General features: G+C 70.3%; 48 protein-coding genes and 8 pseudogenes (1 of these 56 cut by a window edge). 30 read left to right on the plus strand and 26 right to left on the minus strand.

What is annotated here, in order from left to right:
* Nucleotides 1-351: 351 nt before the first annotated feature.
* Entirely contained in the window at nt 352-1,326 is a 975-nt protein-coding gene (locus tag GTY56_RS12045; RefSeq protein WP_161365059.1) for a CU044_5270 family protein, read from the minus strand.
* Nucleotides 1,323-1,919 carry an RNA polymerase sigma factor gene (locus GTY56_RS12050; RefSeq protein WP_161365061.1) on the minus strand — a complete coding sequence of 199 codons (597 nt, stop codon included), beginning with the start codon at nt 1,917-1,919 and terminating at the stop codon, nt 1,323-1,325. The genes GTY56_RS12045 and GTY56_RS12050 overlap by 4 nt, the downstream gene beginning before the upstream one ends.
* A 226-nt stretch (nt 1,920-2,145) precedes the next feature.
* Between GTY56_RS12050 and GTY56_RS12055 the strand changes: the two are divergent.
* Nucleotides 2,146-2,259: pseudogene (locus GTY56_RS12055) on the plus strand (transposase); the annotation flags it as partial.
* Nucleotides 2,260-2,458: 199 nt separating this feature from the next.
* Nucleotides 2,459-2,860: a hypothetical protein gene (locus GTY56_RS12060; RefSeq protein ID WP_202510050.1), complete on the plus strand. Its 402-nt coding sequence runs from the start codon at nt 2,459-2,461 to the stop codon at nt 2,858-2,860.
* 108 nt (nt 2,861-2,968) lie between these two features.
* On the opposite strand, the pseudogene GTY56_RS12065 reads toward GTY56_RS12060, so the two are convergent.
* From GTY56_RS12065 to GTY56_RS12075, 3 genes and pseudogenes are all read right to left on the minus strand, one after another.
* Nucleotides 2,969-3,384, minus strand: a pseudogene (locus tag GTY56_RS12065) (IS5 family transposase); the annotation flags it as partial.
* Between the two features lie 503 nt (nt 3,385-3,887).
* Nucleotides 3,888-4,751 (minus strand): alpha/beta fold hydrolase, encoded by an 864-nt coding sequence (locus GTY56_RS12070; protein WP_161365065.1) that lies wholly within the window; start codon nt 4,749-4,751, stop codon nt 3,888-3,890.
* Nucleotides 4,752-5,140: 389 nt separating this feature from the next.
* Nucleotides 5,141-6,007, minus strand: a complete 867-nt coding sequence (locus tag GTY56_RS12075; protein ID WP_161365067.1) for a GNAT family N-acetyltransferase — start codon at nt 6,005-6,007, stop codon at nt 5,141-5,143.
* Between the two features lie 1,348 nt (nt 6,008-7,355).
* On the opposite strand from GTY56_RS12075, the gene GTY56_RS12080 reads away from it, so the two are divergent.
* Entirely contained in the window at nt 7,356-8,720 is a 1,365-nt protein-coding gene (locus GTY56_RS12080) for a cytochrome P450 (RefSeq protein WP_161365069.1), read from the plus strand.
* A 74-nt stretch (nt 8,721-8,794) separates the two neighbouring features.
* On the opposite strand, the gene GTY56_RS12085 is transcribed toward GTY56_RS12080, so the two are convergent.
* Nucleotides 8,795-9,934: a PucR-like N-terminal domain-containing protein gene (locus GTY56_RS12085; RefSeq protein WP_161365071.1), complete on the minus strand. Its 1,140-nt coding sequence runs from the start codon at nt 9,932-9,934 to the stop codon at nt 8,795-8,797.
* Nucleotides 9,935-10,021: 87 nt separating this feature from the next.
* Between GTY56_RS12085 and GTY56_RS12090 the strand changes: the two genes are divergently transcribed.
* From GTY56_RS12090 to GTY56_RS12110, 6 genes are all read left to right on the plus strand, one after another.
* The gene (locus GTY56_RS12090; protein ID WP_161365073.1) at nt 10,022-11,077 is read left to right on the plus strand and encodes a ferredoxin reductase; all 1,056 of its coding nucleotides are present in this window, start codon (nt 10,022-10,024) and stop codon (nt 11,075-11,077) included.
* Between the two features lie 7 nt (nt 11,078-11,084).
* Nucleotides 11,085-12,203 carry a fatty acid desaturase family protein gene (locus GTY56_RS12095; protein ID WP_161365075.1) on the plus strand — a complete coding sequence of 373 codons (1,119 nt, stop codon included), beginning with the start codon at nt 11,085-11,087 and terminating at the stop codon, nt 12,201-12,203.
* A gap of 260 nt (nt 12,204-12,463) precedes the next feature.
* A complete protein-coding gene (locus tag GTY56_RS12100; RefSeq protein WP_161365076.1) occupies nt 12,464-12,988 on the plus strand; it encodes a hypothetical protein in 525 nt (174 codons plus the stop codon).
* A gap of 87 nt (nt 12,989-13,075) precedes the next feature.
* Nucleotides 13,076-13,246, plus strand: coding sequence for a hypothetical protein (locus GTY56_RS39880; protein WP_202510053.1), 171 nt, complete (start codon nt 13,076-13,078; stop codon nt 13,244-13,246).
* 116 nt (nt 13,247-13,362) lie between these two features.
* On the plus strand, nt 13,363-15,117 hold the full coding sequence (locus tag GTY56_RS12105) for an ankyrin repeat domain-containing protein (RefSeq protein WP_161365078.1): 1,755 nt from the start codon (nt 13,363-13,365) through the stop codon (nt 15,115-15,117).
* 338 nt (nt 15,118-15,455) lie between these two features.
* Complete coding sequence (locus tag GTY56_RS12110; RefSeq protein ID WP_161365080.1) at nt 15,456-15,854, plus strand: SH3 domain-containing protein; 399 nt, start codon at nt 15,456-15,458, stop codon at nt 15,852-15,854.
* 133 nt (nt 15,855-15,987) lie between these two features.
* Here GTY56_RS12110 and GTY56_RS12115 read toward each other — a convergent pair.
* A pseudogene (locus GTY56_RS12115) lies at nt 15,988-17,186 on the minus strand (serpin family protein).
* A 151-nt stretch (nt 17,187-17,337) separates the two neighbouring features.
* On the opposite strand from GTY56_RS12115, the gene GTY56_RS12120 reads away from it, so the two are divergent.
* The gene (locus GTY56_RS12120) at nt 17,338-17,553 is read left to right on the plus strand and encodes a bacteriocin immunity protein (RefSeq protein ID WP_524540095.1); all 216 of its coding nucleotides are present in this window, start codon (nt 17,338-17,340) and stop codon (nt 17,551-17,553) included.
* Nucleotides 17,554-17,680: 127 nt separating this feature from the next.
* Here the strand turns inward: GTY56_RS12120 and GTY56_RS12125 are convergent, their stop codons facing one another.
* Nucleotides 17,681-18,562 carry an SCO6745 family protein gene (locus tag GTY56_RS12125; RefSeq protein ID WP_237524672.1) on the minus strand — a complete coding sequence of 294 codons (882 nt, stop codon included), beginning with the start codon at nt 18,560-18,562 and terminating at the stop codon, nt 17,681-17,683.
* A 325-nt stretch (nt 18,563-18,887) separates the two neighbouring features.
* Here GTY56_RS12125 and GTY56_RS12130 point away from each other — a divergent pair, with 325 nt between their 5' ends.
* The 6 genes from GTY56_RS12130 to GTY56_RS12155 all read left to right on the plus strand — a co-directional run bounded on the left by GTY56_RS12130 (nt 18,888) and on the right by GTY56_RS12155 (nt 24,313).
* On the plus strand, nt 18,888-19,568 hold the full coding sequence (locus tag GTY56_RS12130) for a methyltransferase domain-containing protein (RefSeq protein ID WP_161365084.1): 681 nt from the start codon (nt 18,888-18,890) through the stop codon (nt 19,566-19,568).
* A gap of 246 nt (nt 19,569-19,814) precedes the next feature.
* Nucleotides 19,815-20,105 carry a hypothetical protein gene (locus GTY56_RS12135; RefSeq protein ID WP_161365086.1) on the plus strand — a complete coding sequence of 97 codons (291 nt, stop codon included), beginning with the start codon at nt 19,815-19,817 and terminating at the stop codon, nt 20,103-20,105.
* A gap of 979 nt (nt 20,106-21,084) precedes the next feature.
* Nucleotides 21,085-21,825, plus strand: coding sequence for an FHA domain-containing protein (locus GTY56_RS12140; protein ID WP_161365087.1), 741 nt, complete (start codon nt 21,085-21,087; stop codon nt 21,823-21,825).
* The gene (locus GTY56_RS12145) at nt 21,822-23,312 is read left to right on the plus strand and encodes a protein kinase domain-containing protein (RefSeq protein ID WP_161365089.1); all 1,491 of its coding nucleotides are present in this window, start codon (nt 21,822-21,824) and stop codon (nt 23,310-23,312) included. The genes GTY56_RS12140 and GTY56_RS12145 overlap by 4 nt, the downstream gene beginning before the upstream one ends.
* 192 nt (nt 23,313-23,504) lie before the next feature.
* Nucleotides 23,505-23,909 (plus strand): peptidase inhibitor family I36 protein, encoded by a 405-nt coding sequence (locus GTY56_RS12150; RefSeq protein ID WP_161365091.1) that lies wholly within the window; start codon nt 23,505-23,507, stop codon nt 23,907-23,909.
* A complete protein-coding gene (locus GTY56_RS12155) occupies nt 23,891-24,313 on the plus strand; it encodes a peptidase inhibitor family I36 protein (protein WP_161365093.1) in 423 nt (140 codons plus the stop codon). The genes GTY56_RS12150 and GTY56_RS12155 overlap by 19 nt, the downstream gene beginning before the upstream one ends.
* A 192-nt stretch (nt 24,314-24,505) precedes the next feature.
* Here GTY56_RS12155 and GTY56_RS12160 read toward each other — a convergent pair whose 3' ends face one another.
* The 6 genes and pseudogenes from GTY56_RS12160 to GTY56_RS41570 form a co-directional block, all read right to left on the minus strand.
* Nucleotides 24,506-25,333: an SCO4651 family lipoprotein gene (locus GTY56_RS12160; RefSeq protein WP_161365095.1), complete on the minus strand. Its 828-nt coding sequence runs from the start codon at nt 25,331-25,333 to the stop codon at nt 24,506-24,508.
* 296 nt (nt 25,334-25,629) lie between these two features.
* Nucleotides 25,630-26,238 carry a pyridoxamine 5'-phosphate oxidase family protein gene (locus GTY56_RS12165; RefSeq protein WP_237524674.1) on the minus strand — a complete coding sequence of 203 codons (609 nt, stop codon included), beginning with the start codon at nt 26,236-26,238 and terminating at the stop codon, nt 25,630-25,632.
* A gap of 350 nt (nt 26,239-26,588) precedes the next feature.
* On the minus strand, nt 26,589-27,212 hold the full coding sequence (locus tag GTY56_RS12170; protein ID WP_161365097.1) for an NUDIX hydrolase: 624 nt from the start codon (nt 27,210-27,212) through the stop codon (nt 26,589-26,591).
* An 85-nt stretch (nt 27,213-27,297) separates the two neighbouring features.
* A complete protein-coding gene (locus tag GTY56_RS40480; RefSeq protein WP_237524676.1) occupies nt 27,298-27,618 on the minus strand; it encodes a hypothetical protein in 321 nt (106 codons plus the stop codon).
* 85 nt (nt 27,619-27,703) lie between these two features.
* A pseudogene (locus GTY56_RS41565) lies at nt 27,704-28,228 on the minus strand (MFS transporter); the annotation flags it as partial.
* 79 nt (nt 28,229-28,307) lie between these two features.
* A pseudogene (locus tag GTY56_RS41570) lies at nt 28,308-28,541 on the minus strand (MFS transporter); the annotation flags it as partial.
* A gap of 379 nt (nt 28,542-28,920) precedes the next feature.
* Between GTY56_RS41570 and GTY56_RS12185 the strand changes: the two are divergent.
* Nucleotides 28,921-29,418 carry a peptidylprolyl isomerase gene (locus GTY56_RS12185; protein ID WP_062931164.1) on the plus strand — a complete coding sequence of 166 codons (498 nt, stop codon included), beginning with the start codon at nt 28,921-28,923 and terminating at the stop codon, nt 29,416-29,418.
* A 203-nt stretch (nt 29,419-29,621) separates the two neighbouring features.
* Here the strand turns inward: GTY56_RS12185 and GTY56_RS12190 are convergent, their stop codons facing one another.
* Nucleotides 29,622-29,867: a DUF5302 domain-containing protein gene (locus tag GTY56_RS12190; protein ID WP_161365101.1), complete on the minus strand. Its 246-nt coding sequence runs from the start codon at nt 29,865-29,867 to the stop codon at nt 29,622-29,624.
* Between the two features lie 192 nt (nt 29,868-30,059).
* On the opposite strand from GTY56_RS12190, the gene GTY56_RS12195 reads away from it, so the two are divergent.
* Nucleotides 30,060-31,382, plus strand: coding sequence for an aldehyde dehydrogenase family protein (locus tag GTY56_RS12195; protein WP_161365104.1), 1,323 nt, complete (start codon nt 30,060-30,062; stop codon nt 31,380-31,382).
* 28 nt (nt 31,383-31,410) lie between these two features.
* Here the strand turns inward: GTY56_RS12195 and GTY56_RS12200 are convergent, their stop codons facing one another.
* Nucleotides 31,411-32,784: an amino acid permease gene (locus tag GTY56_RS12200; RefSeq protein ID WP_524540096.1), complete on the minus strand. Its 1,374-nt coding sequence runs from the start codon at nt 32,782-32,784 to the stop codon at nt 31,411-31,413.
* Nucleotides 32,785-32,932: 148 nt separating this feature from the next.
* Nucleotides 32,933-33,766: a DUF4436 family protein gene (locus tag GTY56_RS12205; protein WP_237524702.1), complete on the minus strand. Its 834-nt coding sequence runs from the start codon at nt 33,764-33,766 to the stop codon at nt 32,933-32,935.
* Nucleotides 33,767-34,170: 404 nt separating this feature from the next.
* Between GTY56_RS12205 and GTY56_RS12210 the strand changes: the two genes are divergently transcribed.
* The 7 genes and pseudogenes from GTY56_RS12210 (at nt 34,171) to GTY56_RS12240 (ending at nt 42,497) form a co-directional block, all read left to right on the plus strand.
* Nucleotides 34,171-34,791, plus strand: a complete 621-nt coding sequence (locus tag GTY56_RS12210) for an SRPBCC family protein (protein ID WP_161365172.1) — start codon at nt 34,171-34,173, stop codon at nt 34,789-34,791.
* Between the two features lie 36 nt (nt 34,792-34,827).
* Nucleotides 34,828-37,140, plus strand: a complete 2,313-nt coding sequence (locus tag GTY56_RS12215) for an FdhF/YdeP family oxidoreductase (RefSeq protein WP_161365111.1) — start codon at nt 34,828-34,830, stop codon at nt 37,138-37,140.
* 133 nt (nt 37,141-37,273) lie between these two features.
* A pseudogene (locus GTY56_RS12220) lies at nt 37,274-38,191 on the plus strand (DUF4246 family protein); the annotation flags it as partial.
* Nucleotides 38,192-38,340: 149 nt separating this feature from the next.
* A complete protein-coding gene (locus GTY56_RS12225; protein ID WP_161365113.1) occupies nt 38,341-39,252 on the plus strand; it encodes a hypothetical protein in 912 nt (303 codons plus the stop codon).
* A gap of 451 nt (nt 39,253-39,703) precedes the next feature.
* Nucleotides 39,704-40,195 carry a hypothetical protein gene (locus GTY56_RS12230; protein ID WP_161365115.1) on the plus strand — a complete coding sequence of 164 codons (492 nt, stop codon included), beginning with the start codon at nt 39,704-39,706 and terminating at the stop codon, nt 40,193-40,195.
* On the plus strand, nt 40,192-40,563 hold the full coding sequence (locus tag GTY56_RS12235) for a peptidase inhibitor family I36 protein (RefSeq protein WP_161365116.1): 372 nt from the start codon (nt 40,192-40,194) through the stop codon (nt 40,561-40,563). Before GTY56_RS12230 ends, GTY56_RS12235 begins: the two co-directional genes overlap by 4 nt.
* Nucleotides 40,564-41,036: 473 nt before the next feature.
* Entirely contained in the window at nt 41,037-42,497 is a 1,461-nt protein-coding gene (locus GTY56_RS12240) for a SulP family inorganic anion transporter (protein WP_202510056.1), read from the plus strand.
* A 13-nt stretch (nt 42,498-42,510) separates the two neighbouring features.
* On the opposite strand, the gene GTY56_RS12245 is transcribed toward GTY56_RS12240, so the two are convergent.
* Complete coding sequence (locus GTY56_RS12245; protein ID WP_161365118.1) at nt 42,511-44,115, minus strand: RICIN domain-containing protein; 1,605 nt, start codon at nt 44,113-44,115, stop codon at nt 42,511-42,513.
* 194 nt (nt 44,116-44,309) lie between these two features.
* Here GTY56_RS12245 and GTY56_RS12250 point away from each other — a divergent pair, with 194 nt between their 5' ends.
* Both GTY56_RS12250 and GTY56_RS12255 read left to right on the plus strand, forming a co-directional pair.
* Nucleotides 44,310-44,699: a DCC1-like thiol-disulfide oxidoreductase family protein gene (locus GTY56_RS12250; protein ID WP_161365121.1), complete on the plus strand. Its 390-nt coding sequence runs from the start codon at nt 44,310-44,312 to the stop codon at nt 44,697-44,699.
* 144 nt (nt 44,700-44,843) lie between these two features.
* A complete protein-coding gene (locus tag GTY56_RS12255; RefSeq protein WP_161365176.1) occupies nt 44,844-45,515 on the plus strand; it encodes a LamG domain-containing protein in 672 nt (223 codons plus the stop codon).
* Nucleotides 45,516-45,564: 49 nt separating this feature from the next.
* On the opposite strand, the gene GTY56_RS12260 is transcribed toward GTY56_RS12255, so the two are convergent.
* The 3 genes from GTY56_RS12260 to GTY56_RS12270 form a co-directional block, all read right to left on the minus strand.
* Nucleotides 45,565-46,983, minus strand: coding sequence for a serine/threonine-protein kinase (locus GTY56_RS12260; RefSeq protein WP_346345468.1), 1,419 nt, complete (start codon nt 46,981-46,983; stop codon nt 45,565-45,567).
* A 126-nt stretch (nt 46,984-47,109) separates the two neighbouring features.
* Nucleotides 47,110-47,550: a VOC family protein gene (locus GTY56_RS12265; protein ID WP_161365123.1), complete on the minus strand. Its 441-nt coding sequence runs from the start codon at nt 47,548-47,550 to the stop codon at nt 47,110-47,112.
* 151 nt (nt 47,551-47,701) lie between these two features.
* Entirely contained in the window at nt 47,702-48,259 is a 558-nt protein-coding gene (locus GTY56_RS12270) for a TetR/AcrR family transcriptional regulator (protein ID WP_161365125.1), read from the minus strand.
* A gap of 72 nt (nt 48,260-48,331) precedes the next feature.
* Between GTY56_RS12270 and GTY56_RS12275 the strand changes: the two genes are divergently transcribed.
* The 3 genes and pseudogenes from GTY56_RS12275 to GTY56_RS40490 all read left to right on the plus strand — a co-directional run.
* On the plus strand, nt 48,332-49,489 hold the full coding sequence (locus GTY56_RS12275; RefSeq protein ID WP_161365127.1) for an FAD-dependent monooxygenase: 1,158 nt from the start codon (nt 48,332-48,334) through the stop codon (nt 49,487-49,489).
* A gap of 98 nt (nt 49,490-49,587) precedes the next feature.
* Nucleotides 49,588-49,821, plus strand: a pseudogene (locus tag GTY56_RS12280) (transposase); the annotation flags it as partial.
* A 2-nt stretch (nt 49,822-49,823) separates the two neighbouring features.
* Nucleotides 49,824-49,958: pseudogene (locus GTY56_RS40490) on the plus strand (hydrolase); the annotation flags it as partial.
* Nucleotides 49,959-49,974: 16 nt separating this feature from the next.
* On the opposite strand, the gene GTY56_RS12285 reads toward GTY56_RS40490, so the two are convergent.
* From GTY56_RS12285 to GTY56_RS39890, 5 genes are all read right to left on the minus strand, one after another.
* The gene (locus GTY56_RS12285) at nt 49,975-52,251 is read right to left on the minus strand and encodes a catalase (protein WP_161365129.1); all 2,277 of its coding nucleotides are present in this window, start codon (nt 52,249-52,251) and stop codon (nt 49,975-49,977) included.
* Nucleotides 52,252-52,545: 294 nt separating this feature from the next.
* A complete protein-coding gene (locus GTY56_RS12290) occupies nt 52,546-55,449 on the minus strand; it encodes a tetratricopeptide repeat protein (protein ID WP_161365131.1) in 2,904 nt (967 codons plus the stop codon).
* A 146-nt stretch (nt 55,450-55,595) separates the two neighbouring features.
* Nucleotides 55,596-56,099, minus strand: coding sequence for a hypothetical protein (locus GTY56_RS12295; protein WP_161365133.1), 504 nt, complete (start codon nt 56,097-56,099; stop codon nt 55,596-55,598).
* A gap of 173 nt (nt 56,100-56,272) precedes the next feature.
* Nucleotides 56,273-57,217, minus strand: a complete 945-nt coding sequence (locus tag GTY56_RS12300) for a helix-turn-helix domain-containing protein (RefSeq protein ID WP_161365179.1) — start codon at nt 57,215-57,217, stop codon at nt 56,273-56,275.
* A gap of 101 nt (nt 57,218-57,318) precedes the next feature.
* Nucleotides 57,319-57,382, minus strand: partial view of a hypothetical protein gene (locus tag GTY56_RS39890; RefSeq protein ID WP_202510057.1) — the end only. It continues 125 nt past the right edge of the window; 64 of the gene's 189 nt are visible here — the last part of the coding sequence; the start codon falls outside the window, past its right edge — the gene reads right to left on this strand; the stop codon is at nt 57,319-57,321.

Here is a 57,382-nt window from a genome sequence, read left to right on the forward strand (position 1 = left end):
GTCGACCGTGGCGGAGACGCGTTCGTCGGGGAACCGTGCGCAGTGGCGGGTGGTGTACGGGTGTTGCGGAGGGGGCGGCGGCGGTACGGCATCGGTCTTGGTCCGGGCATGTGTCCGGCCGTTGTCTGCGATTTTTCGGGCGGGGTGAGGGTGTCGCACGTTGGGCGATGCGGGGGGGTGTGCAGCCTCCCGCCCCCGGAGACCGGCCCCGGGGCTCCGGGGCCGGTCTCCGGGGCTTTGGGAATCCCGGACTTTGGGGCTCCCAGGTTTCGGGGCTTCAGGGCTTCGTGGCAGGACACGGTAGGGCGATGAGGAGCGCCCGGTCTGATACCGGGCGCCCCTCGTGGGCGTTCAGGGGCGGGCGCCGGGCTTGTTGACGACCCCCCAGGCGGCGCGGGCGCTGACGATCTCCCCGCCGTCCCGGGTCTGCCCGAGGTAGGCGTAGGTCTTGGGGTCGAAGAAGATCTCCTGCTTGCCCTGCCAGCCCGAGGGTGTCTTCTCGGCGTAGGTCACGCTGACGCCGATCGCCGTGCGGCCCAGCGGGTCCTTCACGCCGGTCGTCACGCGGGCACCGGGGATCTTCGCCAGAGCCCGGAAGAGGCCTGCCTGGACGTTCGGCGGGATCAGCACCGACCGGTACAGGACGTCGATCTCCCGCCAGTCGCGCTGAGCGCGGGTCTCCCCCTTGATGGAGTCGATGGCGTGCTCCTGGCGGATGCGCTGCATCATGCGGTCAGCATCGCTGGGCAGAGTGGCGAGGAAGCGGTAGAACTGCCGCTGGGAGCGGTCGTCGTAGCCCTGCTTCTTCCACTTGTCCTCCTGGCTGGGGCCGTACCAGACCTGAAGCTTGTCCGGGTCGAAGTCCGAGACGTCACCGGCGGGGGGGATGCCGGGCAGGTTGGCGTGCCCGGTGCCGTCCCAGCGGGTCCACTCCTCGCTGGTTTGCGGCTTGCCCTGGACGAAGACGGTGCTCTTGTCGTACACCCACTGCTTGGGGCCGGGTTCGCTGCCGTCGTGCTTCTCGACGGTAGCGGCGGCCAGTTCGAGGGCATCGGCGGAAGCGCCGGCCGACAGCACGTGTGGGCCCTTCCCCGCGGAAACGCGGGTGTTGTCCTGGGGCAGGATCGCCACGACCCCGGCGGTCACGGCGAGGGTCCCAGCGGCGGCGCCGGCCAGGATCATCCGGCGCGCGGGACGGGCGAGGCGCCCGCTGCGGGTCTCCTGCCGGAGCGCCGCGGTGAGCCGGGCCCGCGGCACGGCGAGCTGGTCGGCGTCAGGAAGCGGTGCGCCGGCGCGCAGCCCGCGGAATACGGAGAGCTCGTTCATGCGGGGTCACCTTCGTGGATGCGAGCTTCGATGAGGGAACCGCCGGCAGAGCCGGCAGCGGTGCGCAGCTTGCGGCGGGCGCGGTTGAGGCGGGAGCGGACCGTGCCGAGGGGAATTCCGAGCGCTTCGGCGATCTCCTGGTAACCCAGATCGGCCCAGGCGAACAGCAGCAGGACATGCCGGTCCCCCGCCGGCAGACGGGCCAGCGCCCCCGCCAGAGGGCGAGCGGCGGCCTCGGCCGCGAGCCGGTCATCGGCAGAGTCGGTCCAACTGTCGGCCACCGGGTCATGCCCGGTACGGGCGAGCAGCTTCAGCGCCTGGACCTCGCGCCGACGGTGCCTGCCGATCTGCTTGGCGGCAATACCGTACAGCCAGGGCCGTACCCCCGCACGAGCCGGATCGAACCGGGCCCGTATCCGAAACGCCGTCAGGAACGTTTCGGCGGTGACGTCATCGGCCGCGTCCCGGCCCAGGCGCCGGGCGACGTACTGGTGGATCGCCGGGGCATGACGGTCGAAGAGCGCCGCGAAACGCTCGGGTTCCTCAAGTGAGGCTGCGATGAGCTCGGCATCGCCGCCGGCCGGGTCGGTCATGGACAGTCCGTCCGTTGGTCGAGTCGGTAGATGTCACGGTGGTAGGTGTTCACACCCTGTACTTGCCGCACCACGGCGAACGGGTTCACACCGCCACCTGACCACACCGCACGCCTTACACCACGCCCTGCACGAACATCCGCACCCTGCACGGCCGCCCATGAAGCCCCAAAGAGACAGGCAACAACAGTGGACCACCGGCACGCGACGTTCATGAGCCTCCTACTGGGTCGTCGAGCGGACGATCTCCTGGCTCCACGGCTTCCGCCGCTTACGGATCCGGCGGGAACGACGCGCCGACACCCATGAGGCCTTCCTCGGCCTCACCACCTGCCTGATCACCCAGAGTGGCCACACCACACAAACTGAGCCGGAATCCGATTTCCGACAGCAGATGTGCACGACTCCGGGAGGCGTCCTGCCCGCGTCGTGGTCGATGCCCGTGAAGCCGGAAGGCGCCGCGTCATCTTTCCCACCGGCCGCAGAAGGAAGGTGTTGACTGGGCTGCGCACCGGCTTCATTCCGCCCCGTAGGGTGGAATGGTGTTCGATCATTTGGAGATCAGGGTGCTGCCGCCGGGGCGCAGGTGGGCTGCTCAGGTGCGGTTCTGGGTCAACGGCGAGGACGTGGTCGAAGGGGTGGTCGACGAGGGCGGACGTGGGCCGTTCGCGGCTGATGTGCTGCGTGCTGACCAGCCCAGCCTCCTGCGGGCGACCAGCGAGGCGCGCCGTCTGGAGCTGGGGGAACCTGAGTGCACCGGCGGTTGCTGCGGTTTCCTGTCCGTGGTCGTGCAGCGGTTCGGGGAGATCGTGCAGTGGTCGGACTGGGAGGCTCCGTTCGCCCCCGCGTCCCCGCCGCCGGAGTTCCACTTCGACGCCGGCCAGTACGAAGCCGAAGTGGCGCGGGTCGAGGCAGAGCAGCGGTGGCAGGTCAACATCTAACCCAGCCTGGTGCCTCCCGCCTGCCGGGTTCATGCCGTCACTGCTGAGGGTGCGGTCGCGCCGTCCGTCGACGTACCAGTGCAGCCGTTCGGTGGGGGTGCGGTGGTCCCCTTCAACGGCAAGGTGGACCTTGGTGGTCAGCCCGCCCGGGACCGGCCGAGGGATTGACGCTCCTGTGAGCAGCCCGGGCCTTCCAGTCCATCCCTGTCTGCGGCCCCCCTTTCTTTGCGGGCGCCGGGCGCGTGCTGGGAGGCCCGGTTGATCATGGAGTCGACGGAGACGGTCCACTCCACCCGGCCCACGTCGTCGTCGCGGACCTGAACACGTTCCAGCGACTTCGTCAAGGTCCCGTCTGCTTCCCAGCGGGCGAACCGCTCGTAGACGGTCTGCCAGGGTCCGTACCGCTCGGGCAGACCACGCCATGGAGCCCCGGTTCGCAGCCGCCACAGCACTCCGTTGACCACCTGCCGGTGATCACACCACGGTTGACCACGCCCATCCACCCGCAGCAACGCGAGCTCTATACGCTCCCCCGCCGCATCAGCAGCCCACCTCGGGACCTGCCACAAGATCAGTGATCAGAGTGCCCGTGCTCGGACTCCCCCGCGGGGTCCGTCACCAAACGGCTCAGCCGGTAGGTAGTCGGCAGCGCAAGGCGCCCGCACAACGTGTCGATCCGGATCGTCTCCCCATCGACTCCTGCCTCCCGCAGACGGCGCAACCGCGTACGCATCTCCGCCTGGTCCTGAGTCTCAACGACCACTTCCCACTGTCCCCCATCCGGCGCACTGTGAGCAGCAAGCCGCTGCCGCGCGCCCTCTTGCCGCCGCCTCCTCTTTCCCTGTCCTGGCACCTGCCCAGAATCTCCGGCTGCCGTCAGGACGGCAAGGCGATTCGGCCGCGGCTTCGATCGCAAGGCTCCCCCTCCCCCTGAGCCCGTGGCTGAAGGGGATTGTTCCATGGGGCCGCCTGCGTCTCCGCAGGACGGCATTCTGCAACGGCCAGTTAGTCACCTCCTGACCGAGCGTCAGTCGTCAAGGACCTCGCGCAACCGCTGCGCGAACTCGTCCGGCTTCCCCGCATATCCGAACTCCCCGTCCATGAAACCGCCGTGATGGCTCGGGAACACGGTCACCTGCTGTCCGAGCAGTTCAGCGGTCGCGACGGCGGTGCGTGCGGTCAGCATGCCTTCGGACTCCTCGCCCACAGCGATCACGACGCGGGTCGGCGCAGCTGCGATCGCGTCGGCATCCAGCCGATAACTGCTGCTCGCCCATGACCGGTCGGACAGCAGCGGATCGTCACGTGAGCCGTCATCCTCCGTGGGCATCCCGAACACAGCGGGATCGGCCTGTGGCTGTGCGAAGTACGCGTCGGTGAACTCTCCCTTCCACGAGGTCATTGCCACGAACGCAGCCATCCCGGCACCCCATCCCCGCTTTTCGTAGGCCTCCCGGACCCCGGCCCGCGCCCGCACGGCTGCCGGGCCGTCCGGCATGAGGGTGATGAGGGGCGGCTCGTGCGCGACCAGAGTCGTCACGTCGGCGGGATACCTAGCCACGACCGCGAGCGCGGTGACCGCTCCCCCACTGCTGGCGAACATCTCAACCGGCCCGGCTCCCAGCGCCTCGATGACTGCGTGCACGTCATCGGCCTGGGTCTGCGGCGTGTGGTCGACCCGCCCGTCCTTACGAGTGCTGCGACCAAGGCCGCGCGGGTCATAAGTGACCACGGTCCGCTCAGGAAAACGCGCGGCGAGCGCGACGAAGCCGCTGGCATCCATGGGCTGCCCGATCATGAACAACGGCGGGCGTCCATCCGCGGCCGGCAGCGGCCCGCGAACGTCATAGACCAGGTCCGCACCGACTGTCTCGAGCGTGTGAGTCTCCATACCTGTGCAGACCGGCCCCGCACCCGAAACTCATCGCCACGGGCAGACACCACTTCCCGATAGGGCCGTACCCGCAACCACGGCGGTCTCCACCTCCGGGGCCTGGACACCGACCACATGGCGCCCCCGGGCCGAGACCTGGGACAGCAGCGCCACCGCCTGGAACACACAGCGCCGCGAGGCCTACACCCACGACCATGCCCAAGACGCATCCCTAATCGCGGTCACCGCCCGCTCCAACCGCAGCAAGACCGACCAGCCCCCCCCCACCCCATGGATACCCCCGGCCACAGAAGCCCACCGACACGCGGGTGAACAGACGGCGGCGGAACGCGGCTGCCTACCGGACGATCTACACCCCAAACTGTCGCTACCGAGCGGCCCCGGCATCAGGCCGTCCGGATCCGGTCCTGCACCTCCGGCCGCACCTCGAACCCGGCCGCCTTGTACGTGGCGACGCCGCCGACGTTGGAACTCGGCGTGCACACCCGTACGCTCGACGAGCCCATCTCACGCAGCGCGGCCGCCCCGGCCACGGTGACCGCCCGGCCATAGCCGCGACCACGGTGGTCCTCGTGGACGCCCATCGGCTCGACCAGCCCTGGCCTCCCCGGGCCGGCCGACCACACCGTCACCACCGCCGCCACGCTGCCCTGGTCGTCATAGGCGCCCAAGCAACGGGCGTCGGCGTAGAACGGCCCCGCCGACATCGCGTGCCAGTACTCGCGCGTAGGCCGCGAGGTGTTGAACGCCGACCGCAGGACGTCGGCGAAGTCCTGCGCGTGCTCCGGGCCGATCGACTCGATCCGCACGCCGGGGTCCTCCATCGGCTCGGTGAGGTCGCGGAAGAGCGGCATCCACGGCTCGTCGACGCCCCAGCCCTCCTCGCTCAGCAGGTCATGGAGCAGCAGGCCCAGCGGCGCCTCGATGGACACCGCTCCTTCCGGCAGCACGCCGCGCTCAGGCAGCGAGAAGTCCTCGACGAGCCGCCGCGCCAAGTACTCATCCTGGAAAGCGTCCGGAGCGACCGTCATCCGCACCAGCGTCGGCGAGTCGAGCATCCCGACCGCGAGAAATTGCCCGTCTCGACTCCAGGTCCGGATCACCGCAGCCGTCTCGGCTGTTCCGAACCGGTAGTTCCAGCCGATGTCCCCCGGATGCAACTGCATCGGCGCTTCGTCGTGCTGCCACTCCCGCAACGCGGCCATGGCCTTGCGTGCCCCGTCGACAGTCGGCGTACCCAGCACAATCGTCATAGCCGGGATCAGACACCCCGTCCCGAAGGTCCGCAACCGAGTAACCGGGCCGGGACTCACGCAGCGGCCCGGCCAACAGCTTCTGCCCCGCGATGGCCCAGAGCTTCAGTGCTCCCGTTCCGCGCGGCGCACGGACAATGACATCCTCGCCGATCAATACGGCGAACAGCTCCGCCCGACGCAGTACCTTCGTGACCTGTCCGCCCATGGCAAGGCGTTCCCCGCTCGGTCGGCTGCCACAGTGCTGGAGGGCCGGCGCTCTTTGGCCCTCCAGCACGGTCTCCATGGGGAGACGAGCCGACCAACGGTCCGGTCCCGGTGGGGCTAGGCTCCCGCCCGCCTCCTACTGGTCATCGCCCTCGTCGATGTCGGCCGTAACCGGGTCCCGCCGAAGCCGCAGACCGCAGCCGACCGGGGCGAAGCAGCTGGCGGACCCACCCTCATGCAACGTCGAGCGCGGTTTCTTGCACTGCTGGTTGATGTCCTCCACCCGTGGCGGGGCAGGCCGCCGCAGCGCCCAACGGTGCCGGTCGCGTCGGCTTCGGCGGCTCGCCGATGGCTCAGGCTCCGCGACACCGCCTTCCAGCCGCCACCGACAACCGGTCTGGGCCGTCGGTGTGCCCGGCGGTACCGAGCCCGCGGGCTGTCGCGTCTCTCCTCGGTCAACCGATGTTCATGCTCTGTGGCGGATTGACCGCTGGGTCGAGCCACCCTGCGGTGACGGCCGGACCCGGACGTCCGAAATGCCCGGCTCCTCGGCCACCCCAACGGCGCCGTCGATCTCGTCGAGGTCACGCTCTGCGTCGCTGACCAGGAAGTGGCCACAATGCAGCAGCGGTACGAGACATGCCTCGGCCAGTCGGCACGGCCGGATGGAGCGGCCCAGGTCCCCGATCTCGACGGTGCCGCCCTGACACTCGTACCCGACTCCGGCCTCGCCGCGCTTCTGCCAGGTGAGCGGCCCGCCGCGCTACCGGCGCTCGTCGACTGCACCGTCGCCGTACGCGACCTTTCCCTCACCCGCGACCTGCTGCACCGTAACGGGCTCCCCCCTGCGCGAGACACCGTCCGGCGCCATCTTCGTACCGGCTGGCGCCGCTCTCGGTACCGCTGTCGTCTTCCGCCAGGCCGCACCACCCGTGGCGGCTTCGTAGTCCGCCGTCCCTCCACCAAGAGTGGGGTCGTCCATGGCCTGGGCGTGTGATGATCGCAGATCGTGTGGTGCCGGATGAGTTGTGGAACTGTTCCGGCGGGTCACGTGGCGCAGGACACGCTCATGACAGGATTGCGCCGGGGAAGAGCCAGGGAAGCCATAGGGGCGCCCACGAATGCCGCGAAGGGATGACCCGTGACGTCCGCTGCGCCTCCCCCCATACCCCGGGCTGCCGGATCGCTTCCGCTCATCGGCCACGCTCTGCAAATGCGCGACAACCTCAGCTTCATCGACTCCCTGCGCGACACACGCGAACCCCTCATAGAAATCATCCTGCAACCCGGAACGCGCACCGTCGTCGTCCAGGACCCAGCCCTGATCCACCAGATGCTCAAGGCCCTGGCACCCACCCTCGACAAGGGCCGCCTCTACGACAAACTGGGCCAGCTGCTGGGCGACAGCGTCGTCACCGCCACCGGCCGGCCCCACGTCCGCAAACGCCGCCAGCTGCAACCAGCCTTCGCCCACACCGAGATCAGCCGGTACGTCGACATCATGCGCACCGAGGTCACAGCCACGATCGCCCGCTGGGAACCCGGCCGGACCCTCGACGTACGCGAAGCGATGGTCAAACTCAGCCTCGACATGCTGGCCAAGACCGTGTTCGCCGGCAGCCTCGACGACGCCGTCTTCCGCCGACTGCGCAGAGACCTGTCGGTGGTGATGAACGGCGTCGGCGTGCGCCTGATGCTGCCCGACTGGGCCGAGCGCCTGCCGTTGCCCTTCAACCGCCGCTTCGACCGGGCCCGGGCCGGCGTACGCGCCACCGTCAACACCGCCGTCGAACAGTTGCAGGCCTGCGGACACGACTCCGCGGACATGCTCTCCATGCTGCTGCGCGCCATCGACGAGGAGACCGGCGAGCCCTTGACCGGGCATCAGATCTCCTCCGAGATCCTCACCCTGGCCGTAGCGGGCACCGAGACCACCGCGTCGGTCTTGTCCTGGGCCCTGTACGAGCTCGCCCGCCATCCCGGCATCGAAGCCCGGGTCCTGGCCGAACTGGACGAAGCCCTCGGCGAACGGCCCGTCACCCTCGACGACGTGACCCGGCTGCCGTACCTGAACCGGGTGATCACCGAGACCCTGCGGCTGCACCACCCCGGCTGGCTGGTCACACGCCGTACCACCGAGGAGATACGTCTGGGCCAGTGGACCCTGCCCGCCGGCACCGAACTGGCTTACTGCCAGCACGCCCTGCACCGCGACCCCGAGCGTTTCCCCGATCCCCTCACCTTCGACCCCGACCGGTGGAACGACGCCGCCCAGGAACCACCACCCGGCGCGTTCCTGCCCTTCGGTGACGGCAAACACAAGTGCATGGGAGACCGCTTCGCCCGTACCGAGATGATCACCGCGCTCGCAACGATGCTGCGCTCCCTGCGACTCACACTGCCCCCCGGCCACACCGTCGGCCAAGTCGCCCGGCTCACCATACGGCCACGCGGCCTACGCATGACGGTCCTCCCCCGCAACCCCCCACCCGGCACCCACCGCTGACACCCCCAGACAGACAGGCAAGCCAGCCACGGCAAGGCTGAGAAACCCAAAGCACCCCCGACCGCGAGAAGCCGTCAGCTGACCCGAAGACCGACCGCCAGCGTCAGTTCGAGGACCCGGTGCGGGGATGCGAGATCCGGAAACAGCTCCCGCAGCTGCGACATCCGGTAGCGGACGGTCTGGGGATGGACGAACAACGCCGCCGCCACCTCGTCCCGCCTGCCCTGGTGCAGCAGCCACGCCCGCAACGTCTCCTCCAGCCGCCGCGCGGTCGCGACAGGCAGGGTCCGCAACGGTGCGAGGGCCCGGGCGCGCAGGTCTGCGAACGCGTCCGCGTCGGCGCTCAGCACCAGCTCGGGCAGGTGGTCCTCGGTGTCGCGGATATCAGCGGAGAGGGAGCGCGCGCGTACGGCTCGTGCGTACGAGGCGGAGGCACACGTCCATGGCCGCGCCGGGCCGACCACGGCGGTGCGGTCGGTCAGCTGCCTCAAGAGATGTGCTCGGTCGGCATCGGGGACGAGCAGCGCGCCGCAGCCGTCCGGCAGATCATCGAGGACGAGGGTGCTCGGGTCGAGCGCGCGGTAGGCAGGACGAGCCTGGGCGGCGGGCAGCAGCACCGCGGTCAGCGTAACCGGAGGCTGCCACCCGGCCCGTTGAGCAGAGGCGAGCAACGCGTCCGGACTCGCGCCGGCGAGGAGGTCCCGGGCCAGCTGTTCCAGGTGGCGCTCGTGGGCCCGGCCCTGGGCGGCCAGTTCGTCGGCGTGGCCGGCAGCGCTCGCGGCGGAGAGTTCGTCGATGTAGGCGAAGGTCAGCTCGGCGAACTTGGCGACCTCGGCGGCGGGCAGACCTGCGGTCACGGCACCCGCTGCCAGGCATCGCCAGGCCACGCGGGCGCCGACGCGGTAAGCGCTGAGCAGGGCGTCCATCGAACGGCCGTCGCGCACCTCGCCGCGGCCCAGCTCGTAGGCTGCGTCACCGCCGTCACCGCCCGTGGCGTTCCCGCTCGCGAGGTCCAGGTAGTGTCCCAGGGCGGTGCGGACGGCTCGGCGGATGGTGCCCCCCATGCTGCCCGAAAGGGCGTTGGCGTAGGAAGGGACCTCATCGATGATCGCCTGGACGACCTCGTCGGCGGTCGTCTTCAGCGCGGCCCGCAGCGCAGTGACCGTCGTCTCATCCAGGGCCAGTTCGCTGGCCCTCCGGATTGCATGGCTCACGATTCTATTCCCTGCGAACAATTCAGTCGACCAGATTCACGTCCTGCGGTCAGGACTTTACGCCTTGAGGCGCAGCAAGCTGGAGTCATGAGGAGCACAGCCCTCCGCAGTAGGGCGTGGAAACTGCTGGAGATGGTCACGACGCCGCTGCTGCCGTCGGACTACCTCGACCTGGTCAGCCCGCTGCGTGCGGGCGCTGACCTGCGCGGGCGCATCGAGGCCGTGCACGCCGAGACGGCTGACGCCGCGACGATCGTGATCAGGCCGGGACGGGGCTGGCGCGGCCACACGGCCGGCCAGTACGTGCGGATCGGGGTCGACGTCGACGGGGTGCGCCTGTGGCGTGCCTACTCGCTCACCTCGCCGACAAACCGCCAGGACGGCCGCATCACGATCACGGTGAAGGCGATCCCGGACGGCAAGGTCAGCAACCACCTGGTCCGCAGGGCGGAACCGGGCACGTTGATCCAGCTCGACCAGGCGACCGGTGACTTCGTGCTGCCGGAGGCGAGGCCCGCCAAGGTGCTCTACCTGACGGCCGGCAGTGGCATCACGCCGGTGATGGGCATGCTGCGAGACACCGAGTTCGACGACGTCGTGATGGTCCACTCCGCGCCGCAGCCGCACGACGTGATCTTCCGCGACGAGCTGCACGGCCTGGTCGCGGACAAGAAGCTGAGTCTCACCGAGCTGCACACCGACACGGACGGCATGCTCGACATCGCCCGTCTCGACGAACTCGTGCCCGATTGGGCCGAGCGCGAGACCTGGGCCTGCGGGCCCGCGGGCCTGCTCGACGCGGCCGAGAAGCACTGGAGCGAGCACGGCGTCCCGGAGCGCCTGCACACCGAACGTTTCCGCCCCGGCATCGTCGCCGCCGGCGACGGTGGCGAGGTGACGTTCAGCACCACCGGCAAGACCGTCGACGCAGACGGCGCCACGCCGTTGCTGGACGTCGGCGAGGAGGCGGGCGTGCTCATGCCGTCCGGGTGCCGCATGGGCATCTGCTTCGGCTGCGTCACGCCGCTCAAGGCGGGCGCCGTCCGCGACCTGCGTACGGGCGAGATCACCGAGGCCGAGCCGGGCGTCCTCATCCAGACCTGCGTGTCCGCCGCGGCGGGCGCTTGCGACATCGAACGGTAGGAGCACCTTGACCGCCATCGACCCCACTGCCCACCTGACCGCGGAGCAGATCGAGGAGCTCGGCCGCGAGCTGGACGCGATCCGCGACGAGGTGATCGCCGGCCGCGGTGAGAAGGACGCCGCCTACATCCGCAAGGTCATCTCGGCGCAGCGCAAGCTCGAGCTGGTCAGCAGGGGTGTGCTGCTGTTCTCGATCTTTCCGCCCGCGTGGATCATCGGCACCGCCGGTCTGTCCGTGGCGAAGATCATGGACAACATGGAGATCGGTCACAACATTCTGCACGGCCAGTGGGACTGGATGCGGGACCCGAAGATCCACTCCACCACCTGGGAATGGGATCACGTCTCGCCGGCCGACCAGTGGAAGCACTCGCACAATGAGCTGCACCACACGTACACCAACGTGATCGGCAAGGACAACGACCTCGGCTACGGCATCATGCGCGTCGACGAGGACCAGAAGTGGCACCCGTTCCACCTCGGCCAGCCGCTGTGGAACTTCATCAACGCCTGCTTCTTCGAGTACGGCATCGCGGCGTACGACCTGGAGCTCGGCAAGAACCTGAACAGGCGCCGGCGCAAGGACCCGGAGTTCCGCGCGCGGGCCAAGGCCGTGGGCCGCAAGATCCGCAAGCAGGTGCTCAAGGACTACGTGATCCACCCGCTGCTGTCGGGCCCGTCGTTCCTCCCCACGCTCGCCGCCACGTTCACCGCGAACCTCGTCCGCAACATCTGGTCCCACTCGGTGATCATGTGCGGGCACTTCCCCGAGGGCGTGCAGGTCTTCGAGCGCCGGTCGATCAAGGGCGAGACACGCGGCCAGTGGTATCTGCGCCAGATGATGGGCTCGGCGAACATCAGCGGCAGCAAGGCCATGCACTTCATGACCGGCAACCTGTCGCACCAGATCGAGCACCACCTGTTCCCGGACCTGCCGAGCAACCGGTACGCCGAGGTCGCGGTGAAGGTGCGCGCCCTGTTCGAAAAGTACGAGCTGGAGTACGTCACCGGGCCGCTGCCCAAGCAGGTGTTCTCCGCGTGGCGCAAGGTCTTCAGGCTCTCGCTGCCGAACAAGAAGCCCAAGGTCAGGACGCCGGCTCCCGAGCCGGAGCTCGTCGCAGCCTGATTCCCGGTATCGGGTCGGATCCTTCGGCCGTACCGGCGGCACCGCCGGGTTCGGTGAGATCGTGCGGACGGTGGGCGACCGCGATGTCAGGCCGTTCGACCGCGGGATCCGGGGCAGCACGGTGTGCGGCTGCACGGCTACCTGGACGTGCGCCGGGAGCTCAACCTCCGTTTGCGTCCGCACGGCCTCGATGGACGGGGGAAGGCGGGGTATCCGGGGGAAGACGACGCCGTCCCGCCCCCTACAAGGAGGTCTTCGCTGTGCTCTCGCTCAAGCGCTTACTCGATCGCAGTCTGACCGCGCAGGCGACCCTGGTGTTCGTGCTGGGACTGGGCATCACGGCACTGTTCCGCAAGGACGAGCACCCGGCGATCTGGGTGTTCCACAGCGCTCTCTACACCGGGGCCGCCGTCGCGTTCCTGGCCGTCCAGCGCCGCCGGGCCGCGCGAGCCGTGGGCACCGACGCGGGCGGACTGGCCGATCTGAACCGGAAGATCCGACACCATGAGGTGCCGCAGGATCCCCAGGAGCAGGCAGCCCTGCGACGGCTGGTCGCCGAGCAGCTTGGCCAGGTCGAGCGGGCGGGCAAGTGGCTGCCGTACTGGCTCGGTGTGATGGGCCTCGTCGCGGTCGGCATGCTCGTCCTGGGGGCCGTCAGTGGGTCCCTCGTCTTCCCCCTTCTCTTCGCGGTCGGCGTGGTCATGCTGTGCTCCTGGGTCCTGTGGATGCGCCGTCGCTCCATGGACCGCCTCCGCCAGATGCACAGGGCCCTGCGACAGCAGTGAAGAGCCCTGTAGGCCGTTCACGGTAGGCAAGTCCCCGAGTTCAAGGGCTTCTGGTCGGCTGTCGCGGCTGGGTCGTACTGTGCCCCGGTGCGCTACTTGGTGGAGCCGTTCATCATCGGCACGGCTGAGGACCCGCACGGCGCGCTGGTTCTTGCCGAGGAGTGCACGGGGGCTGTCCGCGGGCGATGGGTCAACCAGGGTGTCGTGCAGGGCGAGTACCGCGACTTCGTCCGGGCCGGGTGCCTCATCTCCTGCTGACCGGCCCCGCCCCGGCGGCCAGGAGCGTCTCGCGCCACCTCGCCCGCCGCGACGAGGTCCCCCGAGCGATGCTGCGTGCAGCCGTCAATGTCAGACCCCTCTGCCACGATCGCTGCATGGGATTCTTCGACGATCTGGTGTTACCGGAGGAACCGGCCGCCGAGCGGACGGTACTGGTCCGGCTGGGCCCACCGGAAGAGGACGCCGGGCGGTACGCGCCGCCGGTTGACTGGTTCGCTCCTGTGCTGTTGTCGCAGCTTGAGGTGCTCGGCGCCGGTCCGGACGCGAAGGTGCTGCTTACGGGATGGTCCGTATGGCCGCAGGCAGCCACCCTGCATCTGGCGGTCTTCCGCAGGACCCGCCGGCACAGCGTGGCGGCGGGACGGCAGTCCGGTTTGCGGGTGGGCCTGCTGTTCTCCGACGGACGCCGGGTGACCTCGCTGGACGGTACGACAGACCGGAGGGTGGAGTTCACCGATTCGCAGGGACAGGTGACCGTGGCTTCCACACCGCAAGCGGTCGGGCTGATCCCGCTGGATCCCGGCTTGCACCATTCCCGACGGTCCCTGTTCAAGACCGACGTCGACCTGTATCTGGCAGAGCTGCCCACCGCCGGAGAGGCTCAGCTGGTGGTGGAGTGGCCGGACGAGGGGATTGCCGAGACCCGCACTTCGGTCGACGTGGCGACCCTCCATGCCACCTCGGCGCGGGCGCTCGAGGTCTGGCCGGCGCTCGAGGCGCCGGATCCGTCGGAGCAGCCGGGCGCCTTCGGGTACATGGAGGTGAGCGGACCGCCTGCTTTCCTGGCGCCGCCCCTGACGCGGCGTCAGCGCGAGATGCTGCGCCGCCAGGAGGAAGCCCGCAGGCGCCTTGTGCCGCGGGCCGACTGGCAGCACCTGGGGTACCAGGACTGGGAGGACGCGGCCCTGATCCGTGCTCGGCTGGACGCAGGGGCACCGCCCGACGCCCGCGTCGGATGGCGCGGCACCACTCCGCTGCATCTGACGGCGGAACAGGGGGCAGCGGAAGCGGTCGCCGCGCTCTTGTCGCATGACGCGGAAGTCGACGCCCGGGACGACGACGGACACACACCGCTGTGGTATGCCGCCTGCGGGGTGGACGAGGGCAGCGTCAGAGCGCTGATCGACGCCGGGGCCGATGCGTGGACGCCGCAGCGCGGACCGTGGTCCCCGGGCAGGCTGTTGCTGACCACGTCGCTCGCGCCACTCGTCGCGGATCTGCCGGGGGCGGTGGAGCTGCCCGCCGAGGAAGCCGAGGCGTTCACGGCGGCGGACGCGCTCATCGCTGCCTTCGGCGACCAGGAACTGTGGACCGAAGGACTCGGCATCTGCTTCGTGCCGGGCCTGAGCGAGGACGAGGTGATCCGACGGCTCGGCGCCGACCCCGCGCAGTGCCCGAAAGCAGACTCCGAGCATGCGCCCTTCGATCCGATGGACTACGACGAGTCCCTCCGCCATGTGGGCGTGACGAGCGTGCCCGGGGCCCCTGGCGGCTGCGCGATCACGCAGGACGGCTATATGCCGAGCGACGACGCTGTACTGCGGGCGATATCGGCGGGCACCGCCGCCTACGGAATCTACTTCAACCCCAAGGGCGGGACATTCGGCACCCTGGCCCGCGACGGCGAAGTCGTCGAGCACGAGGAGATAGGCCTCTATCCGGACAGGCCCGACCCAGCCGCGCACTGGCACTTCCGCTTCTGGCAGCGCCGCTCCACCTTCCCGCACGACGCCGACACACTCGCCTACGCCTGTGCCGCGGCCGGGCTGAGGATCCACGACGGCCGGGATGTTGCGGATCGCCACGCCCCGCGCCGTTGGGTGCCGCTGCCTTCTCAACTCCAGCGCTGAGGCCCCAAGCCAGCGGTCAGAAGGGCGTGGGTGAAACCGGCATCGCCAGTGGTCTCCGGCATTGACAACAACCCGGAACGCACCAGGGGCGGGCCGATCGACGGCGAGGAACAAGAAGATGCCCACGCCCGAGTCCTGACCTGTCACCTGGACTGGGGCGGCTGCTCACCGTGAACGACACCGGCACGAGGGTGTCGATCACAGTGCGGACAAGGAACCGGTGAGGCCGTGCGCCGCCCCCTGACAACTGTCAGGGACCTGGTCGTTCCACTCCTGCCTAGCATGACGAACCAGCTGGGCACACCTGGTGCCGGTTACCCGAGAGGACGTAGATCCGCATGACACTTCGACCCCGGCGCACGGGCGCGCTCATCACCGCACTGGCCACCGCCGCCGCGGTGCTGGGCCTGGCGACGCCCGCGAACGCCGCCATCCACCGGTGCAGCATCTCCGGGGACATGACGAACTGCACGACGGTGACCGGGATCGACCCGGGCTCCTGGCTACAGATGCGCACCGGTCCCGGATACGGGTATGCAAACGTTCCCCACGGGACGCTCGTGAACGGTGAGGAGGTCGGCCTCACCTGCTGGACGACCGGCGACGGAGCAGCGGACAACCCCAACTACCGCTACTGGATGGTCATCGACTTGGGGGTGCGGTCGGGCTACGTCAACGACTGGTACCTCAACACCGGCAACCCGAGCGTATGGCAGCAGCAGATCCGACACTGCTGATCGGCGGGTCCCGCAGGAGAGATGCGGAGGCCCGCTCCGACGGCCAGGTGGGGGTGCTGGAGGGACGGGAGCGTCGGTGACGGACCGGGAGCTGCCACCTGCTTCGCTCCGTCACCGCGAATGAAGCCGGAGTTCACCACGGCTCCCGGCCGTACTCGGGGAACAGCAGCGGATCCGTGACCCAGCCCGCCGTCAGCACGAGCCGCGTGTGGCGATGCAGGGCGAGGAAGCCGAATGGCCGGTCGAAGGCGGCCCCGATACGGGTGGTGACGTACCGGAGGTCGGGTAGGCCCCCGGCTACTGCGCTGAACGCGGTCACCGCGGCGGCCTCGAAACCCCGCGCGCCGAACTTCGCCATGATGTTCTGCTTGGCCGACCCCAAGGCGAGCGGGAAGTCGCTGACGCCGGGGAAGTGTCCGCGCGAGGTGTCCTGTGCCGTCGTGAGCCCGAACAATCGGTGAAGCGCGAGCAGATCGTGGGTTGCCTTCAGGTGGTACGCCACGGTCGTCACGTCGAGTGAAGGTGACTCGGGCCGTGTTCGACGCACCTTCTCCACCAGCAGGCCGGGGCCCACATTCCCATGGGGCAGCCGCGGGCCCGGCGCGACCGCGTACCGGCCGGCGAGGAGGTCGACCCCGGCTCCCAGCACCTGCACCGGCCTCATGCCTTCCTCACCGAGCAGCAGGTGCACGTCCAGGGCGTTGTTCCCCAGTACCTTCAGCTCGGTGACGTATCCCCCGGGTGTGTCCGCCACCCCGACCCGGTCCAGCACTGCACTGGAGCGCCGCAGGCCCAGCCGCGGCTCGGTGGCCCATGGTTCGTACGCCGTGTCCAGTTCCACCTCGTGGAAGGGGCTCAGCCACTGCGCGCGCATGGTCAGCGCGCTCGCCAGCACCATCTGCGTGTCCTCGGCCAGCGCGACCGGCATGCGGTCGACCAGCCCGCGGGTCCGCTTCACCGCCCAGGCGTCCAGCGCCTGGTGGTCGGTCACGGGGTCCCCCGTGAGTACCCCGTGGGCGTCGGCAGGCAGGCCTGCTTCCCACTCCTCCCTCAGCTCCAGCGTCCGATTCGTCCACAGTCCCAGAGCTGTGTCCAGTCCCCGCATGGCGTTCATCGCCGCGAGCAACTCGCTTGCGGCGTCCCTCGCTTGTTCGGCAGGGAGGCCGAGGGCTCCGCGAGTTCGGCCCGCGCCGCGCCCTCGGCCCCGCCGGCCAAGGGGGCCAGCAGCGGCCACACCCCCGCGGCCGAGAACGCCGTACCGTCCTCCGAGACTCCGGCCCACCGCGCGGTCAAGCCGTTCACCGCGCGGACCGTTGTCGTCGCGACGCCCATTCCACCCCCATCGTCGGCGCGCCCTCGCGCCCAGCCGTACGTCAGTTTCCACGTCCCGGCCATCCGGCCCAGAAGGACAGCACTGGTGCCCCTGCCTCGCCACGCGCTCCGTAGAGTGCCTTGGTGGAGGGACGTGATGAGACCTGTGGACATGAGCGGCGCGGAGGCGGCCGCACTCGCGCAGCGGATCATGGATGCGGACTACGCCTCAGACAACGAGGCAGCCGATTGGCTGGACCGGCTGGACAGAGCTCTGAAATGCCCGTCCGGTCATGTCAGCGGCTTGATTTTCTGGCCGCCGGAGCGTGAGCTTTCGGCTGATGAGGTGGTCGAACAGGCTCTGGCCTACCGGCCGATCCCTTTGTGAGGCAGCGGCTCAGTGTTCGGATTCACGCGCCGCGCGGCCGAACCACCCCGCCCGGAACGCGGAACTTCTGCGCCACCGTCTGGAACTGGGAGAAGCCCGCTCGCTGTCCGGCGGTGACGACCGGAGGTCAACCGGTGGTGTTCCACGTGCCGTCCGTGAGTCCGACCGGGTTACCAGTGGGGATGATTCCGGAGTCCAGGACGCGGCGTGCGAGCGGTTCGAGCAGGTGGGCGAGGCGGGTGGTGGCGTCGGCGCCCAGCGCCTGCCACGGCGCGAGGGCCGCCGCGTCCGTGTCTGCTTCCATCCGCTCGTGTGCGGCCGCCCCGGTTCCGGTGAGGCGCCCCTCCTTGTCGATCCAGCCGCGCTCGCGCAAGTTCGCCTGCGCCACACGCCATTCCACGGCATCCCACTTTCGGATGCGTCGCTGGAACTCGGCATCGGTTTCCCCTGTCGCGCTCTTGAGCACCAGCGCCTCGGCCGGCCTCAGACGACGGCCCACCAGGACGGCGACATGGCCGTCGCCACGGTGTTCGCGCAAGGTGGTCACAGCCTGCCAGAGCCTGACGTGCGGCCGGGCCGGGCGGGGCAGGGCCTGGTTGGCCGCGCCGAGTACCCGTCCCGCCGTGTCCGCGGCGCGGGCGGCCTCCCAGGCGAGGTCGGCGGCCTCGGCCAGCTCGGCGGAGGCGACGACGTCCGGACCGAGAAGGCTCGTCATCGCGGCGCCCACGGCCCGCTCACGCGCCTCGATCACCTGCTGCGGAGAGGCGAGAGCCCAGGCGTCCGGCAGTGCGCTCGCCGCCCGGTCGGGGTGGAAGACGTAGAAGCAGCTGGTGACGACGGAGGCGGGAACCGTGCCGAGAGGCGCCGCACGCAGCGCGAAATAGCTCATCCAGTAGCCGTGCAATCCGAGACCCTCCGCGGCCTCGCGCACCTCGGGGGTGAAGTAGACCAGTTGATGGACCGGTTCGAACCTCTCCCACATCGCCCGTGCGACGCTTTCGCTCATCATCTTCAGGCCCTCCCGGGTCGTCCTGCTCGGCTGCGGCGAACACCGAGAGGCAGCATCCGTCATGACAGCGGTCATAACAACCCTCGGGTCCGTGGACCACCGCAGCGCATTCAGGGCGGTCGGCCACGATCCCGTGGCCGGGAGTGCGGGCCGAAGGGCCTTTCATCGCCATGCAGAACGGGGTGGGCCCCCTGCCCGCCCACATGCGTGAGGTCCACCCGGGACCGCGTCATCTGCATGTGCAGCTGGGCCCGGATCGTGACGCCGTTTGCCGGATCGGCAACGGGAGTGGCAGCACCGCGACTCGGTGGGCGACCGTGGACCCGTGACCGATGACATCGCAGCAGGATCGCCCGCGCCTGACAGCCCATCGCCCGCCGACGGCTACGCCGGCGACCAGGCGGTGCGGGCGGAGTGGGACAACCGTTACGCCGACCGGCACCAGCTGTGGAGCGGTCGGCCCAACGGCGCCCTCGTGGCCGAGGTCGCCGGGCTCACACCCGGGCGCGTGCTCGACGTCGGATGCGGGGAAGGCGCGGACGCCATCTGGCTCGCGCGCGGTGGCTGGGACGTGACCGCGCTCGATGTCTCGGGCGTGGCGCTGGAGCGGGCAGCCAGGCACGCGCGGAATGCCGGCGTCGAAGTTCAGTGGGTACATGCGGCGCTCACCGAGGCCGTGCTCCCAGCGGCCTCCTTCGACCTGGTGTCCGCGCAGTACCCGGCCTTGCTGCGCACCCCAGGCGCCGCAGCGGAGCGCGCGCTTCTCGCAGCCGTGGCCCCCGGCGGCGTGCTGCTGCTCGTGCATCACGCGGGGATGGACACCCAACACGCGCACGAGAGCGGCTTCGACCCGGCCGACTACGTCTGGCCCTCGATGGTCGCGGATCTTCTCGACGACGACTGGCGGGTGGAGGCGAACGAGCAACGGCCGCGCGTGGCACCCGAGGGGGGTGCCGGCGCGCACCACACCGACGACCTGGTGCTGCGGGTACGCCGACTGCGCTGAGAGGCCCCGCGGTCGGTGGTGCTCCGCTTGCGGCGAGGAGGCCGGCTGGGTGACGGGCCGGGTGCGCACACGATACGGCGACGGCCCATGGCCGCTGCTGCGGTGACGCCGTGGCTGTCCGCACCTTTCTCGCTCCGCCTCATGCGGCCCCGGATGCGCCGTCAGGCCGGAGCTTCGGTTCAACGACTCGCGGCTCGTGGTGCCGGAGCATCGCGGGCGATCCCGTAGCGCTCGTAGGATGCCTGGATGCCCAAGCCGATACGGTTCAGCCGCCGCACGTGGGTCGCCGGGTGGGTGCTGTTGTGCGGGGCGGGGATCGCCGCCACCGCCGGGCTGGACGCCGCCTCGGCGCCGGACCCGCGCCCCGAGGAGCCCGTCAGCGCCGAATGCGCCGAGTACATCGCGGACATCGAGACGCAGTTGGCCAAGGCCAAGCAGCAAGGCACGGACGACGGCATCCTGGCCTTCTCGCGGAGCAAGGTCGGCGCGGACGACTGCAGCGATGAGATCCGCGACCACTTCGGGGGCGATCGGTGAGCCTCGCCGCCGAGGGCGAGCAGCGCCCGCGTGAGGGGCAGAGCGATACAGCCACCACCCTGCACGGCGTGCTGCGGGCCTCGCCCCTGTCCGAAGCTGCCGGCTCCGCCCATGCACATATGACCGACCGCTGACGGCTGCGCCGCCGACGGCCCCTCGGCTGCCGACGCAGGTGTCGAGTCGCTGTTCAGGCGGTTGCAGTTGGTCCCTCCGGTCAGCAGGAGCTGCTGCACGAAGACGAACTGCTCCCGCACGAAGACGAGCTGCTCCCACAGGATGACGAGCTGCCGCAAGACGAGGAACCGCCGCTGGAGCAGTCACTCGAAGGATGCTCGCTCGTGCCTGCCTCCCACCAGGAGGCGTGGTCGGCGGGGCCGTCGGCGGTATGCGCCGTCCTTGGGTTGTACGTGCCGGTGCCGGCCGGCCATGATCCGTGGCCCGGTCCGGCACTCAGGCCGGACGCGGCTGCCCGCGTGCTCAGATCGTCCCAGGCGCGACGCCACGCCCGGCGCACCATCCAGGTGATCACCGCTACGAACGCAAACACGAACACGCTCACCCATACGAATGCGATCAACATGACGCCCCCTCCGCCGGACTGCGCCCGGATTGCCCGCAGTATGCCCGGCGTTGTCCTGGCCTGAAGCACCTCTTGAGCAAGTCCAGAGCTTCACCGTGCGGGCCGGGCAACCCACGTGCGCTTCCGTCGGAGCCCCGGAGTCGAAGCACGACGGCCGACGGACACTCGGCCGCTCGAAGGTGACGTACCAGGTGACCAGATGTCCGCCTGCCACCGGTCCATGACGGCCGGACGGGCGGACGGCGTCGCGCCGGGGGTTCGGGCAGACTCACCTCAACCCCTCGGGAACACGCCACGCCGCCGGCAAAGCTTCGCGGCCGGTCATCGGCGTCCCCTACGCTGCCCCTTGTCGACTGGGGGGGAGGCGGCCCTCATGGAATCGGGCGAGGGGACGAGTCCATGTACAGCGTCATCGTCGTACCGCCGGCGTGCGCCGGGCCGGGCGACCACATCAGGATCGCCACAGGTGAACGGCTCGCCTTCGGCAGGGCGAGCACCGGCAGTGGTCTGAGCATCGGCCACGCCGGCGTCCCCCGGGTCGCCGGAGAGATCACTGCGCACCTGAACTTCTGGCTGTTGAGCAACCTCAGCGAGAACCAGACCTACGTGGTCGAGAACCCGGAGGGCGCCGGAGAGCACATCAAGGTCGCCGCGGGCAGGGTGGACGCCCCCGTGCCGTTCGAGTTCTCGCGCGTGGTCCTGCCCGCGGCCGGCGATCTGCTCGCCTTCGACGTCTGGGCGCCGCGCCACACCTACCGCAGCGTCGCGCGTGCGGGGCTCTGCGGAGCGGCCACGGCCCCGGCCTTCGCCCTCGACCGAAGCAAGCGGTACTTCGCGGTCCTGACCGCGTTGTGCGAACCCCGTCTGCGCGGCGCGCCGCACGCGCCGTTGCCGGCGGTCGAGCAGCTCGTGGACCGGCTGCGGCCGGTCTGGCCGACGGTCACCCGGTCCGCGGTCTACTGGAACATCGACTACCTCGCCGTCAAGCTGCGCCTGCGCCCCGGCCCGGACGCGGCCGAGTCCGGACTGCGCGTCCACGGCAAGAAGGAGTCACTGGTCTCCCTCGCGCTGCGCTTCGACCTGGTCCGGGAGGACGACCTGGTCGTGCTGGCCGTGGCGCCGAGCGAGGTGGCCGGATGACCGGACGTCGGCCGCACGCGGTTCCCGTGCCGCACGGCTACCGCGTGGGCGACTGGGAGGTCCGCGAGCCTCTCGCGTCGGGGGCCTTCGCGACGGTGTACGCGGGCAGACCGGTCGGCGGGGCGGATCCGGCCCTGCCCCACCGGGTCGCCCTGAAGTTCCTTGCGACCGGCACCCGCACCCCGCGCCAACTGCGGCACCTGCGCGAACTGGCCGAACGGGAAGTGGAGGTGCTGGGGCGCCTGCGGGCCCCCCGCCTCATCCGCATGTACGACACGCTCACCGTCGACGATCCGGACCACCCGGAACTGGACGGGGCCACCGTGATCGTCCTGGAGCGGGCCGAGGGCTCCCTGGACGCCGTACTGGAGCACGACCCGAAACCCGAGTCGGGGCCTGCCATGCTGGCCCAGATCTGTGCGGGGCTGCGCCAGTTGCACCACGCGGGCTGGGTGCACGGCGACCTGAAACCGGCCAATGTGCTGCTGATGGGGGACGGATCGGTACGCCTGGCCGATTTCAACTTGGCGGCGGAACTGGAGGGGACGCACGCCTACACGCCCGCTTTCGCCACGCCCGACTACACCCCGCCGGAGCTGCTGTGGCCGGAGGTGGACGAACGGGGCACCCGGATCCGTCCGTCCGCCGACATATGGGCCTTCGGCGTCCTGGCGCATCTCCTGCTGACCGGCACCTTCCCGCTCCCGGGCGGCAGTACCGAGGCTCGCGCGGATGCGGCCACGCGCTACGCGCGCGGGGCCGAGGAACTGCGTCTGTCCCCCGAACTGCCGGAGCTCTGGCGCGAGATCATCGTGGGCTGCCTCGCCCCCACCCACGCGGAGCGCATCACGGCCGAGGCGCTGCTCCGACACGTGGAGCGAGCGGCACAGGCCCCCCGCTCGGGCCGCCTGCCCCGTCTGCGCACCCGCTTCTGGCACCGGCGCCCGGTGGTGACGGCGCTGCTGGCGACGGCGCTGGTACTGCCGACGGGGTTGGTGGGCGGAGCGTACGTGTACGTGCACCACGACGACGGGACCCCGGTGTACGAGGCCCTGCCCGCCGCGTCGCGGGCCCCGGTGGGCGGGGACGGCAAGGTCTCCGTGGGATACCACCGCTGCCCGCGGGACAGCGTCTGCTTCTTCAGCGAGCACAACGGCAAGGGTGACATGTGCAGTTGGCAAGGAAACGACGCGAACTGGCAGGCGGGCGAGGAAACGTGTGCCTGGGCGGCTGACGGACCCGTCCGCTCGATCTTCAACAACCTCGCGGAGGACAGGAAGAACCGCGACGTCGCCTACTACCGCGGCACGGACTTCAAGCCCGCCGGCTACGACCGCGCGCGCGAGGCCCAACGCACGGGCTGCGACAGAATCAACTCCATGGACAACCTGGCCGGGACCTACTCGCCGCGCTCCCACCGGCTGGTCGACCACTGTTCGTCCGGGGAGACGTCACTGCGGGGAAGGTTCCTGTCGATGTTCGAATGAACCCGCTCCCGTCGCCGGCACCGTGACACGGGAAGTGTCGCCGGTCCCCCGCTCAGAGGAACCCTGAAACGTTCGAGGTACCGCCCCCCGCTCATGCCGTTCAGGGTGATGCCGACGCCGTCGCAGTGGACGGCGCGCTTCGTCGGGGGACGGCATCGGACCCCTCCAGCGACATCGACCAGGAGGACGATCATGAAGCGAGTTCGAGCACTGCGCACCAAGGCCGGTCTCGTCACCGGGGTGACACTTCTCGCGGGCCTGAGCCTGGGCGTCACCTCCGCACCGGCGCAGGCCCAAGCCCGCGCCTACAGCTGCCCGTCGGGGGACATCTGCTTCTACTCGGGCGACGACGGCACCGGCGACCGGTGCAACTGGGACGCGAACGACGCCGACTGGCGCAACGGCGCCATCAGGTGCTCGTGGTCCGCGGACAAGAACGTGAGGTCCGTCTACAACAACGGCACCAGCGGAATGGCCGTCGTCTACTACAGCGGCGCCAACTACGAGACCCGCAAGGGCTGCACGACCAAGGGGAAGAAGGGCAACCTCGCGGGGACCTACAAGCTGCGTTCCCACAAGTGGGTGTCGAGCTGCTGACCGTGGTGCGCGGGAACGCTGGAGGACGCAGCGCGCGGGTCCGTACGGCACTGAGCGGTGTCGCCGTCGCCGCCCTGGCCGTCGTCGCGACGCCCGGGAACACGCAGGCGGCCGAAGCCCGGGATCAGGGCTGCCCTACGGGGTCCGTCTGCTTCTACACCGGGTCCTTCGGCAGCGGTGACCGCTGCCGGTCGTCCGAGGACGACCGCGACTGGTACGACGGCCCGGTGCGCTGTTCGTGGATCGGTACCGAGCCCGTGCGGTCCATCCGGAACCAGGGCTCCACTGCGGTGGCCGTCCACCGGCAGCGGGACTTCACCGGCCCACCGGTGTGCGTCGCGCCCGGCGCAACGGTGAACGTCGTGGACCGGTTCCGCTCGCACCGCTGGGTGGACAGCTGCTGAACCCACGTCTGTGGCGGGCCGCGTCCCGAGAAGGGACGCGGCCCGCCTTGTGCACGCCGGGAGCGCGCATGGCCCCTCGTCCTGGGTCGTGGGGCAGGGCGGTGGAGGGCACGGGCGCCAGGAGTACCGGTCGGCGCCTTCCGTCGACGGAAGGCGCAGAAGGTGAATCGGGGGGACGCGCACCCTGCCGGCTCAGCCGTTCAGGATGCCGCCGACCTCGGTGACGGGAACCGTGTCCGAGGCCGGCGGGACCCGTACACGCACCGGCTTGCCGATGTCCGACAGGGCCATGGTCAGCGTGACCCGCGCACCCGACATGTTCACATTCATACGGATCTGCACCAGCCGCCCCCGGCCGTCGACCCACGCGTCCGCGAAGACCGGCACATCGCTTCCCAGGGCGTCGCGGGCCTGGTCCATTCTCGTGCGCACAGCCGTGGCCATGCGCAGGGTGGCGGTCCGGTGGTCGAGGATGCCGCGGTAGCGCACGGCGCGCACCCCCTGGACGTTCTCAGTCCCCTCCCGGGAGATCTTGCGCATCGCGGCGATCTGCCGCAGCACGTGCTCGGGGTCGTTGAGCGGGGCCCGCAGCAGGTAGTGGGCCTGCGCCTCGTCCCGGGGCACGACCCCCCAGGTGCCCTCCCCGATTCCCTGGACACCGCTGATGTAGATCTTGCCGTCCGCGAAGATCTGGTCACTGTGGTCGATGGCGCCGCCGGGGAGGTCGACCGCCAGGTGTCCGTTGTCCGCGGCGAAGTCGAAGTCACCGGTGATGGTGAGGCCGTACACCCGGCCATCGCCCTCCAGTTCGATCTTCTGGCGGAAGCCGGCCGTGTCCTCACGGAGAGCCGCGACGGCCGCTCGGACCGCGGAGCCGGAGGCGGAGGCGGAGGCGGACGACGAACCGGACGACGGTGACGACGACGCGGCCGCGGGCTTGTCGCGGTTACCGGCATCAGCCGTGGAACAGCCGGCACACAGCAGCGTGGCGGCAGCGGCGAGTACGAGAGGACGGCGCATGTGATTCTCCGAGGTTCCTGGGCGCCTCGGCGGCGCAGAACCTCACCTGGCCGGCTGCGGCGGCTCGGGCTCGGCTCACGCCATCGCGGCCAGAGCCCCATGAAGATATCGCCATCAGCCGCCGCCGCGACCAGGAGGCCGGACTCGGCTCCCCCCGTCGCCCTTTTCGCGGCTCGCCCATGCCGACTTCGCCCATGCCGTGGAACCGGGAGATCGCCAACGCGCTTCCTTGGCCACAGGCACACAGGCACCGCCCGGTGAGAGGCACCGCCTCCGTGTTCCCGCCGTGTTCCTTCTCAGCGCTGAGCCAGCCCGCGTCGTCGGGCCGCCGCTCCGAAGTAGTCGCCGCCCTTGCGTCTGACGTCGTCGGTGCCCCACGCCTGCCCGTCGTCACCGGCCGCGCCGTGCGCCCCGTCGGCGCTCTGCCGCAGCGGTGCCTTCACCAGCCTCGGTATGTGCTTCGAGCAGTGGATGTAGGCCTCCTCGACCTCGACCTCCACCCACATCTGAGGGCGGCGGCCCGGGACCGGGTCGACGGGGAGGCCGGGGTACTCGCGGCGCATGGCCTCGTCGGTGATCAACTGGGCGCGGCCGTTGACGTGCAGACCGATACGGTCCTGGGAGAAGTCGATCATCAGGATGCCGACGTGGGGGTTCTCCCGGATGTTGCCGAGCGAGGCCATGACCCCGTTCCCCCGGTACTCCGGGTAGGCCAGGGTCGCGGCATCGAGCACCTGGAGGAAACCGGGCGGTCCGGCCCGGAACGTGCTGTCGCACTCCCCGTTCCGGTCCGCCGTGGCCAGGAAGAACATCTCTTGACGGGCTACGAACTCCGTCATCCGCGAGTTGAGCCGGTCGAGCACCTGTTCGCCGTAGAACCGATCCGCGCGGTCGACTGTGCCCATCTCACGCTGGATCTGGTGCTCGCCGTGGCTTCCGGGTCGCTCTGCTCGCTCGTCGTGGTGCAACGGTCCTCCCTGACAGGCATTCAGTCGAGTGCAGCGGTCCACGGGGCCCAGGGAATGCGAGCGCCTCTGTCCAGGCCATGGCCCGGTGTTCACAAGACTCACGTGACCTGATTGCATCGCCGCTCAGGCCGAAAATCGCACCGGCCATGCCCATGAGGGTAGAGCAGGCCGGCCAGGGGGCGCGGACCGGGCCACGGCGCCGGGGACGAATCCGGGCCGGACCGGCCCCATCGCAACGGTCTCCGCGTTCGTGAAGGACCGCCGGCTCCCGAACTGTCCGACCGCACTCATCGCTCCCGGCGTTGCCCTGCTGCCCGGGCGTGCTGCAGCTTGCGGGTGAAGCGGTGCATGTGGGGATCGAGCAGCTCGTCCGGTTCGTCGAGCACCTGCTCGGCGGTCAGCCACCGGATCGCGTCGAACTCGCCCTGGTCGTAGGACGTGATGGACTCTGCATCGGCGTCGAGGAGGTACCAGAGGGAGACGTCGGTGTGTAGGCCCTGCCCCCGCGTCTCGGTGACGGTGAGGAAGAAGGGGAGCTCGCCGGTGATCTGCGAGGCCGTGGCCCGGATACCCAGCTCCTCACGGCATTCGCGTACCACCGTGCTCCACGGGTCTTCCTCCGGCTCGACATGCCCGCCGGCCGGCAGCCACAGGCCGGCCTTGCGGTGCGCGACGAGCAGCAGCCGACCGCTGGTGTCGTCGAGGACGACGAAGTAGCTCACCAAGTGCATCGCGGGTACATCCGGCTTGCGCGCCCGGTAGAGCGGGGCTCCGCCGGCGATCCACTGCGTCGCGGTCTTCAGATGGGCGCGCTCCAGGTCGTCCCAGGGTTCGACGGCGCCGACCAGCTCCACAAGGCGGGCCCGCGGCTGATCATCATGCTCGGTGAGAGGGCGGGCAGTTGAGGGCATCCGCGCATCCTGTCCGGAGGAGTATGTGCCACGTGTAGTGATCCTATTCCGGCATGCCGGTCCATTCGCACGCGTCGGATCGGGCTCAGCAGGGAACCGGATCCTCGGAGACGGGCAGCGGTTCTGGCGTCTTCGCCACCAGCGCGCGGACGGAGGGGGTGGCGACCATGGCGAGGGTGGCGAGGAGGATGAGCGCGGCAGACGCGTAGAGGGTGGCGTGCAGGCCGAAGAAGAGGACGGCGGGTCCGGCGGTGAACTGGGCGAGCGGCAGAGCGAGGAAGGAGCCGAGGTCGTCGTAGGCGTAGACGCGCGCCGGGCGGTCCTCGGGGATCTGCTCGTTCAGGGTCGAGTACCAGGCGACGCCGGCCTGCTCGACGCCCACGCCGGTCACGAAGTTGGCCGCCACAAGCGCCCAGGTGTACGGGGCGAGCGAGCAGCAGCGGGGGCATCGCCGCCAGGCCCATCAGTGCGCAGCCGACCAGGATCGCGCGCCGGGGTCGCCAGCTCAGCGACAGCACGCCGCCGGCGACCGCCCCGAGCGAGCCCGCGGCGACGACGACGCCCCAGCCGCTGCGGCCGATCCCGGTGGTGTCGGCGACGGCCGGGCCAAGGACGGCGAACGAGGCGGTGACGCCGGCGTTGAGAACGCAGAAGGCCGCCACGATCACCCACACCCAGCTCCGGGAGGTGAACTCCTGCCAGCCGACGCGCAGTTCATGCACCAGGCCGGGGCTGGGCGCGGGCGCCGCGGCCTGTACGCGGATCAGCGCGAAGGACGCGGCAGCGAGCGCGAAGCCGGCAGCGTCGACGGCCAGCCCCCAGCCGGGGCCGACTGCGGCGACCAGCACGCCGCCCAGCGACGCACCCACGATCATCGCGCTGCTGCTCGCGATCCGGGAGAGCGCGAGCGCTGCGCGGCGGGACTCGGCCGGCACGGTCTGGGGCAGCAGGGCCTGGGCGGCGGGCGGGTAGCAGGAACTCGCCGCCCCGTTGACCGCGGCGAGCACCACGAGCACGGGGAGGGCATCTGTGAGTGAGGACCAGGGCGGCGATCACCGCCTGGCTCGCGGCGCTGACCGTGCTGCTGCCGACCAGGAGCGGGCCGCGCGGCAGCCGGTCCGCGAACACGCCGCCGAACAGCAGGAAGATGATGCTCGTGAGGGAGTGGGCGCCGACCACCAACCCGAGCGAGCCGACCGAGCCAGTGGCGTCGAGCACGGCGAACGCCAGGGCGATCGTCGCCACCCCACTGCCGAGCAGGTTGGCCGTCGTACCGATGAAGAGGTGGCGGAACGGGCGGTGGCGCAGAGGCGCCAGGGCGGCAGGCATGCGCCTGATCGTCGGCACTGGGCGGCCCGCCCGTCAAAGGGTTGTAGGACCGCGCATGGCCAGGTGTTTCCGTTCAGCCCCTCCTGACCGACGCCTTCGCTGCTCGCGCGCTGCCGGGTGACGTCGGAGTCACCGGAACCTCCGAGGACCAGATCCTTGGTCCATGTCGGGCCAGGCGCGGTCCGAGAGAAGGTCCCGGGCGTGGAGGGCGAACGCAGGGGCCGGTCGCGGGGCGGTAGCCGAGCGCCGCCGGAACTTCCGGTGGCGATCAAGCTGACGATCGCAGAAACACCAGGTCACCAGATGATCCGTAGGCCCGCGGAGCCGGCCTCGGGGTACCCGGGCCGACCCGGCGGGCTCCAGGTGTCAAGATGGGGGCATGACTATCAAGGTCTTCTTCGACATCACCATTGACGACGTTCCCGCCGGCCGGATCAACATGAACCTGTTCGACGACGTCGCCCCCAAGACCGTGGAGAACTTCCGCGCGCTGGCGACCGGAGAGAAGGGCTTCGGCTACAAGGGCTCGTCCTTCCACCGCGTGATCCCGGAGTTCATGCTCCAGGGCGGCGACTTCACCCGTGGTGACGGCACCGGCGGCAAGAGCATCTACGGCGAGAAGTTCGCCGACGAGAACTTCACGCTGAAGCACACCAAGCCCGGCCAGCTCTCCATGGCCAACGCCGGACCGAACACGAACGGCTCGCAGTTCTTCATCACCACGATCGTGACGTCGTGGCTCGACGGCAAGCACGTCGTGTTCGGTGAGGTCGCCGACGAGAGCAGCATGGAGCTCGTACGGAAGATCGAGAGCTACGGCTCGCGGTCCGGCCGTACCTCGGCCACCATCACCATCGCCGACTGCGGCGCTCTCTGACCGGACGCGTCAGCGGGCCCGTGTCGGGGTGACTGACCCGGGCCGAATGCCACGTCTGCCTCCCGTGCCCATGTGAGGGCCCGGGAGGAGGGTGGGAACGGCCGGCAGCGGTGTGCCGTGCCACCCGGCAGGGCACAGCCCACTTCATCGGCACACATGGCCGGGCCGTGCCCTGCCGCGCCCACTCAGTGGCCGCTCCCGGCTCAGCCGCCGCTCTTGCGCCGGAACGACCGCTGGCCGGCAGCCGGGCCGTGCGCACCGCGGATCTTCGACGCGTGAGTGTGCGCAGCGAGGTCGGCGGCATCCGCTGCCTGCATACCGCGCTTACGGGCCAGAGCTTCCCGGAACTTGCGCTTCAGATCGTATTGACCGTCGGCGTCGGGCGTCAGGGCAGGGCTCTCGGCGTCAGCCGGCTCCGAACCTTCGGGTGATGGAGACTCTGCGGCCATGGTGACCTCCTGGGCTCGGGCGTTGGAAGCCACAGCTTGTCATGCCGACCCCTTGACGCGCCGGTCTCCCACGGCGGTCTGCTGCCCAAGCCGCTGTGACACACGGCACGGATGGGGTCCGGAAACGATGGAATGCAGGAGAGCGGACAGAAGGTTGGCATATACATCTGACTGTGAGCCTGTGAGGTACCCGTGAACCACTCCGCCCCTGAGCAGCCCGCCGACGTCGTCGCCCGCCTGCGTGCCACCTTCCGTACCGGCCGGACCAAGCCGGTCGAGTGGCGCATGACCCAGTTGCGCCGACTGCGTGACATGCTCACCGAGAACGGCACGGACCTGGCGGCCGCCCTCCACACCGACCTGGGCAAGAGCGCCACAGAGGCCTTCCGCACCGAGATCGACTTCACCGTCCGCGAGATCGACCACACCCTCGACCACCTCGCCGACTGGCTGCTCCCGGAACCCGCCCCGGCCCCGGCTCACCTCGGTGGCGACGTAACGGTCTGGACGCAGTACGACCCCCTCGGCGTCGTCCTCGTCATCGCGCCCTGGAACTACCCGGCCCAACTTCTGCTCGCCCCCGTGGTCGGGGCTCTGGCCTCCGGCAATGCGGTGGTCGCCAAGCCGAGCGAGCTGGCCCCCGCCACGTCCGCCGTCCTGGCCCGGCTGCTGCCGTCGTACCTCGACAGCGACGCGGTCGCCGTCGTGGAGGGCGGGGTTCCCGAGACCACCGCCCTGCTGGCCGAGCGTTTCGACCACATCTTCTACACCGGCAACGGCACGGTCGGCCGTATCGTGCTGCGGGCCGCCGCCGAGCACCTCACGCCGGTCACCCTCGAACTCGGCGGCAAGTCCCCGGCGTTCGTCGACCGCGACACCGATTTGGCGGTCGTCGCGGACCGGCTGGCCCGCGGCAAGTTCCTCAACGCCGGACAGACCTGCGTCGCCCCCGACTACGTCCTGACCGATCCGGAGACCGCGGCGGCGCTGGAACCGCTGCTCGTGGACGCCGTGAAGGCGCTGTACGGCAGCGACCCGGCAGCCTCCGGCGAGTACGGGCGGATCATCAACGAACGGCACTTCGACCGGCTCACCGGCCTGCTCGGCTCCGGCCGCACCGTAGTGGGCGGCACGAGCGACCGCGCGGCGAAGTACATCGCGCCCACCGTCCTGGCCGACGTCTCGCCCGACGCGCCCGTCATGCGTGAGGAGATCTTCGGCCCCATCCTCCCGATCGTCACGGTCCCCGGCCTTGACGAGGCGATCGGCTTCATCAACGACCGGGACAAGCCGCTCGCCCTGTACGTCTTCAGCGAGTCCGACGGAACGCGACGCCGGTTCGCCGCGGAGACCTCCTCGGGGGGCCTGGGCCACGGCCTGCCGCTCGCGCATCTCACCGTCTCCGACCTGCCGTTCGGCGGGGTGGGTGAGAGCGGCATGGGCAACTACCACGGCCGCTACTCCATAGAGACCTTCAGCCACCGCAAGGCGGTCCTGGACAAGCCACTGCACTGACGATGTCGGTCGGGGGGCCGCAACGGCCTCAGCTCGCCGCTCCGTTTTCCCCCTCGGCTCTCCTGGTTCGCTGCACGACGGTGAGCGCGCCGAGCACCGCACCGACGGCCACGACCGCGAGTCCGCGCAGCCACACCTGTGCCTCGATCTGCGTGGCGAGCACGACACAAGACGCGATGCCGAGCACGGGCAGTGCGGTGGGAGTGCGGAAGTGGTCGGCCTCCCCCGGGTCTCGGCGAAGTGCCAGCACCGCCGTGTTGACCATGAGGAAGACGAGCAGCAACAGCAGAACCAGAGTGGAGGCCAGGGTCGCGACGCTGCCGGTGAGCGCCAGCAGCATCGCCAGCAGCGTGGTGACCGCGATCGAGACCCACGGTGTGCGACGGCGCGGCAGCACCCTGGTCAGCGCGGCGGGCAGCAGTCCGTCTTTCGCCATGCCGTAGGCCAGGCGTGAGGACATGATGCCGGTGAGCAGCGCGCCGTTGGCCACGGCGACCAGCGCGATCGCGCTGAACAGGCGGGACGGCACGCCGCCCGCCTCCTCCACGACCTCCAGCAGTGGCCCGCTCGACCCGGCGAGCCGGGCGGTCGGCACCGCTGCGGACGCGGCGATGCCCACCAGTACGTACACGGCCCCGGCGGTGGCCAGGGCGCCGAACAGGGCGCGCGGATAGGAGCGCCGGGGGTCGCGGGTCTCCTCGGCGACGTTCACCGACGTCTCGAACCCGACGAAGGAGTAGTACGCCAGGACCGAGCCGCTCAGCACGGCCGCCGCCGCCCCCTTCTCCGGCGTGCCCAGCTGCATGAGCCGCCCGGCGTCGCCGTCACCGCGGAGCAGCAGCCACGCGCCGAGGACGACGATCACGACCAGTCCGCCCACTTCGATGACGGTGGCGACGACGTTGGCGCGGGTCGACTCCTTGATACCCCGCGCATTCACCAGGGCGAGAAGGGCCAGGAACAGCACGGCCACAAGCCCCACGGGCAGTGTCACGAAGGCTGACAAGTAGTCGCCGCCGAAGCCGCGGGCGAGCGCGGCCACGGAGACGACGCCGGCGGCCAGCATGCAGAAGCCCGCGATGAATCCCGCGAACGGTCCGAAAGCGCGGGTCGTGTAGTGGGAGGCCCCGCCCGCCCGGGGATACTTCGTCGCCAGCTCGGCGTAGGAGGCAGCGGTCAGCAGTGCCAGCAGCAGTGCGACGACCAGCGGCACCCAGACCGCTCCCCCGGCGTCGGCCGCGACCTGGCCGATCAGGACGTACACGCCGGCGCCGAGCACGTCGCCCAGGATGAAGAAGTACAGCAGCGGGGTCGTCAAGGCGCGCTTGAGCGCCGCTCCCTCCTGTGCTCCGCCCTGCTCCACCGGCTCCGACGACACTCTGTTCCCGACTCTTCTCGCCATACCGCCTCGTGTCCCCCGCCCCGTGCGATGCACGCTCGGTCACCGGTCACCGGTCACCGGTCACCTGGCGCACACGTCTCCGTCCAGAAGATGCAGCACCGCATCGAAGGCGAGCCCGCACGTGAGCGGCAGCAGGCCGGGCAGAGCACTACGTGGGCGGCGCTGTGTGGCGAAGGGCCTTGCCGGCGCCGGTGAGGACCACGGTGATCAGGCACAGGGCGATGATGGACTCGGCCCACAGGAAGGCGAACCAGTCGAGCACGCAGCCGATCGGGGGTGTTCCGGGGGCGGTGTTGCGGAACGCGGCGAGGGCGAACAGGGTGGCGGCCATCCAGGCGAGTCCTGGCCACACCAGTCCCTCGCTGCTGGTCGTCAGGTACCAGGCCCCGATGAGTACGGATGCCGCCAGCGCCCACATCACCACCATCATGAAGACCGCGAAGACGAGCAGGCTGCCCGATCTCGACAGCCCCAGCGCCGCGACGGCCTCCTGCCGGGCGGGCGCGGGTTCCGCGGAGATCGAGAAGAGCGTGTCGTGGTTGGAGAACAGCATCCGTACCGGCACCTGCTCGCCGCCCATCTCCGCCCGGAAGGCGATGTCGGTCTCGTAGGTGTCGAACGGGTAGTCGCTGATCGATCCGCCGGTGAGTGCGACCTGCACGTCACTCGTCGGGAGCCGCTCATGCGCCGCGAACTTCAGGTCGCTGAGGGTCGACCCCGAGGTCTGGAGGCTGAGATCGGCCGCCGGGGCCGCCCCGCCCGCCTCTCCGAGGCCCCCGCGCGGGGTCACCCAGACGCGCAGGACCAGCTCTCTGTTCGCGGCGTCGACGCTCTGGACGACGGCCTCCACATCCACCCGGTCGGCTGCCGAGGAGCCGGTGATGTGCACCACGTCCACCGCCTGCCGCTCGGTGAACTGCAGCCACGATCCGACGGCTACCGCCGCCACGATCAGAGCCGCGATGGGGACGAGCACGGGCAGGATGGACCGTCCTGAGCGTCGTCGTGGACGGGGCGAGTCGGCAGGTGTCGGACGGCTCTGGCCCATCACTGGGTCCGGATGCCCGGCAGTCGGGTTGCCGCAGGGGCGCAACGCACGTGATTCACGGTAACGGGTGGGGCGAGGGCGTGCATGCGGACGTCATGGCGAGCCCGGAGCGCGGGCAGCCTGCTTCGGGCACGCGGTTGAGCCACCCCGCCTCAGCCGCCTCAGGACGGCCTCGCGACCGGCCCGCCTTCCCCCAGGCCGGCGACCCCACGGGATCCGCGGGCACCGGTGTGACTCGACTTGCCCGATAGGGGAACCGGGAGAGGAGACCTGCCCTGCGAGGGCAGGCCGGGTGCCCGGATGCCGCCGGGCTGCCTCGCCCCGGAAGAGAGACCATGATGGCGCACAAGGACGACGCTCCGCAGGCCGTGCCGAACACGCCGGGAACGCGCACGGACGGTGCCGGCGTCGGGCGGCGACGTCCGCTGCGGCAGCGGCACGTCGAGGAGACGGTCGAGGTCACGGTGCCGGTGCGAACGGCGTACAACCAGTGGACGCAGTTCAAGGCCTTCCCGCGGTTCTCGACCGTGGTGCAGGGAGTCGAGCAGATCAGGCCCACCGTGACCGCCTGGACCATCGGCTACGGACCCCTGCGTCACCGCTTCGAGGTCGAGATCGTGGAGCAGGACCCCGACGCCTACCTGGCCTGGCGCGGCCTGGAACAGCACCCCTCCCATCAGGGAGAGGTCGAGTTCAGGCCGACGGAGTCCGGCGGCACCGCGATCACCGTCCGGATGCTCCTGGAACCGCGGGGAGCCGCGAGGATCCTCACCCGCTCGTCCAGGGCCGCCCGGCTGACGGCCCGGCCGGTGCGCCGGGAGCTCATGAACTTCAAGGGGTTCATCGAAGGTCTGGGGCAGGAGGGCGGGGCCTGGCGGGGCACCATCCGCAACGGCCGCGTGCAGCACGACCATCCGGAACCGCCCAGGAGCCGCGTGGCCCAGTGGCCCGTCGGCTGACCGGTGTGCGGGACCCGGCGAGAGAAAGGCGAACCGATGCAGAACCCGCCCGGTGAGGAGCCGGAGACCATGCTCTCCGTGACACCGCCGAAGAAGTGGGCGGCCGGCGTCCCCGCGGTCGTGCACGCCTTGGAGTACTCCCTGGAGCAGACCTCCCCGCGCAGGACCGGGGTGGATCTGCTGGCCATGAACCAGGTGGGCGGGATCGACTGCCCCGGCTGCGCGTGGGCGGACCCGGCCCCGGGCCGGCGCCATCGCAACGAGTACTGCGAGAACGGCGCCAAGCACATCAACGACGAGGCGACCACGCGCCGGATCACCGCCGACTTCTTCAGTGAACACAGCGTTGCCGATCTGGCCGCCCGCTCCGACATGTGGCTCAACCAGCAGGGCCGGCTCACCGAGCCGATGATCAAGCGGCCCGGCTCCGAGCACTACGAGCCCATCAGCTGGAACGACGCCCTGGGCGTCCTCGCGCAGGAACTGAAAGCGCTGGACTCTCCCGACGAGGCCGTCTTCTACACCTCCGGCCGTGCCAGCAACGAGGCCGCCTTCGTCCTGCAGCTCTTCGCCCGGGCCTTCGGCACCAACAACCTGCCGGACTGCAGCAACATGTGCCACGAGTCCAGCGGCTTCGCACTGAGCGAGACCCTGGGGACCGGCAAGGGCACCGTCAGCCTCACCGACCTCCATCACGCCGACCTGATCTTCCTCGTCGGACAGAACCCGGGCAGCAACCACCCGCGTCAGCTCACCGCCCTGGAGGAGGCCAAGCGCAACGGCTGCCGGATCGTGGCGGTCAATCCGCTGCCGGAAGCGGGGCTGCGGCGCTTCAAGAACCCGCAGAAGCCCAGCGGGGTCCTCGGACGCGGCACCCAGATCGCCGACCGCTTCCTGCACATCAAGCCCGGCGGCGACCTCGCTCTGTTCCAGGCCCTCAACCTCCTCCTGCTGGAGGCCGAGGACGCGGCGCCCGGCTCCGTCCTGGACCACGACTTCATCGACGCCCACACCACCGGCTTCGAGGAGTTCGCCCGGCACGTGCGCACCGTCGACTGGGACGACGTACGCACGGCGACCGGGCTGACCCGTGAGGAGATCGAGAAGGTCCGCGACGAGGTGGTCGGCAGCGAACGGGTCATCGTCTGCTGGGCGATGGGCATCACCCAGCACAAGCACGGCGTTCCCACCGTCCGGGAGATCGTCAACTTTCTGATGCTGCGCGGCAACCTGGGCCGCGCCGGTACCGGTGCCTGCCCGGTACGCGGCCACAGCAACGTCCAGGGCGACCGCACGATGGGCATCTGGGAGCAGATGCCGGACACGTTCCTCGACGCCCTGCAGAAGGAGTTCGGCTTCGATCCGCCGCGCCCCCACGGCCTGGACTCGGTGGACTCCATCAAGGCGATGCGCGAGGGCCGCGTCAAGGTCTTCCTCGCCCTGGCCGGCAACTTCGTCCGCGCCGCACCCGACAGCGAGGCCACCGAGGAGGCGATGCGCTCCTGCCGGCTGACCGCCCACATCTCCACCAAGCTCAACCGCTCGCACACCGTCTGCGGCGACACCGCGCTGATCCTGCCGACTCTGGGACGCACCGAGCGTGACATGCAGGCCGACGGCGAGCAGTTCGTCACCGTCGAGAACTCCATGAGCGAGGTGCATACCTCCCAAGGCCGCCTCGAACCGGCCTCCCCGCTGCTGCTCAGCGAAGTCGCCATCCTGTGCCGGCTCGCCCGCCGTACCGTGGGCGGCAAGGCGGACATTCCCTGGGACACGTTCGAGGGCGACTACGGAACGATCCGCGACCGCATCTCCCGCATCGTGCCGGGCTTCCACGACTTCAACGCACGGGTGACCCGCCCCGGGGGCTTCCAACTGCCCAACCCGGTCAACGAGGGCGTCTTCAACAACAAGGTCGGCAAGGCCCTGTTCACCAGCAACGAGCGCGTGGTCCCCCGGGCGCCCGAGGGCCACCTGCTGCTGCAGACGCTGCGCTCGCACGACCAGTGGAACACCATCCCCTACACCGACAACGACCGCTACCGCGGCATCCACGGAAGCCGCCACGTCGTGCTCGTCAACCCGGCCGACCTGACCGAACTCGGCCTCGCTCAGGGCGATCACGTCGATCTGGTCAGCGTCTGGGCCGACGGCTCGGAGCGCCGGGCCGAGGACTTCGAGGTCGTGCCCTACCCGGCCGCCAAGGGCTCGGCCGCCGCCTACTACCCGGAGACGAACGTCCTGGTGCCGCTCGACAGCGTGGCAGACATCAGCAACCAGCCCACCTCGAAGGGCATCGTCGTGCGCCTCGAACCCGTCCTCGACCGGCCCCGGCCCGCGACCGCCTGACCGGATGCACGATCCCGGCGGGGCCCGCGCCGGCGGCGGGCCCCGCCGGGCGTTCCCGGTCAAGGGTGCCGTTCCGCCGTGCCCGCCCGGCGCCCTGGCGCCTTGTCCTCGGCAGCGGTGTCAGTCCCCTGACGTTCAGGTCCTGGAACAGGTGCCCGACGCGGAACTGGACTGGCATCCCGGCTCCGACGGCCAGGTACTGGATCTGGTTCACCCCTCTCTGTTCTGTCTGGTGAGAGGGGTGAGCGGCGCGCCCTGAGCGGGCATGGCAGAACCCGACGAACCGCTACTCGACGTACGAGTTCTCGGAGACGTACCAGTGGCTGCCCACGGACGTCGACGTCAGCGACAACGGCGATGTCACCTTCGCCTCGTACGTCAACAACGTCCACCCCGAGAAGCACCGTGAACTGGCCGGCGCCCTGCCGGACGTGTTCGTGCGCATGCTCCCGCTGCTGGAGAACGTGCTCACCGATCTGCGCCATCCGCGGCCCCTGCGGATCGAGGCCGATCCCTACGGCTGGTACGACTCGGAGCCGGAGTACTCGGACAAGGCCTCCTACGGTGACGACGGGGCCTATACCGAAGCCCTCCGCGCCTGGGAAGTGGCCCAGGACGACTGGTGGGAGAACCGCCGCCCCGTCCTCCCGGACGCCCCGGCCTTCACCCCGCCCGAGCGGCCCGACGCATCCGCCCGGGTCGGCCTGCGCGGCCGCCGTGTCCAGGTCACCGTCAAGCTCGCCACCCTCCGCCTCACCCCGGACAAGCCCGAGTACCGCGGCGGATCCTGGCATGTCGAGGGAATGCTGAACGAGCGGATCGTCTCCACCGGCATCTACTACTGGGACAGCGAGAACATCACCGGGAGCCGGCTGGGTTTCCGGGCGGCACTCGATGACCCGGATGACGAGCACCGTGGGCCGGCACATCGACGATGACGCTCGACGAGGCCAGGAGCCACCGCGAACAGCTCATGAAGGAACGCACGTTCTTCGTCGACGAACACAACGAGCAGCTCTACGAACGAGAATTCTCCCTCTGCGAGCACTGAACACTCTCCGCCCCATTCGCCAGGCCGGTCACCGGATGTTGGCCGAAACATCAACTGCCCCCGCCGGTAACACAGTTGTCGCAGATCATTCTGGTTGGCAGACTCACGGCGAACGGGGACTCATGCCATCTCACCAGGGGGGAACATCCATGAATCTCAGCCTGCCCAGACGCGTGCTTGCGCGTGCCACCGCCACCCTCGCGCTGGCACTGGCCATGGCCACCGGCACCACCGGCCTGCTCTCCGGTGCCGAGGCGCACGCCCTGCCGGTCACCGACGGCTCCCTCAGCTTCGGCGGCGACGAGGGCGACTACATCAGCGGCGGCCAGTCCCACGCCTACGCGACGGCGTCCCAGGACCGCATGAACGTCTCCGGCGACACCGGCAACAGGGTGGTCACCGTCTCCGTCGACGGAGCGAACGGCGACTGGTGGACCCTGAACCTCGGAGCGCCGTCCGGCAAGACCCTGACGCCCGGGACCTACACGGGAGCCACCCGCTACCCGTTCAACGAAGGGACCGAACCGGGCCTGTCGCTCAGCGGCAACGGCCGGGGCTGCAACCAGCTCACCGGCACCTTCACCATCTCGGCGGTGGAGTTCGGTCCCCAGGGCTACGTGAAGAAGCTCGACGCCACCTTCGTACAGCACTGCGAGGGAGGCACCGCGGCCGCGCGCGGCGAGGTCCACATCGAGAACCCGGCCCCGCCGGCGGAACTCGGCCTCGGCCTCGACATCGCCCTGGCCGGCACCGCGAGTTCCCTCAACGGCAAGGCCACCATCAACGGCACGGTGAGCTGCAACAAGCCGGTGCAGGTGACCGTGGCGGGCGACGTCACGCAGGTGAAGAAGCGTGATCTCATCCGCGGTTCCTTCTCCACGTCGGTGTCCTGCACCCCCGGCGCCCCGGTCGCCTGGACCGGTAAGGCCGTACCGACCGGCTCGGTCCCCTTCCAGAAGGGGGATGTCGAGGTCGAGGGCCGGGCGACGGCGACGGATCCGGACTACAGCCGGCCGGTGACGGTCGGCGAGACGGTGGCGGTCCGCCTCACCCGGGGCTGACGCACGGCCACCACCCACACCGCCCGGTCCGGGCCGCGTTCCTCTCGCGAGGAGCGGGGCCCGGACCGGGCCGCGTTGCGCGACACCTGGTGGGGCGGTTTACGGCCTTCCGACAACTCTCGGTGGAGTCCGTCCGGTTGACGATGGCTGCCGCGCTGTCGGCCATGACAGTGAGAGGGGCCGCGGCGGCGAGAGCACCGACTGCGGCGGTGGAGGCGGTCAGGCGGCGCGACTTCGCCGCGCTGGGAACATTGCGTGCCCTCGACGTCAGCGGGCGCCCGGGCGGAGCTACCCGCGCGGGGTACTGCCCCCCGAGCGCCGCCCCCTGGAGTGAAGGACCGGCCTCCGCCGTGTCCTGCGGCCCGTCTGCTCCCGTTGAGTTGATCATGCGATCGATCTTCCCTGCGCTGTCTTGCACGCCGCCGGACCGCCGGACGGCCTGAGCTCTTCCATGCCTACGCACCCGCGCCGCGCGACGGCCGTCGCGTTCCTCGTCTCACTGTGCGTCGTGACCGCCTGCACGGCCCCGCAAGCCCCCTCGCTCGGCGACGACGACACCGTCAGGGCCGCCCAGCTCCTGCTGACCGACCGCTGTCTGTCCCGCCAGGGCCTGACCCCACCGCGTCCGGGACAGCGCCCGCCCGACGCCGAGGAGCAGAGCCGGGTCAGTGACGCGCTGTTCGGGACCGGCCGGGCCGAGCTCTCCCTCACCCTGCCCGGCGGCCCCGAGGTCCGCCAGCACACCGATGGCTGCCTGGCCCGGGCCCAGCAGCGCCTCTACGGCGACCAGGAGCGCTGGTTCCGCGCCTCGACCACCGTCAACAACCTCAAGAGCAGGGCTCCGGCAGGCGAGCGGACCGCCTACCGGGAACTGCGGGCGCACGCCGTCCGCACCGCCCGAACCATCCTCCGGTCCGCACATGAGAAAGGCACCAACCGATGAAGAAGCCCGCCCTCCTGGCCGCCACGCTGCTCCTCGCCGCCGGCAGCCCCCTCACCACCGCCGCCACGGCATCGGCCGCGGACTGCCCCAGCGGCCACTTCTGCGCATGGGAGAACGTCGATTTCCAGGGGCAGCGCGCCAACTGGTCGGGCGACGACGGCTGGTGGGAGGGCTACATCGCCGACACCGACTCCTCCTGGGCCAACCACGGAATCGTGGGTCCCGGCATCCCCAGCTTTGTCCAGGTGTTCGAGAGCGCCGGGCAGCGCGGGGACATGACCATCTGCCTCGCTCCCGGCCAGGAGGTCAACTGGAACGGCGTCGCCAACGACCGGGGTGACTCCCACAGGTGGGCCATGAGCTGCTGAACACCCACCGCGGCACCACCGGCACCTGATGAACCGGCCGGCCCGGGGCTCCCCCGCCGGGTCGGCCGCAGGGCTGCCGCCGACCTGTGCTCCGGCGTCAGGGTAGAGTCGACGGTGGTGTGAGGCGGGATGCCGCTGCTCCGCCGTTGTCATGTCGGGGCCTATGGCGCTCCGGCGAAGATCCGGCTCCTTCAGGAGAGAAGCGTGCGCGAGCCCATGACGCCCGACGCCGCCGCCTGCCCGCCGTGACGCTTCGATCCCGGATGTGAGCCCGGCCGCACTTCCGGACAGGCCCGGCTCCTCCCCGACTTGCGGCTGCGCATCCGGCGCAGCCGACCCGCGGGGTGCCGACCCGGCGCTCACCTCTCCCCGCACACCCCGGCCTGCCGGAGGGTGTGCCCGACCCGACAGGTCTGTCCCTCTTGTCTGCTTCCGCCGATGCCGTGTCCCCGGCCGCGCGCCTGCGCGGTCCGATGCCCGATTGGATCTCCGACCCGAAGGTCTGGCGCACCGAGGTCCTCGGGGGTCTGGTCGTGGCGCTCGCCTTGATCCCCGAGGCGATCTCGTTCTCGATCATCGCCGGTGTGGACCCGGCCATCGGCCTGTTCGCGTCCTTCACCATGGCCGTGACCATCGCGATCGTGGGCGGCCGACGGGCGATGATCTCCGCTGCCACCGGCGCCGTGGCCCTGGTGATCGCCCCGCTGAACCGGGAGCACGGCTTCGGCCATCTCGTCGCCGCCGTCATCCTGGCCGGCGTCTTCCAGATCATCCTCGGTGCTCTCGGCGTGGCGAAGCTGATGCGGTTCATTCCGCGTTCGGTGATGGTCGGCTTCGTCAACTCCCTGGCCGTCTTGATCTTCATGGCCCAGATCCCCGAGCTGCGGGGTGTCCCCTGGCCGGTCTACCCGCTGATGGCCGGCGGCCTCGCACTCCTGGTGTTCTTCCCGAGGCTGACCACCCTGATCCCCGCGCCGCTCGTCTCGATCGTCGTCCTCACCGTCATCACGGTGGCAGCGGGCATCGCTGTCCCGACGGTGGGCGGCAAGGGCGAGCTGCCGTCGTCCCTGCCGGTGCCGGGCCTGCCCGACGTGCCCTTCACCCTGGACACGCTGACGACCATCGCGCCGTACGCGTTCGCCATGGCCCTGGTCGGGTTGATGGAGTCGCTGATGACCGCGAAGCTCGTCGACGAGATCACCGACACTCACTCCGACAAGACCCGCGAGTCCATCGGCCAGGGCATCGCCAACGTCGTCACCGGCTTCTTCGGCGGCATGGGCGGATGCGCCATGATCGGCCAGACGATGATCAACGTGAAGGTCTCCGGTGCGCGCACCCGGCTGTCGACCTTCCTCGCGGGCGCGTTCCTGATGGTGCTGTGCGTGGTCTTCGGCCCGGTCGTCTCCGACATCCCCATGGCCGCGCTCGTCGCCATCATGGTCATGGTGTCGTTCGCGACCTTCGACTGGCACTCCATAGCGCCCAGGACGCTCAAGCGGATGCCCGCCGGGGAGATCACCGTCATGGTGATCACCGTCGTCTGTGTGGTCGCCACCCACAACCTCGCCATCGGCGTCGTCGTCGGCTCCGTCACCGCCATGGTCGTCTTCGCCAGGCGCGTCGCCCACCTGGCCGAGGTCACCGCCGTCAAGGACCCCGACGGCAGCTCGGTCGTCTACCGGGTCACCGGCGAGCTGTTCTTCGCCTCCTCCGACGACCTCGTCGGCCGGTTCGACTACGCCACCGATCCGAAGAAGGTCGTCATCGACTTGAGCGCGGCCCACATCTGGGACGCCTCCTCTGTAGCCGCCCTCGACGGGATCGCGGCGAAGTACGCCCAGCGCGGCAAGACCGTCGAGATCACCGGCCTGAACGACCCCAGCGCCGACCTTCACGGCAGGCTCACCGGTGGGCTTGCCGTCGGCCACTGACACCTCCGTCGGATCAGGCGGCCCCTGCCCGCCACCGCTGCCCGGTGCCCCCGTACGCCGGCTCCAGCGACAGTCCGTCCCCGGCGCCCCCATCCGGGGTCACGGCCGTCCCGACGGCGATGGCGGGGCGGATCAGGCCTTCCTCGTCCACCACGAACATCAGGTTCCGGCCGTTGCGGCCCTCCACCGAGTCGCAGCTCCAGATTCCGACACCCCGGTGCGTCGCTCCCCGGCTGTCCAGGCAGAAGCCGGAATCCGCGGCCGACTGCAGCACCCCGCGGTCGTCGTCGACGCGCCAGCGCTGTGTGCGCGACGGGGAGCAGGGAGCCGTGATCACATCGGTCCCGTCGGAGAAGGCGCCGTCCACGTCCAGGCACAGCCCCGACCCGACGTTCACGACCTGGGCGAACGAGCCTGCGGGTGGGTGCGCGGAGGAGGGCGAGGGCTTCGGGCTCGTCGTCCTCGTCGGTGACGGGGTTCTTGCCGGGGCCTTCGAGCTCCGCGACGGCGAGGGCGAAGCCGGCGACGGTGAGGGCGAGTTCGGCTTCGCCGACACGGTTGCCGTCACCGTCACCGCGACCTCCGTCGGCGGCACGCTCACCGGTGCGCCCGCCGCGCCCGCCGGGTCCTGCGACGGGGATCCGCCCTGCGCGGTCAGCAACAGCACCAGCGGCAGCAAGGCCACCCCGAGCGCCGCCGACACCAGCACGGTGCGCCGGCGATCCGGAGCCCCTCCCCGATCACCCGGAACCCGGCCGGTTCCGGCACGGCCGGGAGGGGTCCGCCCGACGGCGGCGCCCCGGGCCTCCCGCTCGGCCGCCGCGTACGCCGTGCCGCCCCACGGCAGCAGTCCCTCCGCCAGCGCCGTGCGCGGTGCGTCCCGCAGGGCAGACAGCTCCGCGTGCGCCGTCGTGCAGTGCGGGCAGCGCGCCGTGTGGGCATGCAGATCGGCGCTGTCACGGGGGTTGTCAGGTCGTACGGACTCCTCGATGAGGCGGCCGAAGTCGGGGCAGTCCGGGTCCTCGGAGGCGGCGAGGCGGGTGCGCAGGCATGCACGGGCCAGCTGTTGCAGCGCCGGGTCCGTTCCGTAGGTGACGTCCTCCCGGGTCAGACCGAGGAGGGCGGCCGTCCGCTCGGCGGGCTCCTGCTCCACGATCCCGTACCAGAGCAGGCCCTGAGTGCGGGAAGGCAGGGATTGGAACGCCGTGAGCATGGCGGGGAGCACACCGGACGGGCCGGTCGTGTTCAGGACGAGCAGCAGCCCCGCGTCCAGACCGGCCGCCCGCCCGTCCTCGGCCCAGGTCCCGGCCGACCGGGCGACCAGCAGAAGGAGCCGGTGGCGCCAGGGCAGTCCGGGGTCGATGCCGCGGGCGGCCTGCCGGGCGGCCAGCGTGAACGCCTGGGCGGCCAGTTGCCTCGCCATGGACTCGTTGGGGCTGCACAGCCGGGCGTAGGCGAGGACGTGCGGATGATGGCGGGCGCGCAGTTCCTGCAACGCTGGGAACGCCGAGACCGTATCGGCGCGCAGCAGCTCGGCGAGCCGCGTGTCGGGCGCGTCGGCGTGCATCCCGTGACCGGGCTCCACACCGCCACGGTCCTTGTCATCGGCCCGAGCCATCCCGCCGCCTCCTTGCAGCCTTGCGGCCCGCTCGGGAACCTGACTTACCGGCGGGTATGACGGCTCATAGTGGAGGAAGAGGGGCCGTGGGGAAAGGGTTTCTGCGGGTAACCACGAGTCGGCGATGACAGGTGTCCCGATCACCGGAGGCCCCTCCCCTGCGGGTGCGCATGCGGGTGCGGCACGATGGAGGGGTGCGCATGCGACCAGTGCTGATCTTCGACGGGGACTGCGGCTTCTGCACCACGTCGGTGGGCGTCGTCCAGCGTCTGGTGCGGCCCCGGTGCGAGGTCGTGGCATGGCAGCACGCGGATCTCGCATCGCTCGGCGTCACTGCGGAGCGTGCCCGCCACGAGGCCCTGTGGGTGACGCCCGACGGGCGCGTGTACGGCGGAGCACAGGCCGTCGCGAAGATCCTGCTGAGCGCGGGCGGCGTGTGGTCCGTCGCCGGCGCCCTCCTCACCCTGCCGCCCGTGCGCTGGGCTGCTCACGGCGTCTACCGTCTCGTCGCCGACCATCGCGGTCGGCTTCCCGGAGGAACGGCCGCGTGCGCGGTGCCCGGACCGACGGGGTACCGGACGTAGGTTGCGAAGTCCTCGATGTCACATCGGTTCTCGGTGCGGGCGGGACGCAGGTGGGAAACCGCCGCGGCACCATGAACCACATGGCCGTGGACCGAGTGAGTGGTTCAGGCGCATATCCGGCCACCAACCGGTAAGCCATTCGCCATGACAGCACCCTTACCGGTCGTTTTCACCGCCGATTTCACGTCCACCGCCCAATGGGTCGCAGGCCGTTCCTGGGCCTATCCCGGTGGAGGCCCGGTCAATCCGCGCGATGACAAACTCGACCACCTGACGGCCGACGCCGCATACAGCCGCTCCGGTGTCTTCCACGCCAGACGACGGCAGGACGGGCGGTGGAACACCGGGCTGCTCACTACCGAGGGAAGTGAGGAAGGCTTCACGGTCCGTGCGGGGGATGTTCTGGAAGCCCGGGTACGTCTGCCGAAGGAGATCGGCGCCTGGCCCGCCATCTGGACCTGGCGCGACGGCGACCAGGAAATCGACGTTTTCGAATATCACCCGGACAACCCCGAGCTCCTCGAATTCACCAATCATGTGCGGGGCACCCATCGCTACCACCACGACCAGGCAGTCCACCCTGGCGCCTGGGTGGACCTGCGTACCGTCTTCGGCACCCGCTCAGTGGACTGGTGGCTCAACGGCCTACCGGTCTTCGCCGACGGACGAGGTGTGGGCCACAGCTGGCACGCCTACCTCATCGTCAACCTCTCCGTGTGCGCCGGGCGATATCACCCCGCACCACAAACGGGAACGAACGAGATGTCGTACGAGGTGAGTCACCTCCTCGTACGACGAGACACGCCACCCCCGTGACCGAGTCCTGGCCGAACCGGGCCGTCCCGGAGGGGCGTCCTACGGCTTCCTACCTGGCGGGTGCCGCCTTCTTGCCCTTCTGGTTCTGACGGCCTTCTCCCGGGGCCTGGCCGTGGGGATGCGCTCTGCCGTTCGTCTCCGCTGGGGCCGCGGCCTGCTCAGAAGTGCTGTGAGCGGCGGCCCGGCCGGGGGCGGGATCCGTGCTGTCCGAGGGCGGACGAGCGCTGCGCACGCGTACGGAATCGCTCATCGGCCGGCCTGAGACGGAGGGGCTGGGCGAAGGCGGGGGCGTCGATGCGGAGGGCGTGTCATCGTGGTGAGCGGCCGATTCCGGCGGTGTGGAGGGGGCGACCGGATCGGGGGCGGACGGGGCCGCTTCGCCTGTGGCGTCGTGCTGTGAGAAGCCTTCGGTGACCACCAGGCCGCCGGCGAGAAGGGCGGCCAGTGCAGCCGCCACGCCCCGCGCCCGGATGCGGCCGTGTGGGGTCGCGGGCCGGGACATCCCTCCGGCAAGGCCTCTTGAGGTGCTCAGGCTCGTGGGCGCCGACACGGCGGGCGACGGACTGCGGTGTGTGCTGTCGGCGTGATGCGCGACCGTGGAAGGTACGGCGCTCAGCACGGGGCGGGCAACGGTTGCGGGGGAGTCTGCCGAGCCTGTCTCGGCGAGACGGGTCAGGGCTTGGGCGCAGTCGGCCGCCTTGGGACGAACGTCTTCTTCCAGGCTGGTCATGTCCCGCAGGAGGGTGGCGAATCCGTCGGGGAGGAACTCCGGGAGGGCCGGTTGCCGGTGCAGGCGCGCGATCGCGGCCTCCAAAGGTCCACCGTCGTACTCGAGTCGACCGGTGAGGCTTTCGAGGAGGACCAAGCCGAGAGCATAGATGTCGGCGGGGCGGCCGACGGGCCGGCCCAGCACCTGTTCGGGAGCGAGATAGGCCGCCGTGCCGGTCAGGGCGCCGGTGGCGGTGCGGGTGGTCGCATCGAGCAGCCGGGAGATGCCGAAGTCCGTCAGATGGGGGTGTCCGGAGGAATCCAGAATGATGTTGGACGGTTTGACATCCCGGTGGACGATCCCCTCCTCGTGGGCGTGAGCCAGAGCCTCCGCCAGTGCCGCGCCGAGTGCGGCTGCGGCCTCGCACGTCAGAGTGCCCTCACAGATGCGGGATTTCAGGGTACGTCCGTCGATCAGCTGCATGACCAGGAAGGCTTCGCCATCATGGTGTCCGGCGTCGAAGGCGGTCACCAGGCCCGGATGCTGCAACCGGGCGATGATCTCGGCCTCGCTCCGGAAAGCCTCCTCCGTGTCGAAGCCGCTGCCGGGGCGGAAGACCTTCACCGCGACCGGCCGCCGCAGTCTCAGATCGAAACCGCGGTGGACGTCAGCCGCACCGCCTGAACCGATCAGCCCGTCCAGGCGGTAGCGGCCCGCCAGAATCCGGGCACAACCTCGAAACGCCCGGGCGTCCCGCACCTCGCGCAGTCCCACCTGGATCTCCCCGCTTCCCACGCGCACACCCTTCAGAGCCCGCTGTCGACGGGCCGCCGGACGCAGGTACCCATTCCGCAGCCGCCTGCACCGGCCGGTGACGCGTTCTCCTCAGCGCAGTTGTTCGGCGAGTCCGACGATGATGCCTCCCGGGCCGCGGAGGTAGCAGAGCAGATAGCTGTCCTCGAACCGGGCGATCCGGCCGACGAGTTCGGCGCCGTGAGGGCGCAGGCGGGCCACGGTGTCCTCGAGGTCGTCGACGGCGAACATGACGCGGTGCGTGCCCAGGACGTTGTGCGGCCGGTTGCGCGGCCCGGCGCTGATCACCGCAGGGCTGTGGTATTTCGCCAGTTCGAGCCGGCTGTGACCGTCCGGGGTGCGGAGCATCGCGATGTCACAGCGGACGCCGTCGAGTCCGGTGCACTGGTCGGCGAAGGGGCCCTCGACCTCCGCCGTGCCCTGCAGTTCCATACCGAGTTCCACGAAGAACGCGATGGCGGCGTCCATGTCCTCGACGACGATGCCGACGTTGTCCATCCGCTGAATCGCCATGCTGGCTTCTCCTTCTTCCTCGGCTCGGCCGGTTGAGCGGCCGGGCGCTGATGTCACTGGGACTAACTGATCGCTTCAGGATGAGGTTCGTGGGCGGCGGAGTCAGCTGATTCTGTCGGCCGGTTCGAGCAGGACCGTGGACGCCTGGGTCCTAACGCAGCGCAGCGGCGACCAGGCCGTCGAGGGCCTCACGCTGGACTTCGCCGCCGTTCACCAGTCGGTCGAAGACCAGTCCGTCGATACAGGTCAGCAGAGTGTGAGTGCGGTTCTCGACGTCTGTGACGCCGTGCGTGGTGAGGAACAGCCGGACGGCCTCGCGGCCGGCGTTCTCGCGGGGGACGAGGATCTCCCGCAGCTCCGAGTCGCGCACGCTCTCGACGGCGCAGGCATGGCGGGCGAGCGAGCGACGGCGGCCCTCGCCGGTAAGTCGCTGTCGGGTGAGCAGCGCCATGCCGTCCACCAGCTCCTCGACGGTGCGCAGGGGTGGAAGCTCTTCGGCCATCGTTTGAAGTTCCGCCTGGTCGAGTTGGACCAGGCGGGTCACGAGTCCGGTCAGCAACGCGGCACGGGTGCGGAAGTAGGCCGAGGTGGTGCCGGGCGGCATGGCGGATTTCCGGTCGACGGCGCGGTGGGTCAGGCCGCGTATCCCTTCGTCGACGAGCACGTCGAGAGCCGCGTCTGCCAGAAGTGTGCGCCGATCTGAAGCCATGGCCCCTTTCTACACCCGTAGTGACTGGGGATAAGGTGCGCTTCTACAGATGTAGAAGAAGGGGGCTCCGGCATGGGGAACACGGCAGTGGTGGTCGGAGGGGGCATCGGCGGGCTGGCCGCCGCGATCGGTCTGTTCCGTATCGGATGGGACGTGACGGTCCTTGAACGTGCGTCCATGCTCGGGGACGCGGGTGCAGGTATTTCACTGGCCGCCAACGGCCTGCGGGCACTGGACGAACTCGGGGTCGGCGCGGCGGTTCGGGATGCATCGCAGGGCCAGTACAGCGGCGGCACCCGAACGCCCCGGGGCGGCTGGCTGGCCCGGATGGACGGCTCGGCGCTGGAGAAGGCGGTGGGCACGCCGATCATGGGCATCCCCCGCTCCGCCTTGCACCGACTGCTCCGCGCCTCCCTGCCCGCCGAATCACTGGTAAGCGGCTCGGAGGCGGCCGGGGTCGAGCAGACCGGCCCTGGGCCAGTTCAAGTCGACTGCGACGCCGCGGTCCTGAACGCCGATCTGGTTGTTGCGGCCGACGGCATCGGCAGCAAGATCCGCAGCCGTCTCTTCCCAGACCATCCCGGCCCGGTCTACAGCGGCTCGACGGTGCTGCGCGCCATCACCGAGCACGCGGTCGATCTGCGCGCCGACTTCGAGCTGACCTGGGGCCCAGGCACGGAGTTCGGGCACATCGCCTTCCTCGACGGGCGGGCCGAGTGGCACGCCGTCCTCAGCCACCCCGCCGGCACGCGGTTCGCCGACCCGCTGGCCGAACTGCACCGACGGTTCCACACCTGGCACGACCCGATCCCCGCCCTGCTCGACGCGACCCGGCCCGAGGCCGTGTTGCATCACGACGTGAACGAACTCCGCACCCCGCTCCCCTCATACGCGGTCGGTCGGATCGCGCTGCTCGGCGACGCGGCCCATGCGATGACCCCCAACCTCGGACAGGGTGCCTGCCAGGCACTGGAGGACGCGGTCACCCTCGCCGCCGCCCTCGGCACCAAGGCCACCGTCGAGGCCGCACTCGCCCGCTACGACGCCGAGCGCCGGCCCCGCAGCCAAGCCGTCGCCCGCGCTGCCCGACAGGCCGGGAGAATGGGCCACCGGCTTTCCCACCCACTGGCCATCACCCTGCGGAACACGGCGATGCGACTGACACCATCGCGGATCGCCACACGTATGATCCTGCGTCATCACGCCTGGGTCCCGCCGTCGCTGGACTGATCCGGTTCGTGCCCGCCACCTCAACAGACACCCTCCGGGCGCCAAGTCGAGCTGCGGGTCCTGTCATTGGCGGTCCCGGTCGGCAGGGTGGTGTCCTGGTGCGTGCTGATCTTGATCCCGACGATCTGTGGGAGCGCGTGGTCCCGCTGCTGCCGTCCACTCCCGAACGGCGCCGTCGCCACCCCGGGCGCCTGCGCGTTCCCGACCGAGTGGCACTCGCTGGCGTGATGTACGTGCTGCGAACCGGTGTCGTCTGGCGCGACGTTCCGGCAGAATCCGTGGGCTGCTCCGGTGTGACGGCTTGGCGTCGACTGCGGGACTGGACCGAGGCCCACTGATCAACCACACCAGCGGCCTCGCCCCGTACCTCCCTCACGCCCACCCGTCCCTCAAGGCCTACCCCGCCCTCGCGAACACCGGGCCCGAGAGCCTGGAGGACCACCGGCTCACGCGGTTCGACCCCGCCGAACACCGCTCGGCACACGTCAGGCGGTCGTGGCGAACCGTTCCCACACGCGGTGGGCGGTCATCAGCTCCTTCAGCTGCTCCAGGACGGAGGAGCCGTCCCGGCCGACCACCACGCCGGGTGCGTCGGCGGTGATTCCGAGCGTCTCCAGTGCCGTGTCGCCGCCCGCCCAGGCGCCGATCGCCTTGCCGTGGCGGAACGCCTCCGACAGCAGCAGGCTCACGCGCGGATCGACCGCCCCCGGCAGACCGGTGGGCGAGGCCTTGGCGTCGCGGGAGCCGTAGGCGTCGCCGCCCGCCGCGGGTGCCCCGGCCAGGAGCAGCGCGTCGAACTCGATGGACCGTGCGGTCGCGAAGGTCCGCTGCACGGTCACCGCGTCGTCCCCCGATCCCAGTTTGCCGCCCGTGGGGGCGATGACCAGCGGCACCATGCCCGCGCCCAGCACCGCCTCGCGCACGTCACGTACGCCGTCCAGGTCGCCGTCCGGGCCGGAGACGATACCGATGAGGCGCCCGTCGGTGGGCCAGGACTGCCCGACCTGGGAGAGCGCGGGACTCGGTTCGACAGCGGCCGGCGGCACGGTCGGCTCGGGTGCCGGCAGGCCGAGGCCCTCGGCCACGCGAGCGCACAGCTCACCGTCGATGTTGGCCAGCACCTGCAGCGCCCGCTCCTTGACGGCCTGCTCATAGCACTTGCCCAGCTCGAAGGTGTATGCGCCGATGATGTGCTCCCGCTCCACCGCGCTCATGCTCAGCCAGAACCGGCGCGGCTGGCTGAAGTGGTCGGAGAACGACTCGGGAGCCTCCCGGACCTTCGTCGCCTCCGGCACCCGTACCGGCGTCTCGACGTACGCCCCGGTGTCCGCCCCCGCCAGGAAGGGGCAGCCACCGTCGAGCGAGTTGGGCCGGTACGGTGCGACGCCTCGGTGCACGGCGTTCTGGTGGAAGCCGTCCCGCAGCATGTCGTTGACCGGCGAGTGCGGCCGGTTGATGGGGATCTGCGAGAAGTTCGGGCCTGCCAGCCGCGTGATCTGGGTGTCCAGATAGGAGAACAGGCGCCCGGCGAGCAGCGGGTCGTCGGTGATGTCGATGCCGGGCACCAGGTGGCCGACGTGGAAGGCGACCTGCTCGGTCTCGGCGAAGTAGTTGGACGGGTTGCGGTTGAGCGTCAGCAGTCCGATCGGCTGTACGGGGGCGAGCTCCTCGGGCACGAGGTTGGTCGCGTCGAGCAGGTCGATGCCCTCGAAGGTCTGGTCGGGGGTGTCCGGGAAGGTCTGGATGCCCAGCTCCCACTCCGGGTAGGCGCCCGCCTCGATGGCGTCGGCGAGGTCGCGGCGGTGGAAGTCGGGGTCGACGCCCCCTGCGATCTGCGCCTCCTCCCACACCAGGGAGTGCACCCCGAGTTTGGGCTTCCAGTGGAACTTCACCAGCGTCGTGGAGCCGTCGGCGGCCACCAGACGGAAGGTGTGTACGCCGAAGCCCTCCATCATCCGGTACGAGCGCGGGATGCCACGGTCGGACATGTTCCACAAGGTGTGGTGGGTGGCCTCGGTGTGCAGGGTGACGAAGTCCCAGAAGGTGTCGTGCGCGCTCTGGGCCTGCGGGATCTCCCGGTCCGGGTGCGGCTTGCCTGCGTGGATGATGTCCGGGAACTTGATGGCGTCCTGGACGAAGAAGACCGGCATGTTGTTGCCGACGAGGTCGAAGACGCCCTCGTCCGTGTAGAACTTGGTTGCGAATCCACGCGTGTCCCGCACCGTGTCGGCGGAGCCCCTGGATCCCAGCACCGTCGAGAAGCGCACAAACACCGGCGTCTCCGCGCCCGCCGCCAGGAACGCCGCCTTCGAGACGGCGGAGGCGGTGCCGTAGCTCTTGAAGACGCCGTGCGCCGCCGCGCCGCGGGCATGCACGACGCGCTCCGGGATGCGCTCGTGATCGAAGTGCATGACCTTCTCGCGCAGGTGGTGGTCCTGTAGCAGCACCGGGCCGCGCGGACCCGCCTTGAGCGAGTGATCGGTGTCGTGGAGCCGTGTGCCCTGGGCGTTCGTCAGGTGGGCGCCCGACTGGGCCATGCGTGCCTGGGCCGCGCCGGTCGCCTGCCCGGTGGGCGACATCGTGTCGGGTCCGCTCTGGTCGGGCTTCGGCGGCAGTGGCTCACGCGGCTCCACCGGTTCCGCGACACCGGGGGATTCCGGGGCCGGCCTGCCGGGAATTCCTTCCTCCGGCCCTGCGCCGGTGCCCTGGATGGCTTCGGTGACCTTGTCCGCCGCCCGCTTGATGGGATTGGGCTGGCTCATCGCTATCGTTCCTCTGCTTCAGCCGGCCGTGGCCGGTGCGGCCCCGTGGATCGGATGCTCCGAGTTCCGCCGCCGGGTACCCGGCTGCGCCGGACGAATCCCTGGTCATGCAGGGGATGGCGCGGCAGGGCGGGAAGTCTTACCCTTGACCGCTGCACGGCTGGATGAGCTCGGTCAGGCTGTTGTCATGGCCCTTCGGGCTGCCCAAGCAGGGGGTCTTCGCTGCGCGGGACCTGAGGCACGGACGTTGCGCAGCTCGTTCGCGGGACGGCGGTCGCGACTGGTCGTGCACTCTCAGGGCAGGGCCGATCGTCGGTGTGCATCGCTCAGTGTCCGCAGTGCCGCCAGGCCGGCCGCGACCCGTCCGGTCCGCTGGTCGTCCGTGCCGAACACTCGCCTGCAATCGGTCAGGAGACGTTCGTACACCTCGATGGCCCTGCTCCTCTGGCCGGCTCGGGCAAGCGCGTTCGCCAGGTTGTTGAGGGCGCCCAGCGTATCGGGGTGGTCAGGCCCGAGCACGCGTCGGCACTCGGCGGCTGAGCGCTGATGTCCGTCGAGTGCTTCTCGTCGGTTTCCCGCCGACTGGTGTGCCGTGGCGAGGTTGCTGCGGATCCCGAGGGTCTGGACGTGATCATCACCCAGGAGACGGGTCGAGTGCTTCAGGGCACGCTCGTACAGAGGGATGGACAGTGTCGGCTGCCCCGCTTGCAGGTGGGCGGTGGCGAGGTCGCGGAGCCTGCTCAGGGTGCCGGGGTCCTCGGTGCCCAGCGCTCGCTCGGCTTCCCGCCACGCCTGCTCGAACAGCAGCAGTGCTCGCTGGTGGTTGCGGGCGGAGGCGTGGATCCTGGCGAGAGTGACGCGGACGCTGTTCGTCCGGGGATGGTCTGCGCCCAGTATGCGGATCCGGTCGGTCAGCGTCTGCTCGTACAGGGGGACGGCCCGGGCCGTGTTGCCCGCCATCGTGTAGGCGACGGCGAGGTTGTGGCGGGCCGTGGCGGTGTCGGGGTGGTCCGTGCCGAGCACCCTTTCGGTCTCGCGCAGGCAGTGCGGGTGCGTTCGGACCGCCTGTGCCGCGTTGCCCGCCCTGGCGTGGGCTTCGGCCAGTTTGCTGCGGGCGGTGAGAGTGTCGGGGTGGTCGGTTCCCAGACATGACAGGCAGTGGTCCAGGACCTGCTGGAGCAGAGGGAGCGCCCTGGCCGTGTCGCCCGCCATGGAGAGGGCCAGACCGAGACTGCTCCTCGACAGGAGCGTGTCGGGATGTCTGGGGCCGAGGGTCTTCTCCCGTGCCTGCATGCCTCGTTCGCACAGGTCGACGGCGCGTTGCAGGTCCCCTTTCACCATGCAGGCACGGGAGAGACTGCTCAGCGTGGTGAGGGTTCCCGGATGCTCTGAGCCCAGCACCCGTTCCTGGTCGTTCAGGAGGCGTTCATACAGGTCGATGCTCTTGTCGGGATCCGTCGAGACGTGGGCGCCGGCGAGGTTGGCGCGGGTGGCGAGTGTGTCGGGGTGATCGGACCCCAGGACGTCCTCGGAGACCGTCAGCACTCGTTCGTACTGGCTGATGGCCTTGCGGAGGTCACCCATCTGCCCGTAGGCGTCGGCCAGGGTGTGCCGGGTGGTGAGCGCATCAGGATGGTCGGCCTCCAGGAGCGACTCCTGGGCGTCCAGCACGCGTTCGAGCATCGGGACGGCGCTGCCCAGGTCACCCGCGGTTGCGAGGGCCTGGGCCAGGCTGCGGCGGAGGATCAGCGTCTCTGCGTGGCCGGGGCCCCGGACCTGCTCGTAGTCGTGCAGGAGGTGGCGGTAGAGCTGGATGGCCCTCGACAGGTCCCCGGTGTCCTGGTAGGCGCGGGCGAGGTGATGGCGGGCCGTGAGGGTGTTGGGGTGCCGGGCGCCCAGCTGCCGGCTGAAGCCCCGACCGGCTCGTTCGAGGTGGGGGGTGGCCAGGGGGTTGAGCGACTGGTGCTGGAGGAAGGCACCTGCGCGGCAGAAGACGTAGGCCGTGAGAGCGGTGTCGGTGTCCGGGCTGGAGTGCTGGGCGAGGGCATCGACGTGAGGGATGAGCCGGCGCCAGGCAGAGAAGCGGTCCGGAGCGTCGACGGCGGTCGGCAGCGCGGCGTTCAGGCAGGTGACGGCGGCCTCGCGGGCGCGGACGACGTCGTGGGGCCTGCGGTGGGGATCGTCGGGGTCTGACGCTCGGGTGACGGCCTGGACAAGCCGGTGCACGTCCAGGGAGTCCTCCGTGGCGCTGATCATGCTGTAAGCGGCCAGGCGTCCTACGGCGTCGACGACGGCGGGCCCACTGCCGAGGGGACCGATGAGCGCGCGTGGGACGGCATGAGGGGCGTACCAGGCCAGGACGCGCAAGAGGTGCCCGGCCAGGGGGGTGTCGGTGAGGCGGTCCAGGGTGATGGCCCAGATCCGGGCGATGGTGCGTTCGCTGTCGTGCCCTTCCTTCGCCTTGCGGTACATGTAGGCGGGGTCTTCCGCGAGCAGGCGCAGGTAGGCGCGCGGGGTGATGCCGGTCTGGACGATGTAGGCGCCCACCTGCTCGATGGCCAGCGGCAAGTGGCCGACTTCGGCACACAGTTCGGCGGCACCGTCCAGGTCTGCCGCGGCGCGCGTCACGTCACCGGTGAGGATGCGGGTGAGGAGGGTGTGCGCCTCGTCGGGGGCGAGGGTGTCCAGGTGGATGGGTTCGGCGGTGTCGTGCCAGCCGGATGCGCGACGGCTGGTGATCAGGATCCTGCCCTTGGCGGCGTGCGCCAGCAGGGGCTGCACGTCCTCGGGATCGGCGACGTTGTCCAGGATGAGCAGCCACCCGTCGTGGGTGGCCAGCCACTGCAGGGCCCGCTCCTCGAGCTGGTCCTGGGGCAGCCGGGCGAGGGCGGGCTGGAGTGCGGCAGCCAGCGCCGCCAGGCCCGCGGCCAGGGCGCCCGAGGAGTCGGCGGTGATCCACCAGACGGGGTTGTCCACCTCCTTGCGGAAGCCGGCCCAGTGAGCCGCCAGGGTGCTCTTGCCGACCCCGCCAAGCCCGTGCACGGCGTGCACCACAGCCGTCCCCGAACCGGTCAGGGCCTCATCCAGCAGAGCCAGTTCACGGGCCCGGCCGACGAACGAGGCATGCAGGGCCGGCAGGCGCACCACTGCGGGAGGAGCGTCCACGGACGCCGGCGGACGCAGCTCGTGCGGGGGCACCTGGACGATCGTCGTGTGATCCCCGGAGCTCGCCACCCCGAGGAAAGGGCCTCCCCCTGTGTCGATCGCGATCGACCGGTCACCCGAGGCGATCACGGACGCCCGGGTGGAACCGCTCCGATCACCGGCGGGCCTGCGTGACCTCGTCACCGGCGGTCCCCTTCGGACGGGTGATCCCCCGTGGCGATGTCGCCGGCCACCGCATCACCGACAACGACCGACCGCTCGCCCGAGGCGGTCACCGACCCCAACGGCTCTGCCCCGGCATCGGGCTCGGGGGAAGCGGTCACCGGCGCCCCTTGCACCTGCCCGCCGGCCGGCGGGTTCGCGCTCGGTACGCCGCGGTCACCTGTGGAGATGTTGCCCCGCACGGTCCCTCCGACCGCGACGGCCCTCGTCCCGGACGCCTGAACGCTGCGCGCCGGCCCGCCCGCGGTGCCGCTCCCGCCACCCGGGCGTGCGGCGAAGCCCTGCCCCCACAGCACGGACACCGCGGCCACCGCCGCCCCCAGCGCGGACGCCACGCTCCAGCGCGCTGCCGCGTCCGGCACGACAGCCGTCAGCAGCCACATCCCGCACAGCACCGTCGGCACGATGAACGCCACCGTCACCACCGCGCCGGCCAGCAGCCACCGTGTCCCACCCGTCAACAGCCCCACCTCCGAACGGAGTTGACAGCCCTGTACCGGCTGACCGCCGCAAGAATGCCCTGGACGCAGGGTCGGCGACACGGAAAGCAGTGAACTCGGCACGAAGAGGCGGCAGGTCGGCTAGAGGCGCCGTACCGGCTGAGTGCTGGCGTCGCCGGAACGGCGCGGTGGACTTATGCGGCTCCGGCGTTGTCCAGCCGCAGTGCCGCACGCAGCCAGTCGTCCGCGGAGCCCGGGGTCGGCTGGGGACTGCTGCCCGGCCGGGTCAGAACAACGGAGGCGAGTTCCCAGTACTGGTTCAGGCGCGCCTCGGCAGAGAGCCGGGCGGCCAGCGAGCGGCGGAAGTCGTGGGTGTCGCGGCTGCGCAACGCGCTCGCGTATGCAGCGACGTAGGCGTCCAGGGCCTCACCTGGACGGGGATCGTGTGCCCGGCGCAGGTGGGGGGCCGCTAGTTCGAATGCTTCGGCGAGGCCCGCGTACAGCAGCACGGCACCGTCGGCCCCTGCCACTCGGTGCACGTCCGGTTGGGGCTGCCGACCGTCCGGGCAGGGGGCCGTCGTCATGGCGTGCAGCCGGGCGAAGGCCAGCACCTGGGTCGGGTGCGGCTCGTCGGGCGGCTGGGGGACGGCCGCCTCCAGGAATGCCGCGGTCGCCGCGCGTGGCATCCGTGCCGGCAGCCACGCGCGCCAGAACCTGGCCAGTGGTGCGGTGCTCGGCGGGGTGTTCAGGGCGCCGAGCAGCCTCAGCCGACCGGCGCGCTCAGCCGGCGGGCAGTCGCGCACCAGGTGGAGTGCGGCCTCCCGCCAGCGCAGGGCCTTCAGCTCACCGCCGAGCCCGCGCAGGCGGTTGTCGAGGGCGTCCTCCAGCACACGGCCGGCTGCCTCTTCGTCGTCGAGGACGCGACGTATCTCCGGCAGGGGCAAGTCAAGGGTGCGCAGGGAGCGGATCAGCTGTAGTCGCTCCAGTGCCTGGGGGCCGTAGCGGCGGTGTCCGCCACTGCTGCGTGCGGCTTCGGGGAGCAGGCCTCGGTCGGAGTAGAAGCGGACGGTCTTCACCGTGGCGCCGACGCGCTCGGCGAGTTCCCCGATGCTCCACAACAGCTCGTGTGACGTCGACAGTTGAACCTCCCTCAGGGGGAGTTCCTACGGTACCGGTGTGCGGGCGAGGCGGACACGGTGGCCCGCGGACGACGGCGTCCCCGGCCGGCGCGTGCGCGAGGTCATGAGACGAGTCCGAAGAGTGCGATGCGATCGGCGATTTCGGCGAGTCCCGCCCGCTCGGCG

Source organism: Streptomyces sp. SID5643 (assembly GCF_009872555.1).
In the GTDB taxonomy this organism is placed as follows: Bacteria; Actinomycetota; Actinomycetes; order Streptomycetales; family Streptomycetaceae; genus Streptomyces; species Streptomyces iakyrus.

Coding starts and splice junctions, on each gene's coding strand:
- GTY56_RS12045 (WP_161365059.1), bottom strand. CDS start 1,326: ATGAACGAGCTCTCCGTATTCCGCGGGCTGCGCGCCGGCGCACCGCTT.
- GTY56_RS12050 (WP_161365061.1), bottom strand. CDS start 1,919: ATGACCGACCCGGCCGGCGGCGATGCCGAGCTCATCGCAGCCTCACTT.
- GTY56_RS12060 (WP_202510050.1), top strand. CDS start 2,459: ATGGTGTTCGATCATTTGGAGATCAGGGTGCTGCCGCCGGGGCGCAGG.
- GTY56_RS12070 (WP_161365065.1), bottom strand. CDS start 4,751: ATGGAGACTCACACGCTCGAGACAGTCGGTGCGGACCTGGTCTATGAC.
- GTY56_RS12075 (WP_161365067.1), bottom strand. CDS start 6,007: ATGACGATTGTGCTGGGTACGCCGACTGTCGACGGGGCACGCAAGGCC.
- GTY56_RS12090 (WP_161365073.1), top strand. CDS start 10,022: ATGAGGAGCACAGCCCTCCGCAGTAGGGCGTGGAAACTGCTGGAGATG.
- GTY56_RS12105 (WP_161365078.1), top strand. CDS start 13,363: ATGGGATTCTTCGACGATCTGGTGTTACCGGAGGAACCGGCCGCCGAG.
- GTY56_RS12110 (WP_161365080.1), top strand. CDS start 15,456: ATGACACTTCGACCCCGGCGCACGGGCGCGCTCATCACCGCACTGGCC.
- GTY56_RS12120 (WP_524540095.1), top strand. CDS start 17,338: ATGAGCGGCGCGGAGGCGGCCGCACTCGCGCAGCGGATCATGGATGCG.
- GTY56_RS12125 (WP_237524672.1), bottom strand. CDS start 18,562: ATGATGAGCGAAAGCGTCGCACGGGCGATGTGGGAGAGGTTCGAACCG.
- GTY56_RS12135 (WP_161365086.1), top strand. CDS start 19,815: ATGCCCAAGCCGATACGGTTCAGCCGCCGCACGTGGGTCGCCGGGTGG.
- GTY56_RS12140 (WP_161365087.1), top strand. CDS start 21,085: ATGTACAGCGTCATCGTCGTACCGCCGGCGTGCGCCGGGCCGGGCGAC.
- GTY56_RS12145 (WP_161365089.1), top strand. CDS start 21,822: ATGACCGGACGTCGGCCGCACGCGGTTCCCGTGCCGCACGGCTACCGC.
- GTY56_RS12150 (WP_161365091.1), top strand. CDS start 23,505: ATGAAGCGAGTTCGAGCACTGCGCACCAAGGCCGGTCTCGTCACCGGG.
- GTY56_RS12160 (WP_161365095.1), bottom strand. CDS start 25,333: ATGCGCCGTCCTCTCGTACTCGCCGCTGCCGCCACGCTGCTGTGTGCC.
- GTY56_RS12165 (WP_237524674.1), bottom strand. CDS start 26,238: ATGGGCACAGTCGACCGCGCGGATCGGTTCTACGGCGAACAGGTGCTC.
- GTY56_RS12170 (WP_161365097.1), bottom strand. CDS start 27,212: ATGCCCTCAACTGCCCGCCCTCTCACCGAGCATGATGATCAGCCGCGG.
- GTY56_RS12185 (WP_062931164.1), top strand. CDS start 28,921: ATGACTATCAAGGTCTTCTTCGACATCACCATTGACGACGTTCCCGCC.
- GTY56_RS12190 (WP_161365101.1), bottom strand. CDS start 29,867: ATGGCCGCAGAGTCTCCATCACCCGAAGGTTCGGAGCCGGCTGACGCC.
- GTY56_RS12200 (WP_524540096.1), bottom strand. CDS start 32,784: ATGGCGAGAAGAGTCGGGAACAGAGTGTCGTCGGAGCCGGTGGAGCAG.
- GTY56_RS12210 (WP_161365172.1), top strand. CDS start 34,171: ATGGCGCACAAGGACGACGCTCCGCAGGCCGTGCCGAACACGCCGGGA.
- GTY56_RS12215 (WP_161365111.1), top strand. CDS start 34,828: ATGCAGAACCCGCCCGGTGAGGAGCCGGAGACCATGCTCTCCGTGACA.
- GTY56_RS12225 (WP_161365113.1), top strand. CDS start 38,341: ATGAATCTCAGCCTGCCCAGACGCGTGCTTGCGCGTGCCACCGCCACC.
- GTY56_RS12230 (WP_161365115.1), top strand. CDS start 39,704: ATGCCTACGCACCCGCGCCGCGCGACGGCCGTCGCGTTCCTCGTCTCA.
- GTY56_RS12235 (WP_161365116.1), top strand. CDS start 40,192: ATGAAGAAGCCCGCCCTCCTGGCCGCCACGCTGCTCCTCGCCGCCGGC.
- GTY56_RS12240 (WP_202510056.1), top strand. CDS start 41,037: ATGCCCGATTGGATCTCCGACCCGAAGGTCTGGCGCACCGAGGTCCTC.
- GTY56_RS12245 (WP_161365118.1), bottom strand. CDS start 44,115: ATGGCTCGGGCCGATGACAAGGACCGTGGCGGTGTGGAGCCCGGTCAC.
- GTY56_RS12255 (WP_161365176.1), top strand. CDS start 44,844: ATGACAGCACCCTTACCGGTCGTTTTCACCGCCGATTTCACGTCCACC.
- GTY56_RS12265 (WP_161365123.1), bottom strand. CDS start 47,550: ATGGCGATTCAGCGGATGGACAACGTCGGCATCGTCGTCGAGGACATG.
- GTY56_RS12270 (WP_161365125.1), bottom strand. CDS start 48,259: ATGGCTTCAGATCGGCGCACACTTCTGGCAGACGCGGCTCTCGACGTG.
- GTY56_RS12275 (WP_161365127.1), top strand. CDS start 48,332: ATGGGGAACACGGCAGTGGTGGTCGGAGGGGGCATCGGCGGGCTGGCC.
- GTY56_RS12285 (WP_161365129.1), bottom strand. CDS start 52,251: ATGAGCCAGCCCAATCCCATCAAGCGGGCGGCGGACAAGGTCACCGAA.